Annotated in this window: 50 protein-coding genes and 1 tRNA gene (2 of these 51 only partly in view); 32 read left to right on the top strand and 19 right to left on the bottom strand. The window is 74.5% G+C overall.

What is annotated here, in order from left to right:
- Together htpG and PGB27_RS04495 are read left to right on the top strand one after the other, a co-directional pair.
- Positions 1-1,801, top strand: partial view of a molecular chaperone HtpG gene (gene htpG, locus PGB27_RS04500; protein WP_274199154.1) — the 3' portion only. 41 nt of this gene lie to the left of the window's left edge; 1,801 of the gene's 1,842 nt are visible here — the last part of the coding sequence; the start codon falls outside the window, past its left edge; the stop codon is at positions 1,799-1,801.
- Positions 1,798-2,841, top strand: a complete 1,044-nt coding sequence (locus PGB27_RS04495) for an Atu2307/SP_0267 family LLM class monooxygenase (RefSeq protein WP_274199153.1) — start codon at positions 1,798-1,800, stop codon at positions 2,839-2,841. The genes htpG and PGB27_RS04495 overlap by 4 nt, the downstream gene beginning before the upstream one ends.
- Before the next feature lie 7 nt (positions 2,842-2,848).
- On the opposite strand, the gene PGB27_RS04490 is transcribed toward PGB27_RS04495, so the two are convergent.
- Entirely contained in the window at positions 2,849-4,396 is a 1,548-nt protein-coding gene (locus PGB27_RS04490; protein WP_274199152.1) for a class I adenylate-forming enzyme family protein, read from the bottom strand.
- A gap of 96 nt (positions 4,397-4,492) precedes the next feature.
- On the opposite strand from PGB27_RS04490, the gene PGB27_RS04485 reads away from it, so the two are divergent.
- Positions 4,493-4,942 (top strand): MOSC domain-containing protein, encoded by a 450-nt coding sequence (locus PGB27_RS04485; RefSeq protein WP_274199151.1) that lies wholly within the window; start codon positions 4,493-4,495, stop codon positions 4,940-4,942.
- On the opposite strand, the gene PGB27_RS04480 is transcribed toward PGB27_RS04485, so the two are convergent.
- From PGB27_RS04480 to sbnA, 7 genes are all read right to left on the bottom strand, one after another.
- Entirely contained in the window at positions 4,939-5,856 is a 918-nt protein-coding gene (locus tag PGB27_RS04480) for an endonuclease/exonuclease/phosphatase family protein (RefSeq protein ID WP_274199150.1), read from the bottom strand. The two genes, PGB27_RS04485 and PGB27_RS04480, sit on opposite strands and share 4 nt — an antisense overlap.
- Before the next feature lie 61 nt (positions 5,857-5,917).
- Positions 5,918-6,325, bottom strand: coding sequence for a VOC family protein (locus tag PGB27_RS04475; protein WP_274199149.1), 408 nt, complete (start codon positions 6,323-6,325; stop codon positions 5,918-5,920).
- A 68-nt stretch (positions 6,326-6,393) separates the two neighbouring features.
- Positions 6,394-6,990 carry a hypothetical protein gene (locus PGB27_RS04470; protein ID WP_274199148.1) on the bottom strand — a complete coding sequence of 199 codons (597 nt, stop codon included), beginning with the start codon at positions 6,988-6,990 and terminating at the stop codon, positions 6,394-6,396.
- Entirely contained in the window at positions 6,987-7,994 is a 1,008-nt protein-coding gene (locus PGB27_RS04465; protein ID WP_274199147.1) for a TauD/TfdA family dioxygenase, read from the bottom strand. Before PGB27_RS04465 ends, PGB27_RS04470 begins: the two co-directional genes overlap by 4 nt.
- 22 nt (positions 7,995-8,016) lie before the next feature.
- The gene (locus tag PGB27_RS04460) at positions 8,017-8,997 is read right to left on the bottom strand and encodes an alpha/beta fold hydrolase (RefSeq protein WP_274199146.1); all 981 of its coding nucleotides are present in this window, start codon (positions 8,995-8,997) and stop codon (positions 8,017-8,019) included.
- A complete protein-coding gene (locus tag PGB27_RS04455; RefSeq protein WP_274199145.1) occupies positions 8,994-13,166 on the bottom strand; it encodes a Pls/PosA family non-ribosomal peptide synthetase in 4,173 nt (1,390 codons plus the stop codon). Before PGB27_RS04455 ends, PGB27_RS04460 begins: the two co-directional genes overlap by 4 nt.
- 3 nt (positions 13,167-13,169) lie before the next feature.
- Positions 13,170-14,156 carry a 2,3-diaminopropionate biosynthesis protein SbnA gene (sbnA, locus tag PGB27_RS04450; RefSeq protein ID WP_274199144.1) on the bottom strand — a complete coding sequence of 329 codons (987 nt, stop codon included), beginning with the start codon at positions 14,154-14,156 and terminating at the stop codon, positions 13,170-13,172.
- A gap of 752 nt (positions 14,157-14,908) precedes the next feature.
- Between sbnA and PGB27_RS04445 the strand changes: the two genes are divergently transcribed.
- Together PGB27_RS04445 and PGB27_RS04440 are read left to right on the top strand one after the other, a co-directional pair.
- A complete protein-coding gene (locus PGB27_RS04445; RefSeq protein ID WP_274199143.1) occupies positions 14,909-15,562 on the top strand; it encodes a sigma-70 family RNA polymerase sigma factor in 654 nt (217 codons plus the stop codon).
- Entirely contained in the window at positions 15,559-17,043 is a 1,485-nt protein-coding gene (locus tag PGB27_RS04440; protein ID WP_274199142.1) for a hypothetical protein, read from the top strand. The genes PGB27_RS04445 and PGB27_RS04440 overlap by 4 nt, the downstream gene beginning before the upstream one ends.
- 52 nt (positions 17,044-17,095) lie before the next feature.
- On the opposite strand, the gene PGB27_RS04435 is transcribed toward PGB27_RS04440, so the two are convergent.
- Positions 17,096-17,179: transfer RNA gene (locus PGB27_RS04435), tRNA-Leu, on the bottom strand.
- Between the two features lie 65 nt (positions 17,180-17,244).
- On the opposite strand from PGB27_RS04435, the gene PGB27_RS04430 reads away from it, so the two are divergent.
- From PGB27_RS04430 to PGB27_RS04420, 3 genes are all read left to right on the top strand, one after another.
- The gene (locus tag PGB27_RS04430; RefSeq protein ID WP_274199141.1) at positions 17,245-18,561 is read left to right on the top strand and encodes a M20/M25/M40 family metallo-hydrolase; all 1,317 of its coding nucleotides are present in this window, start codon (positions 17,245-17,247) and stop codon (positions 18,559-18,561) included.
- Positions 18,561-19,508, top strand: a complete 948-nt coding sequence (locus PGB27_RS04425) for an NADPH:quinone oxidoreductase family protein (protein ID WP_274199140.1) — start codon at positions 18,561-18,563, stop codon at positions 19,506-19,508. Before PGB27_RS04430 ends, PGB27_RS04425 begins: the two co-directional genes overlap by 1 nt.
- Positions 19,509-19,625: 117 nt before the next feature.
- Entirely contained in the window at positions 19,626-20,849 is a 1,224-nt protein-coding gene (locus PGB27_RS04420; protein WP_274199139.1) for an acyl-CoA dehydrogenase family protein, read from the top strand.
- A gap of 264 nt (positions 20,850-21,113) precedes the next feature.
- Here the strand turns inward: PGB27_RS04420 and PGB27_RS04415 are convergent, their stop codons facing one another.
- Positions 21,114-21,362, bottom strand: coding sequence for a DUF5703 family protein (locus PGB27_RS04415; RefSeq protein WP_274199138.1), 249 nt, complete (start codon positions 21,360-21,362; stop codon positions 21,114-21,116).
- Positions 21,363-21,464: 102 nt separating this feature from the next.
- The gene (locus PGB27_RS04410) at positions 21,465-22,454 is read right to left on the bottom strand and encodes an aldo/keto reductase (RefSeq protein ID WP_274199137.1); all 990 of its coding nucleotides are present in this window, start codon (positions 22,452-22,454) and stop codon (positions 21,465-21,467) included.
- 102 nt (positions 22,455-22,556) lie between these two features.
- Between PGB27_RS04410 and PGB27_RS04405 the strand changes: the two genes are divergently transcribed.
- The 6 genes from PGB27_RS04405 (at position 22,557) to PGB27_RS04380 (ending at position 27,996) form a co-directional block, all read left to right on the top strand.
- Entirely contained in the window at positions 22,557-23,405 is an 849-nt protein-coding gene (locus PGB27_RS04405; protein ID WP_274199604.1) for an undecaprenyl-diphosphate phosphatase, read from the top strand.
- A gap of 11 nt (positions 23,406-23,416) precedes the next feature.
- Positions 23,417-24,151, top strand: a complete 735-nt coding sequence (locus PGB27_RS04400) for a histidine phosphatase family protein (protein ID WP_274199136.1) — start codon at positions 23,417-23,419, stop codon at positions 24,149-24,151.
- 70 nt (positions 24,152-24,221) lie between these two features.
- Positions 24,222-24,791, top strand: coding sequence for a DUF3090 domain-containing protein (locus PGB27_RS04395; RefSeq protein ID WP_274199135.1), 570 nt, complete (start codon positions 24,222-24,224; stop codon positions 24,789-24,791).
- Positions 24,792-24,795: 4 nt separating this feature from the next.
- On the top strand, positions 24,796-25,626 hold the full coding sequence (locus PGB27_RS04390; RefSeq protein WP_274199134.1) for an SCO1664 family protein: 831 nt from the start codon (positions 24,796-24,798) through the stop codon (positions 25,624-25,626).
- A gap of 91 nt (positions 25,627-25,717) precedes the next feature.
- Positions 25,718-26,659 (top strand): MBL fold metallo-hydrolase, encoded by a 942-nt coding sequence (locus PGB27_RS04385; protein WP_274199133.1) that lies wholly within the window; start codon positions 25,718-25,720, stop codon positions 26,657-26,659.
- Complete coding sequence (locus tag PGB27_RS04380) at positions 26,656-27,996, top strand: MFS transporter (protein WP_274199132.1); 1,341 nt, start codon at positions 26,656-26,658, stop codon at positions 27,994-27,996. Before PGB27_RS04385 ends, PGB27_RS04380 begins: the two co-directional genes overlap by 4 nt.
- On the opposite strand, the gene PGB27_RS04375 is transcribed toward PGB27_RS04380, so the two are convergent.
- From PGB27_RS04375 to PGB27_RS04360, 4 genes are all read right to left on the bottom strand, one after another.
- Positions 27,942-28,742 (bottom strand): enoyl-CoA hydratase/isomerase family protein, encoded by an 801-nt coding sequence (locus PGB27_RS04375; protein ID WP_274199131.1) that lies wholly within the window; start codon positions 28,740-28,742, stop codon positions 27,942-27,944. The genes PGB27_RS04380 and PGB27_RS04375 overlap by 55 nt on opposite strands.
- Positions 28,743-28,791: 49 nt before the next feature.
- The gene (locus tag PGB27_RS04370) at positions 28,792-29,538 is read right to left on the bottom strand and encodes an SDR family NAD(P)-dependent oxidoreductase (RefSeq protein WP_274199130.1); all 747 of its coding nucleotides are present in this window, start codon (positions 29,536-29,538) and stop codon (positions 28,792-28,794) included.
- 89 nt (positions 29,539-29,627) lie between these two features.
- On the bottom strand, positions 29,628-30,278 hold the full coding sequence (locus PGB27_RS04365; protein WP_274199129.1) for a class F sortase: 651 nt from the start codon (positions 30,276-30,278) through the stop codon (positions 29,628-29,630).
- On the bottom strand, positions 30,275-30,748 hold the full coding sequence (locus PGB27_RS04360; RefSeq protein WP_274199128.1) for an excalibur calcium-binding domain-containing protein: 474 nt from the start codon (positions 30,746-30,748) through the stop codon (positions 30,275-30,277). Before PGB27_RS04360 ends, PGB27_RS04365 begins: the two co-directional genes overlap by 4 nt.
- 249 nt (positions 30,749-30,997) lie before the next feature.
- Here PGB27_RS04360 and PGB27_RS04355 point away from each other — a divergent pair, with 249 nt between their 5' ends.
- The 6 genes from PGB27_RS04355 to PGB27_RS04330 all read left to right on the top strand — a co-directional run bounded on the left by PGB27_RS04355 (position 30,998) and on the right by PGB27_RS04330 (position 39,035).
- Positions 30,998-32,446: an ATP-binding protein gene (locus tag PGB27_RS04355; protein WP_274199127.1), complete on the top strand. Its 1,449-nt coding sequence runs from the start codon at positions 30,998-31,000 to the stop codon at positions 32,444-32,446.
- Positions 32,436-34,412: a vWA domain-containing protein gene (locus PGB27_RS04350; RefSeq protein WP_274199126.1), complete on the top strand. Its 1,977-nt coding sequence runs from the start codon at positions 32,436-32,438 to the stop codon at positions 34,410-34,412. The genes PGB27_RS04355 and PGB27_RS04350 overlap by 11 nt, the downstream gene beginning before the upstream one ends.
- A gap of 296 nt (positions 34,413-34,708) precedes the next feature.
- Positions 34,709-35,959: a cysteine--1-D-myo-inosityl 2-amino-2-deoxy-alpha-D-glucopyranoside ligase gene (gene mshC, locus PGB27_RS04345; protein ID WP_274199125.1), complete on the top strand. Its 1,251-nt coding sequence runs from the start codon at positions 34,709-34,711 to the stop codon at positions 35,957-35,959.
- Positions 35,960-35,978: 19 nt separating this feature from the next.
- Complete coding sequence (locus PGB27_RS04340) at positions 35,979-36,335, top strand: DUF2237 family protein (RefSeq protein WP_274199124.1); 357 nt, start codon at positions 35,979-35,981, stop codon at positions 36,333-36,335.
- A 60-nt stretch (positions 36,336-36,395) separates the two neighbouring features.
- Positions 36,396-37,811: a type VII secretion protein EccB gene (gene eccB / locus PGB27_RS04335; protein WP_274199123.1), complete on the top strand. Its 1,416-nt coding sequence runs from the start codon at positions 36,396-36,398 to the stop codon at positions 37,809-37,811.
- Positions 37,812-37,838: 27 nt separating this feature from the next.
- Positions 37,839-39,035 (top strand): MFS transporter, encoded by a 1,197-nt coding sequence (locus tag PGB27_RS04330; protein WP_274199122.1) that lies wholly within the window; start codon positions 37,839-37,841, stop codon positions 39,033-39,035.
- Between the two features lie 31 nt (positions 39,036-39,066).
- Here PGB27_RS04330 and PGB27_RS04325 read toward each other — a convergent pair whose 3' ends face one another.
- The gene (locus PGB27_RS04325; protein WP_274199121.1) at positions 39,067-40,203 is read right to left on the bottom strand and encodes an MFS transporter; all 1,137 of its coding nucleotides are present in this window, start codon (positions 40,201-40,203) and stop codon (positions 39,067-39,069) included.
- On the bottom strand, positions 40,200-41,075 hold the full coding sequence (locus PGB27_RS04320) for a PAC2 family protein (RefSeq protein ID WP_274199120.1): 876 nt from the start codon (positions 41,073-41,075) through the stop codon (positions 40,200-40,202). The genes PGB27_RS04325 and PGB27_RS04320 overlap by 4 nt, the downstream gene beginning before the upstream one ends.
- A 128-nt stretch (positions 41,076-41,203) precedes the next feature.
- On the opposite strand from PGB27_RS04320, the gene metH reads away from it, so the two are divergent.
- From metH to hisG, 4 genes are all read left to right on the top strand, one after another.
- A complete protein-coding gene (gene metH / locus PGB27_RS04315) occupies positions 41,204-44,749 on the top strand; it encodes a methionine synthase (protein WP_274199119.1) in 3,546 nt (1,181 codons plus the stop codon).
- A complete protein-coding gene (locus PGB27_RS04310; protein WP_274199118.1) occupies positions 44,746-45,447 on the top strand; it encodes an HAD family hydrolase in 702 nt (233 codons plus the stop codon). The genes metH and PGB27_RS04310 overlap by 4 nt, the downstream gene beginning before the upstream one ends.
- Before the next feature lie 81 nt (positions 45,448-45,528).
- Positions 45,529-45,792: a phosphoribosyl-ATP diphosphatase gene (locus PGB27_RS04305; protein ID WP_274199117.1), complete on the top strand. Its 264-nt coding sequence runs from the start codon at positions 45,529-45,531 to the stop codon at positions 45,790-45,792.
- Positions 45,793-45,828: 36 nt separating this feature from the next.
- A complete protein-coding gene (hisG, locus tag PGB27_RS04300) occupies positions 45,829-46,725 on the top strand; it encodes an ATP phosphoribosyltransferase (protein ID WP_274199116.1) in 897 nt (298 codons plus the stop codon).
- Positions 46,726-46,749: 24 nt separating this feature from the next.
- Here the strand turns inward: hisG and PGB27_RS04295 are convergent, their stop codons facing one another.
- Together PGB27_RS04295 and PGB27_RS04290 are read right to left on the bottom strand one after the other, a co-directional pair.
- Positions 46,750-47,562, bottom strand: coding sequence for a thioesterase family protein (locus PGB27_RS04295; protein WP_408630007.1), 813 nt, complete (start codon positions 47,560-47,562; stop codon positions 46,750-46,752).
- Complete coding sequence (locus PGB27_RS04290; protein WP_408630017.1) at positions 47,559-48,488, bottom strand: RecB family exonuclease; 930 nt, start codon at positions 48,486-48,488, stop codon at positions 47,559-47,561. The genes PGB27_RS04295 and PGB27_RS04290 overlap by 4 nt, the downstream gene beginning before the upstream one ends.
- A 273-nt stretch (positions 48,489-48,761) precedes the next feature.
- On the opposite strand from PGB27_RS04290, the gene PGB27_RS04285 reads away from it, so the two are divergent.
- From PGB27_RS04285 to prcA, 8 genes are all read left to right on the top strand, one after another.
- The gene (locus PGB27_RS04285; protein ID WP_274199602.1) at positions 48,762-49,637 is read left to right on the top strand and encodes a tRNA (adenine-N1)-methyltransferase; all 876 of its coding nucleotides are present in this window, start codon (positions 48,762-48,764) and stop codon (positions 49,635-49,637) included.
- A 156-nt stretch (positions 49,638-49,793) separates the two neighbouring features.
- Positions 49,794-51,599, top strand: a complete 1,806-nt coding sequence (arc, locus tag PGB27_RS04280) for a proteasome ATPase (RefSeq protein WP_274199114.1) — start codon at positions 49,794-49,796, stop codon at positions 51,597-51,599.
- Between the two features lie 37 nt (positions 51,600-51,636).
- Entirely contained in the window at positions 51,637-52,911 is a 1,275-nt protein-coding gene (locus tag PGB27_RS04275; RefSeq protein ID WP_274199113.1) for an esterase/lipase family protein, read from the top strand.
- Positions 52,908-54,119 carry a multidrug effflux MFS transporter gene (locus PGB27_RS04270; protein WP_274199112.1) on the top strand — a complete coding sequence of 404 codons (1,212 nt, stop codon included), beginning with the start codon at positions 52,908-52,910 and terminating at the stop codon, positions 54,117-54,119. The genes PGB27_RS04275 and PGB27_RS04270 overlap by 4 nt, the downstream gene beginning before the upstream one ends.
- 66 nt (positions 54,120-54,185) lie before the next feature.
- The gene (dop, locus tag PGB27_RS04265; RefSeq protein WP_274199111.1) at positions 54,186-55,703 is read left to right on the top strand and encodes a depupylase/deamidase Dop; all 1,518 of its coding nucleotides are present in this window, start codon (positions 54,186-54,188) and stop codon (positions 55,701-55,703) included.
- An 84-nt stretch (positions 55,704-55,787) separates the two neighbouring features.
- A complete protein-coding gene (locus PGB27_RS04260) occupies positions 55,788-55,982 on the top strand; it encodes a ubiquitin-like protein Pup (RefSeq protein WP_274199110.1) in 195 nt (64 codons plus the stop codon).
- A 171-nt stretch (positions 55,983-56,153) separates the two neighbouring features.
- A complete protein-coding gene (gene prcB / locus PGB27_RS04255) occupies positions 56,154-56,999 on the top strand; it encodes a proteasome subunit beta (RefSeq protein WP_274199109.1) in 846 nt (281 codons plus the stop codon).
- 53 nt (positions 57,000-57,052) lie between these two features.
- Positions 57,053-57,671, top strand: partial view of a proteasome subunit alpha gene (gene prcA, locus PGB27_RS04250; protein ID WP_274199108.1) — the 5' portion only. It continues 221 nt past the right edge of the window; only the first 619 of its 840 coding nucleotides appear in the window; its start codon is at positions 57,053-57,055; the stop codon falls past the right edge of the window.

Here is a 57,671-nt window from a genome sequence, read left to right as displayed (position 1 = left end):
GCTCCAGCTGATGATCCACTCGATCTACTCCGACAAGGACGTCTTCCTGCGGGAGCTGATCTCGAACGCCTCGGACGCGCTGGACAAGCTGCGGCTCGAGTCCTACCGCGACAAGGACCTCGAGGTCGACACGTCCGACCTGCGCATCGAGCTGGAGCAGGACGCCGAGGCCCGCACGCTGACCGTCCGCGACAACGGCATCGGCATGACGCGCGACGAGGTCGTCGAGCTCATCGGCACCATCGCGAAGTCGGGCACCGCCGAGATGCTGCGCCAGATGCGCGAGTCGCAGGAGGCGCAGGCCGAGGACCTCATCGGCCAGTTCGGCATCGGCTTCTACTCGAGCTTCATGGTCGCCGACCGCGTCGAGATGGTGACGCGCAAGGCCGGCGCCGCCGAGGGCGTGCACTGGGAGTCGACCGGCGAGGGCACCTACACCCTCGAGCCCGTCGCGGACGCCCCGCAGGGCACCGCGATCACGCTGCACCTCAAGGCCGAGGACGCGGAGGACAGCCTCCACGACTACGCGAAGCCCGACGTCGTCCGGCGCATCGTCAAGCGCTACTCGGACTTCATCACCTGGCCGATCCGCCTGCTCAGCGGCGAGGACGAGGGCGACACCGATCCCGTCAACTCGCGCAAGGCCCTCTGGGCGCGGCCGCCCTCGGAGGTGACCGACGAGGAGCTCACCGAGTTCTACCGCCACGTCAGCCACGACTGGCAGGAGCCGCTGGAGACGATGCGGCTCTCCGGCGAGGGCACGTTCGAGTACCAGGGCCTGCTGTTCCTCCCGAGCCATGCGCCGATGGACCTGTTCATGCGCGAGGCCCGGCGCGGGGTGCAGCTCTACGTCAAGCGCGTGTTCGTCATGGACGACTGCGAGGCGCTCGTCCCCGAGTACCTGCGCTTCGTCAAGGGCGTCGTCGACGCCGCGGACCTCTCGCTCAACGTCTCGCGCGAGATCCTCCAGCAGGACCGCCAGATCCAGGCCATCCGCAAGCGGCTGGTCCGCAAGGTGCTCCAGACCGTCAAGGCCCTGCAGGAGAACGAGCCGGAGAAGTACCGCACCTTCTGGGGCGAGCTGGGCCGGGCGTTCAAGGAGGGCCTGATCACCGACCCGGACAACCGGGAGGCGATCCTCGCCGCCAGCTCGTTCCCCTCGACCCACTCCGCCGACGAGGACACCACCCTCACGGCGTACAAGGAGCGGATGCCCGAGGGCCAGGAGGCGATCTACTACCTCACCGGCGCCAGCCGCAGCAGCATCGAGAACTCCCCGCACATCGAGGCGTTCCGGGCCAAGGGCTACGAGGTCCTCCTGCTCACCGACCAGGTCGACGAGGTCTGGACCGACACCGTCAGCGAGTTCGACGGCACCCCGATGGCCTCGATCGCCAAGGGCGACGTCGACCTCGGCGACGAGGACGTCCCGGAGGGCTTCGACGACCTCCTGAGCTGGATGGGCACCGAGCTCGCCGACGACGTCAAGGAGGTCCGCCTGTCGTCGCGGCTGACGAGCTCGCCGGCCTGCCTCGTCGGCGACCCCGGCGACCTCTCGCCGATGCTCGAGAAGATGTACCGGGCGATGGGCCAGGAGCCGCCGGTGACCAAGCGGACCCTCGAGCTCAACCCGAAGCACGCGCTGGTCAGCGGCCTGCGCGACAAGCAGGGCGCCGGCGAGGCCGACCCGGACGTCGCGCGCCTGCTCTACGGCATGGCGCTGCTGGCCGAGGGCGGCGACCTCAAGGAGCCGACGGCGTTCGTCAACACCCTGGCCGAGCGTCTGCAGAAGACGCTGTGAGCGACGCCCCCGTCCTCCTCGGCGTCGACAGCTTCGTCGCCCGGGTCACCGACCCCGACACCGAGCGGGTCGTCGGCCCCGAGGAGCGCTTCGAGCACCTCCTCGACGAGATCGCGCTCGCCGACCGGGTGGGCCTCCACTCCTACGGCATCGGCGAGCACCACCGCAGCGAGTACTTCGACGCCGCGCCGCCGGTGATCCTCGCCGCGGCCGCTGCGCGCACCGAGAACATCCGCCTGCGCAGCGCGGTCACCGTGCTCTCGGCGGCCGACCCGGTGCGGGTGTTCCAGGAGTTCGCGACGATCGACCTCATCTCGCGCGGCCGGGTCGACCTGGTCGTCGGGCGCGGGTCGTTCGTCGAGGCGTTCCCGCTGTTCGGGCTGGCGTTCGAGGACTACGACGACCTCTTCACCGAGAAGCTCGACCTGCTGCTCAAGATCAACGAGTCGCCGACGGTGACGTGGTCCGGCAAGCACCGCCCGGCACTGAGCAACCAGCCCGTCTACCCGCGGCCGTCGCAGGAGCGCCTGCCGATCTGGGTCGGCGTCGGTGGCACGCCCGAGTCGTTCGCCCGCGCCGGCCTGCTCGGGCTGCCGCTCATGGTCGCGATCATCGGGGGCGAGCCGCGGCAGTTCGCGCCGCTCGTCGACCTCTACCGGCGCGCGGGCGAGCACGCGGGGCACCCGCCGGAGGCGCTGCGCGTGGGCCTGCACTGCTTCGGGTTCGTCGGCGACGACGTCGCGAAGGCGACCAACGCCTTCTACCCGGGGTGGGAGGAGATGTTCACGACGGTGGCGGCCGAGCGGGGCGGGATGCCGCCGACCCGTCGCGCGTTCGACGCCATGCGCGGGCCGGACGGGGCGTTCTTCGTCGGGGACCCGAAGACTGTGGCGGACAAGGTCCTGCGGGTCTCCGAGCAGCTCGGCGGCGTCGAGCGGATCAACCTGCAGATGACCAACCCGCGCCTGCGCCACGCGGACCTGTTGCACTCCATCGAGCTGCTGGGCACCGAGGTCGCGCCGCTGGTGGAGAAGGGCTGACGGCGGGTCAGTCCCCGTCGATCCGGGCCCGCAGGGCCTTCTTGTCGACCTTCCCGCCGACGTCGCGGGGCAGCGCCTCGACGATCTCGAGGCGCTCGGGCAGGTACCACTCGGTCGTGCCCTGGTCGAGCAGGTGAGCGCGGAGCCCGTCGAGGGTCGGGTCGCGCCCGTCGACGGGGACGACGACCGCGGCCGGCGCCTCGGCCTGGTCGCCGGGGTGGTAGGCGACGAGCACGACCTCGGCGACGTCGGGGTGGGTGGCGATGAGGTCCTCGACCTCGGCGCCCGGGATGATCATCCCGCTGGAGCCCTTGATCTCGTCGGAGTCGCGGTCGACGAACTCCAGCTCGCCGGTGGCGTCGCGCTCGGCGATGTCCCCGGTGGCGTACCAGCCGTCGTCGTCGAGCGGGGACCAGACCTGGCGTCCGTCGCTCGAGTCGAGGAGTCCGATCGTCACCTGCGGCCCGCGGACGGCGACCTCCCCGAGCCCCTCGTCCCCGCCGGGGACGGTGCGCAGCTCGCGCTCGAGGCCGGGAACGGCGTGGCCCATGGTGTGCCAGGACGTGCCCGGCACCTCCTGCCCGCGCGAGACGCCGCCGCCGGGCACCTCGGTCATGCCCCAGTGGATGCGCAGCACCGCGGGCAGCCGGTCGGCCTTGCGCAGGACCGCCCGGGACAGCGGGGCGCCGCCGAGCGCGATCATCCGCAGGCTCGCCGGCGCGTCGACGGCGCCGTCGGGCCCGAGGGCGTCGAGCAGGGCGTCGTAGCCGCTGGGGCCGACGAGCAGGTGCGTGACCTGCTCCTCGTGCACCGCGCGCAGGACCGCCTGCGGCGAGCCGTCGTCGTCGAGCACCGCGCAGTGGGCGTGCAGCAGGGGGCTGAGCACGCTGGTCATGACCCCGATCGCGTGCGTCGCCACCGAGGGGGTCATGACGCGCGGGTCGGGGCCGGGGTCCTCGCACACCAGCGCGCCGAGCGTGCCGCGGGTGCTCGCGTGCAGGGTGTTCGCGGTGTGCAGGACGGCCTTCGCGGTGCCGGTGGTGCCCGAGGTGAACAGCACCAGGGCCACGTCGTCGGGCCCGATCTCCCGGCCGCGGGGCGGTGGGTCGCCGGCGGGCAGGTCGTCGAGGTCGAGCAGGCCGGCGCCGTCGTCGTCGGCGACGAGCACCGCGTCGGTGGCCGCGATCCGCTGCTCGACCTGCGACGGCCCGAGCGAGGCGGGCAGCGGCACGGCGACGGCCCCGAGGCGCGCGCAGGCGTGGAACAGCGCCACGGTCTCCCAGCGGTTCGACAGCCGGTAGGCCAGGCGATCGCCGGGTGCGACGTGGCGGTGCAGGGCGGCGGCGAGGCGCTCGACGCCCTCGGCGAGGTCGCGGACCGACAGCACGCGACGGCCGCCGCGGGACCGGTCGACGAGGATCGTGCGGTCGGGGTCGCGGGCGAGCTCGTCGCGCAGGTCGTCGAGGTGGGTGCGGTCCCGCCAGTGCCCGGCCTGCCGGTAGGTGTCGGCGGCGGCGGGCAGGGTCGGTCGGGCGACCACGTCCGATCGGGCCATGGGACGGGTGCTTCCCGCCGGACCGGTCGTGGGAAACCGGAATGCCCGGCGGGCGTCGCGAGCTGACACCGGTGGACCGTCGAGGGGAGGCAGACCGTGAGCCGGGTGGCCGCGCTGTACGTCGCGCCCGAGCGGAAGGCGCCCATGGTGCCGGTGGCGAGCGTGGAGGCCGAGGCGGGCCGGGGCCTCGTCGGCGACCGGCACCACGGCACGCGGCACCGGCACGTCTCGGTGCAGAGCCGCGACGAGCTCGCGGCCGCGACCGCGGCGTTCGGCGCGTCCGTGCCCGAGGAGCTGACCCGGCGCACCCTCACCCTCGACCACGGCGCGGTGCCGACGACGCCGGGCGCGCGGCTGGTCGTCAGGGGCGAGGAGGGCGACGTGGTGCTCGAGGTCGTCCGCCGCGCGGCGCCGTGCCGGGTGATGGACACCGAGATCGGCCCGGGCGCCCGCGCCGCGCTGCACGACCGCGGCGGCTCCATCTGCCGCGTGCTCACCTCGGGCACGATCACCGTCGGCGACGAGGTCGAGGTCCCGGCCGCCTAGCGGCTCGCGCAGGGCCCGACGGTGGCCGCGATGCCGTCGTGGTCGGAGCCGGGCAGCGGGAAGCGCCGCGCGTCGTCGCCGCACCAGCCGGGCCCGGCGAGCAGGTGGTCGATGCGCAGCAGGAACAGGCGCCACTGCGTCACCGACGTCGGTCCGGCCCACCCCGACCGCATCGCGTCGGTGAGGCCCTGGTCGACGAGCAGGCGGTAGTCGCGGGCCCGGTCGGTCGAGTTGAGGTCGCCGGCGACGACCACCGGTCCGGGCTCGCGGTCGACGCGCGCGACGGCGGCCTCGACGAGACGGTGGTGCTCGGCGGGCGTGGCCTGGTAGCTGCCGCTGCCCGTCCACCAGGGCCGGGGCACGTGCATCGCGTAGAGCACGAACGGCGACCGGCCCTCGACCGCCGCGCGCAGCCCCGGGAAGTCGGGGCCCTGGGCCTCCAGCAGCCGCACGGGGACCCGGCTGTACACCCCCACCGACGGGGTGCCGTCGACGAAGACGCGGAACGGGTAGGCGGCTCCGAGGCCGGCGTCGATGCGCGGCGAGTTCTCGACGACCACGAGCACCTCGGCGTCCGCCGCGCGCAGCGGCGTGACCGTCGAGGTCAGACCCGTGACGTTGGCGCTCGCGACGGTGACGCCCCGGCCGGGCGCCACCGGTCCGGCGTCGTCGGGGGTCCACGGCCCGACCACCGCCACCGTGCCCGCCACCAGCAGCGAGACCGCGGTGACGACGCCCCACCACCGCCCGAGCGCGACCGACGCCACGACCGCGAGGCCGACGACCAGGGGCAGCACGATCGCGAGGGTGTCGCCGACGAGGCCCAGCCCGTCGCGCACCGGAAACCACGCCCAGGGCAGCGCGGCGAGCAGCAGCCACCACCACGGCGAGGAGCGGAGACGACGGGAGCGCACGGGCCTGACGGTGTCCCGCTCCACCTGATCGACGGTACCGACCCGGACGTGTGGGAGACCGTCAGTCGAGGCGGAGGACACCGAAGGCCGCGCCCGCGGGGTCGGCGAGGGTGGCCCGGCCGTCCTCGACACCCGCCAGCACCGTCTCGCCCGCGGCCTGCGCGGCGCGCAGGGTGACGTCGACGTCGGCGACGCCGAACACGGGAGCCAGTGGGAGCGCGTCACCGGCGAGCGCGAGCCCGGCGAGCGGTCCGTCGGGCCCGTGACCGACGAGCCGGCCCGGCGCCCCGTCCTCGACCCAGCGCGCCGCGACCGCCACGCCGTCGTGGCGCAGGAGGCGGTGCTGGTGGTCGGCGCGCACCGCGTCGTCGACCGTCCAGCCCAGCACCGCGGCGTAGAAGGCGGCCGCCGCGTCCGGGTCGTCGACGTCGAGCTCGGCGAAGCACGGCACACCGCGCGCATCGCTCATCGCGCGGCACTCCTGTCCGACGGCAGCGGGCCTCAGTGTGACCCGGCCCGTGGCGGCGGGGAAGCGCGTCAGACCTGCCCGGCGAACGCGACGACCGCGCCCGGGGCCTCGTCGCTGCCCGGGACGTCCTCGCCGGCGGGGGTCTGGTCGGCCTTCGAGACCTCGACCGTGGCCTCGGTGGGCCCGGGGTCGGGCAGGGCGAAGCGCACGGGGAAGGTGCGTTCCTCACCCGGTCCGAGGGGGCCGTCGGGGCCGTCGCCGACGGGCGGCGCCTCCCGGTCCTCGGGCTCGCCCGGCACGGTCGCGTCGAACCCGAAGCGGGACAGGTCCTCGGCCGCCGGCGTCCCGTTCCGGACGGTGACGGTCACCTCGAGGCTGCGCGGGAACGGCGTCCCCGGCGGCGGCGGACCCACGACGGGCGAGCCGACGGTGACCGTGTTGCCGTCGGGGAATGCGTGCGTCGCGCCGAACGTGAGGGGCACCACGTCGGGGGCGGCGTCGTCGGCTGGTGAGTCGGGGGCTTCCCCGGCCGGAGCCGCCGACGGAGCCGGTGTGGCGGGCGGTGCGGGCGGGGCGGCCGGCGGCGACGAGCACGCCGCACCGAGGAGCAGCACCGCGGCCGCCACCCCGGCGAGCAGGCATCGCGCGGTCCGGGCGGCGGTCACGACGCGGCCGCGGTGGCGGTCGGGGCGGCGGTCGGGGCGAGCTGCGCGACGTGCAGTGGATCGGCCATGCCGACGAGCACCGCGCGCGTCCCGACGTAGGGCTCGCGGCCGTGGGCGGTCCGCACGTTGTCGACGAGCAGCAGGTCGCCGGCCTCCCACGGCTCGCGGAGCGTGTGCCGTTCGTAGACCTCGTTGACCAGGGCGACCACGTCCGCACCGACCTCCTCGCCGTCGCCGAAGCGGGTGGTGAACGGCAGCCCCTCCTCGCCGAACACCTCCAGGAGGAACGCGCGCACCTCGTCGTCGAGGGTGTGGGCGTTGAGGAAGGCGATCTGGTTGAACCAGCACCGCACCCCGGTGACCGGATGCCGGGCGATCGCGGGGCGCCGCTGCCGTGTCCGCAGCCCGCCGTCGTCGCGCCACGCGAACTCGATGCCGTGGCTGCGGCAGTAGTGCTCGACGGCGCGCGGGTCGTCGGTGCCGAAGGCCTCGCTCCAGGCCGCGCCGATCTCGTCGCCGTAGGAGCGGTCGAGGCGCCAGCCCTCCCGGTCGCAGCGTGCGACGAGCTCGGGCGGCAGGGCCTCGAGCACCGCGGCGGCGTCGGCGATCGCCGTCTCGCCGCCCGCGGTCGGGGCGACGAGGCAGGCGAACATCATCGTGCCGGGGAACTGCAGCCCGTAGCTCAGCTCGTGGTGCAGGCACATCCGCTGCTGCGCCGGCCACTTCGTCGACGAGTACGCGCCGCCCGGGTAGGGCTGGCGCGGCGCGAACGCCTCCCGCTCGGGCAGCAGCCCGCCGGGGGCGAGGGCGCGCAGCGCGGCGCCGGCGTCGACGTCGTCGCGCAGCCCGAGGCCGCGCAGCAGGACCGCGCCGTGGGCCAGGACCGCGCCGCGCAGGGCGTCGCGGTGCCGGCCGAGCCAGCCGACCGGGTCGCCGTCGGCGTCCACGACCAGCTGCGGGGGACGGCCGGGCGGGCGCTGCACGGCGAGGTCGGGGTGGGACATCGCGGTTCCTCCGGGGTGGACGTCAGGACGCGGGGACGAGGTCGGCGGCGGTGCGCACGATGCCGGCGGCGGCGGCCGGGCGGGTGCGGAGGAAGTGGTGGCCACCGTCGTCGAGGACGTGCAGCTCGACGTGCCGGGCGAACAGCGCCCAGTCCCGGTGGCTCGCCTCGCGCCCGGCGGTGCTCGGGTCGTCGGCGGCGAGCACCACGGAGATCGGCGTCGCGAGGCGGACGGCCGGCGGGTCCTCGAGGGCGCCGACCAGGTACGCGTGCGCGGCCAGGCAGTCGTGGCGGAAGGCCGCCGCCGCCCGCGCGGCGGAGCGGGGGTCGAGGTGGGGCTGCACCGCGTTCCCGGCCAGCAGGTCCGCGTCGCTGCGGGCCGCCAGTTCGGCGGCGTCCCGGCGCCGGGCGTCGGCGTCGCCGAGCAGCTGCGCGCCGATCACGACCCGGCGCGCGGGCGTGCCCCGGTCCTCCAGGCGCCGGGCCACCGCGACGGCCATCGCGGCACCGGCGGAGTGGCCCCACAGGACGACGGGCGCGGCGCGGTCGGCGACCTCGGCGGCGACCCGGTCGGCGACCTCGTCGAGCCCGGCCAGGGCACCGTCCCCGCCGTCCGGGTCGTGCCCGGGCAGCTCGACGGCGTGCACCGCGAGCCCGCTGCCGCGCAGCGCCGTGGCCAGCGGCCGGAAGTTCACCGCGTGCCCGCCCGCGGGCGGCAGCCCGACGAGCGTGCCGCGCCCGCCCTCGCCGGGGTCGGAGAGGGCGTGGAGCAGCCCGGTCGTCGGGGCCGGGCGCTGGTCGATGAGCGCGGCGAGGTCGGCGAGGACCGGGTGGCGGGTGACCTCGGAGAGCGACACCTCCTTGCCCAGGCGCAGCACCATCGTGACGGCCTGCAGCGACGAGCCGCCCCGGTCGAAGAAGTGGTCGTGACGCCCGATCGCGTCCGCGTCCACCCCGAGCAGCGGCGCCCACACCGCGGCCAGCCGCCGCTCGGTCGGTGTCATCGTCGTCCCCCCGTCGGGATCGTGCCGGGCGCCATCGCGCGGGCCGGGTTGCCGCCCCAGTACTCGCCGGGCGGCACCTCCTCACCCTTCATGAGGAACGTGTCGGGGGCGAGGACCGCGCCGTCGCCGATCGTCGTGCCGTAGTGCGCGAAGGCGCCGACGCCGAGCGTCACGCCGGCGCCGACCGTGATCACCTCGGACTTGAAGGCGCCGTCCTCCTGCGAGTGGCACTGCAGCACCGTCTGGGCGTTGAACGTGCACTCGTCGCCGATGGTGGTGAAGGTCCGCTCGGTGAGGTTCACGCCGTCGTCGAAGACGCGCTTGCCGATCCGGACGCCGAGCATCCGCCAGACGAGGTTCTTGTAGGGCGTGCCGTTGAACACCACGACCCAGTCCGGCAGCGCCACCTTCCAGAACCGCTCGTGCCGCCAGAAGGAGGGGTCGTAGATCGAGCGGCCCTCGGGCGCCCGGCACTGCAGCCGCGCCACGCTGCGCTCGACCAGCACCAGCCACAGCGTCCCGAAGACGAAGATGAGCAGCTGCGCCACGAGCATCTCGATCGCCCCGAGGCGCACGGGGACCGACGCGATGCACGCGACGAGGGCCGCCATGCCGAGGAAGAGCCACCAGCGCACGAGCAGGAACAGCGCCATCGTCGTCGCGTTGTGCCGGTTCTTGCGCCGCAGGCCACGGGCGAGCTCGTCGCCGCCGAGGTCGAGGGCGTCGTCGCGGGCGACGGAGCGGGGGATCTCGAAGCTCGGCGAGCCGAGCAGCCCCACGCCCTCCCGGACCGGGCCGTCCACCGGGACCATCACCTTGGTCGCGAGCAGGCAGTCGTCGCCGGTGCGCCCCTGGGGCGGGTAGTGGATCCGGTTGCCGAGGAAGTTGCGGGCGCCGATCCCCGTCGTCGACACGCGGAACGACGTGGCCGAGTAGTCGGCGTTCATCACCGACAGGCCGTCGGCGACGACCGTCCCGCTCCCGACCCGCGTGAGGTACGGGTTCTCCTGCTTGACCGCCATCCCGAAGTTCGAGCCGGTCTGCACCAGCGGTCGCAACCGGTAGCCGAGCCGGCCCAGGTAGTGGGCGATGGCGGAGCTGTCACCGAACAGGTAGGTGAACGCCGTGACGTTGGTCAGGCCGGAGACCCAGCGGTGGCACCAGTAGTGCACGCCGTAGAGGGCGTAGACGCGATCGGGACGGACCCCCAGGGCGAAGAGCCGGGGCAGCGTGGTGACGACCAGCAGGCCGACCAGCACGAGCCCGAAGACCCCGATCACCGACACGAGCAGGGTCTCCATCCAGAACAGGCGGCTCGTCAGGGCCCCGGGACCGGGCTCGATGAGTGCCCGGAGCTGCGGGATCTCCAGCACCAGCAGGGCCGTGCCGCCGGCGGCGAGCGGCAGGACCACGGCGAGCAGGACGGCCAGCGAGACCACCGAGTAGGCGACCTTGCGCAGCGCCCCGCACCGCATCGGCGGGACGGTCGGGTACGCCGTGGGCGCCTCGCGGGCGGGGGAGCCGTGCCAGGTCGCGCCGGCGGGCACGGACTGTCCGCGGTGCAGCGACGAGCTGTGCCCGAGGGTCGCACCGTCGCCGATCGTGGTGTCGATGTCGAGCACGACGTTCTCGCCGACGACGGCGTCCCGCCCGATGGTCACCGGCCCGGTCTGGATCCGGCCGTCGTGGGCGCGGTAGCCGGCGAGGAACACGTCGTTGCGGACGAGGGCGCCCGCCCCGACGGTCAGGAGGTCGGCGCAGACCGGCACGGGTCCGGAGAGCAGCACGGCGCCCTTGCCGACCCGCGCCCCCAGCGCCCGGAGGTAGAACGGGTAGATCGGCGTGCCGACGAACAGCACCAGCGGGCTCGACTGCACGAGGACCCGGACGATCCACAGTCGCAGGTAGGTCAGCCCCCAGATCGGGAACTCGCGGGGCCGCCACCGCCCGACGAGCAGCCACTTGAGCGCGATCGGCAGGATCGAGAGCACGGCGAAGGCGAAGGAGCCGACGGCCACCGACCGCAGGTAGAGGTGCAGCTCGTCGGGCGCGAGCGCGAGCCACTCGAACGCCCAGGTCACGATCGTCGCGGCAACGTACGTGTAGCCGAGGACGAAGAGCAGCTGCGCCGCGCCGCAGAGCACGTAGGCGACGCGGCCGGCGCGGGGGACGGGCTCCGGCTCCGGGTCCGGCTCGGGTGCCGGCTCGTCCGCCCGGGGCGCCGGGGTGGTCGTCGTGGTCGTCGTGGTCGTCGTGGTCAGTGTGGTCGTCGGCGCGAGGGCGGTCGCCAGCTGAGCGACGGTGGGGTGGGCGTAGACGTCCTGCATCGCGATCGAGGGCAGGTCGGGGTGCTTGCGGACCCGGGCGCAGAAGCGGGCCATGAGCATCGAGTCGGCGCCGAGGTCGTCGAACACGTGCGCGTCGACGGGGACGTCGTCGCGGTCGAGCGCCCCGGCGAGGATCTCGGCGAGCAGGGCCTGCGTGCGATCGGGGGGAGCCGGCGCGGTCGCGGGCGGTGCCGGCGGGGTCGCGGGCGGTGCCGTCGGCGGGGGCGCGGGCGGTGCCGTCGGCGGGGGCGCGAGAGCCGCGACGGACAGGGCGACGGTGGGGGCGCTGTCGGCCGGGGGCGCGGAGGTCGTGACCCGGACGCGAGGGCGCGAGGAGGGCGGGAGCGAGGGGAGCGGTGGCGACGGCGGGAGTGGCGGCGGGAGCGGCGGGAGCGGCGGCACCACCGGGACCGTCACCGCGGCCCGCCGCGGGACGGTCATCGCCGTCGGACGGGAGCCCCGACCACCGGCGTCGACGAGCCGCCCGAGGAACTCGACCTCGCCGTCCTCGGTGGCGCGGCCGAGGTCGCCGGTCCGGACGACGCGGCCCGAGGGGTTGCCCGGGATGCCGAGGGGGTCGGGGACGAAGGTCTCGCGGTCGAGCTCGGCGCGCCCGACGTAGCCGCGGGCCACCCCGGCCCCGGCGAGGCCGATCTCGCCGACCGCGCCCGGTGGCAGGGTGCGGGCCGGCCGGCCGGGGTCGAGGACGACGACCCGACCGGTGGGCAGCGGCACGCCGAGCGTGGCGGCCCCGTCGGGCCGGAGCTCGGTCCACAGCGCCGCGACGGTCGCCTCGGGCGGGCCGTAGATCCCGACGAGACGGCGGCCCGGGCGGTGCCAGCGCGCGACGAGGTCCTGGGGGTACGCCGGGCCCGGGACGACGACGAGGCGCAGGTCCGGCAGGTCCTCGTCGATCCCGGCGAGCAGGTCCGGGGCGGCGCACAGCACGGACACGTGCTGGGCACGCAGGTGGCGGCCGAGGGCGGCCGGCGCCCGCTCGACGCCGCTCGGCGGGACGACCACCGTGGCCCCGCGCGCCCACGGGAGCCACGTCTCGAGCACCGCGAGGTCGGAGCCCGGCGCCGCACCGCGGTGCACGCGGTCCCCGGGCCGCAGGCCGAGCACGTCGGCGAGCACCCGCACCAGCGCCACGGCCGCGGTGTGGTCGACGGCCGTGGCCCGCAGCCCGGCGTCGTCGGTGGTGGGGACGACGTAGGCGAGCGCGTCCCGGCGGGGACCGGACTCCACCTCGAGCAGCGCGCGGGGGTCCTGCTCGGCGATCAGGGCGGCGGCCCGGTCGACGGCGACGACGTCCGCGCCCGCCGCGAGCGCGGGCCCCGTCAGCTCCGGGGTGTCCCGGTCGGTGGCGAGCAGGGTCGTGGCCCCGACGTCGGCGAGCAGCGTCGTCGTGTCGTCGGGGGACAGGCCGGGGGCGACCGTGACCGTCGCCGCGCCCAGCCGTGCGAGGGCGAGCAGCGCGAGGTGGGCGGCGTCCGGGCTGTCGAGCCGCAGCGCCACGCGGTCGCCCCCGCGCACCCCGTGGAGGCGCAGGTAGCGCGCGAGGCGGTTCGCGTCCGCGTCGAGCTCCCCGTACGACAGGGTGCGGTCAGGGATCTCCAGCGCGGCCGTGTCGAGCCGGTCGGCGTCCCGCAACGACGCGCAGCGCACCGCGACGAGGTCGTCGAGGCGTTCCCCGGCGCGGGCACGGGGGCCCTGGGCCTCCCGCCCGTCGATGAGGACGTGGTCGGCGTGGGACGGGTCGGGCGCCGGCGGCCCCGCGAGGCGGAGCAGCGGGCGCCCCGTGTCGGATCCCGTCGGCGGGATCGGCAACCGGGACGCCATCGGTCAGGCCGATCGGGCGTCGACGACGGGTGCCTCCCGCCCGAGCACGGAGTCGCCGTAGTGCTCGAGCACCCAGGAGCGCGAGTAGACGGTGTCGAGGTACCGCTCGCCCATGTCCGGGGCGATCGCGACCGCCGTGAGACCGGGCACGCCGTGCCGCTCGAGCCACGCCGTGGCGCCGCTGACCACCGTCCCCGTCGAGCCGCCGAACAGGAAGCCGCGCGAGGCCAGACGGTGGCAGGCGCGGACGGTGTCCTCCTCCTCGACGCGCACGACGTCGTCGACGAGCGACGTGTCGAGCTGCGGTGGCGGCACGCTCATGCCGAGACCGGGGATCAGCCGCCGCGAGGCCGGGCCGCCGAAGCTCACCGAGCCCACGGCGTCGACGGCGACGATGCGCACGTCCGGGTTCCACCAGCGGAACCACCGCGCGCAGCCCATCAGCGTCCCGGTGGTGCCCGCGCCGACGAACAGCACGTCGAGCTCGGGGAACTGGCGGGCGATCGCCGGCGCCGTCGTGCGGTGGTGTGCCCGCCAGTTGGCCGGGTTGGCGTACTGGTCGAGCCAGACGTATCGAGGGCTCGAGGCGCAGAGCCGCTGGATGTGGTCGAGGCGCGCACCGAGGAAGCCGGTCACCGGGTTCGGCTCGGTGACGGTGTGGACGTCGCTGCCGAGCGTGCGGATGAGCCGGCTGGTGGTCTCGTTGCAGCGCGGGTCGGTCACGCAGAGGAACCGGTAGCCCTTGCTCGCCGCGACCATCGCCAGCGCCACACCGAGGTTCCCGGACGACGACTCGACGAGGATCGACCACTGGTTGAGGAGCCCGTCGCGCTCGGCCGCCTCGACCATCCCGAGGGCGGCCTTCAATTTGATGGACCCGGCGAAGTTGAATCCCTCGCACTTGAGGAAGAGCGAGTGACCGGTCATCGCGCGCAGGTCGACGAACAGCTCGTCCTCGTTGTACTGGAGGGGATCGGAGATGATGGTCACGACGGTTCCCCCCGTTGCGTTGCGTGCTCGACCGACGACGGAGAATGGTTGACCCGCGCACACGGAATCGATGACCCGGCGTGGGCCGGAATGCGTTCGGGCCACCGGGGGGCAGGCCGACCGGGGTCCTCGCCGCGCGGCGTCCCGAGGCGCATCCCGACCGCCCGGCACCCCCGGCGTCGTGCCCGTCCTCCGCTCGCCCCACCCATGGCGACCCCCCGCACTCCGTCGTGCCGGCTCTCGTGTTCCAATTCACCGGGACTCCCTGCTTCGTTACTCACCGGTGCAGATCTAGCCTCGTTGTTCACTCATTCGGCGTAGCACGACGTGCAGATTCTGCTGTACTGCGCTGTATCCGGGGCCATCCGCTCGCCGTGAGTGACGACCTCATGACAGGTGAGTCGTCCGCTCGGGGTCACCGCGCTCGCTCGATGTCCCCCTCCGCGGTCGGTGCGGACCGCCGCTCGACGCGCCGGCGTCCCTGGGGCCAGGCGTACTCCGACGGAGGCCGAGGCGTCCCCCCCCGGGGCCCGCCCGTGCTCGTCCCGCCCGGCGACGTGGACGTCCGCGGTCCCACGGCCTCGGAGCGATAACGATTCCTTGTCGTCGCCGACCGGCGGGTGCACAGTCGGGGCTCCCCGACGTGCGGGCGATCACTCGTGTGGTGCCGCCACCTCCGGTTCCGCCGTCGCGAAGTGCGACCGTCACGCGGGGAAATCGGTGCACCGCAGGCGCCGTGGGTGGGGGAGACCGTGTTGATCGACGACCTCGACGGGCAGGCAGAAAGGGCGTCGCGGGGCGACCGCCCGGCGCTCGAGGAATTGCTCGGCATCCTGACACCGGTCGTCGAGCGCTATTGCCGGGCGCGGTTCGGCGGCCAGGAGCGGCCGATCACCTCGACCGAGGACCTGACCCAGGACGTGTTGCTCTCCGTCATCACGGCGCTGCCGCGGTGGCGCCGCGGCGACGGGCCCTTCCTCGCCTTCGTCTACGGGATCGCGGCCCACAAGGTCTCGAACGCCTTCCGCTCGCTCGGTCGGGACCGCAGCGCCGCCACCTCCGACGTGCCCGAGCTGCTCGACACCGCCGAGGTCGCCTCCGGTCCCGAGCAGCAGGCCATCGACGCCTGGACCCGCTACCGACTGGGGCGCCTGCTCGAGTACCTGCCCGACCGGCAGCGCGAGGTCCTGGTCCTGCGCACGGTCGTGGGGCTCTCGGTCGACGAGGTCGCCCACGCCACCGGCATCACGGCCGGCGCGGTGCGCATCGCGCAGCACCGGGCGCTCTGCCGGCTGCGCCGCGTGCTGGAGGGCGACCTCGCCGCGGGCCGGCGCCCGGCGCGGGGCGTCGGCCCCCAGGACCGCGCCGTCCGCGACCCCGCGGTGCGCACCGGCGGTGTCGGGTGATCGGCGACTCCCCCGGCTGCGCGGACTGCGCCGGCTGCGGTCCCGCGGGCAAGGGACCGGAGTCGTGCGACCACCTCCGGTGGCGGCACGGGCTCATCGACGACGACGCCTTCCTCGACGACGTCGCCGCCGGGACGCACGCGGTCGCCGAGCCGGCGGTCGACCACCTCGACGAGGAGGTGGAGCGGGAGCTCGCCGCGACCCTCCTGGCGTGGCGGGGGAGCGTGTGCCGGTGCCCGCAGACGTGGTCGATCGACGTCGACCGGGCGGCGGCGCTGGTCGCGCGGGCCCGCGCGGCGGATCGTCCCCGTCGGCTCACCCCTCGCCGCACCCTCACCGCCGCGGCGCTGGTCGGCCTGGTGGTGGTGATCGTGTGGTCGGGCCCCGGCTCGAGCCCGTCCGCGCCGACGGTCGACGACGCCGTCGTGCTGGCGTCGGCGGACCTCGACCAGGCCGCGGCGGCGATGCGGCGCGGTGACCTCGACCAGGCGAACGACGCGCTGGCCCGGGCCGACCGACGGCTCGCCGTGGTGCCGCCGACCGGCGACGACCGCGAGGCCTCCGAGGTCCGCGCCCGCTGGCGGGCGCTGCACGACGAGGTGGAGACCCGGCCGGACCCGACGCGCCGGTCCACGCCCGGCTCCGGGAGCGCACCGCGGGGGTCGGAGCCGTCGCGGACGCCGGAGCCCTCGCGGACGTCGGAGCCCTCGCGGACGTCGGAGCCCTCGCGGACGTCGGAGCCCTCGCGGACGTCGGAGCCCTCGCGATCCTCGGGATCCCCGCGGACCTCGCCGCGCTCGCCGGAGAGCGCGCTGGCTGCCGCGCCCGAGACGGGATCGTCCGCGGAACACCCGTCCCGCACGCCGACACACACGCCCTCGGTCCGGCCCCCGCTCGGGCCGGGTGACACGGACGACCCCGACCCGAGCACCGACCCGAGCACCGGGTCGAGCCGGGAGGAGAGCCCGGGCTCGGGGACGGACCGGGAGCCCGAGCCGGTCACCCGCCCGCGCGCGGAGCGTCCGGACACGCCCGAGCGCCCCGACACCCGCGAGCGCCCGCACACGCGCGAGCGCCCGGACAGCCACGAGCGCCCGGACGGCCAGGAGCGCCGGGCGCGCCCCGACACCGAGCGCCCCGACAACCAGGAGCGCCCAGCGCGCCCCGACACCACCGAGCGCCCCGACCCCACCGGACGTCCGGATGCCGACGAGACCGACCCGCCGGAGGCGGCTCCGACCCGCGAGTCCGCGCCACCGCCCTCGACACGGCTGGAGACCACCGCCGCGTCGCCGGTGCGCGAGCGGCCCTCCCCGTCGCCCCGGTCGCGGGACCGCGAGGAGCGGGCCGAGGAGCGGCAGGCCGAGGACGAGGCCGACGAGCAGACCGACGAGGACGACGCCGAGCACGAGGAGCGGGACCGGCACCGCGACGGTGACCGCGACCGTGAAGACCGCGAGGACGAGGACGCCGACGACTGACGGCCGTCGGTCCCCGGTCGGAGACCCGCCCCGGGAAGAGAAGAGAGAAGTGTGTCCGAGGGGGGACTTGAACCCCCACGCCCTACTAGGGCACTAGCACCTCAAGCTAGCGCGTCTGCCATTCCGCCACTCGGACTTGCGTGGAGCACAGCGTAGACGACGCCGCGCCGACCGATCACGGTGGGTGGCAGGATGCGGCGCATGGGTCGTGCCGAGGACGAGGTCGTGACGCTGACCAGCGAGCTCATCCAGATCGACAGCCAGAACACCGGCGATCTCGCGACGACGACGGGCGAGGCCGAGGCCGCCGCCTACGTCGACGCGAAGCTGCGGGAGGTGGGCTACGAGACGGAGGTGGTCGAGTCGGGGGCGCCGGGGCGGCACAACGTGTTCGCCCGGCTCGCGGGGGCGGACCCCGACCGGCCGGCGCTGCTGGTGCACGGCCACCTCGACGTCGTGCCGTTCGACGAGAGCGAGTGGTCGGTCCACCCGCTGTCCGGCTCGGTCCAGGACGGCTACGTCTGGGGCCGCGGCGCGGTGGACATGAAGGACATGGACGCGATGATCCTGGCGCTGGCGCGCCAGTTCGCGGTCGAGGGCACGGTGCCGCCGCGCGACCTGGTCTTCGCGTTCCTCGCCGACGAGGAGGCGGGCGGCGCCTACGGCTCGCACTGGCTCGCGGAGAACCGCCCCGACCTGTTCGCCGGCTGCACGGAGGCCCTCGGCGAGGTCGGCGGCTTCTCGCTGACGCTCGGCGAGGACGTGCGCGTCTACCCGGTGATGACCGCCGAGAAGTCGATCGCCTGGATGAAGCTGCGGGTGCGCTCGCGTCCCGGCCACGGCTCGATGGTCCACGACGAGAACGCCGTGACGATCCTCTCCGAGGCCGTCGCGCGCCTCGGCCGCCACCGCTTCCCGCTGGTGCTCACCGAGTCGGTGCAGGGCTTCTTCGACGAGGTCTCGGCGCTGACGGGCATCGAGTTCCCCACCGACTCCGCCGCGGCCCTCGACGGCGCCGTCGCCAAGCTCGGCGGGGTGGCCCGGGTGGTGGGCGCGACGACCCGCGACACCGCGAACCCGACGATGCTGCAGGCCGGCTACAAGGCCAACGTCATCCCGTCGGTGGCCGAGGCGACCGTCGACTGCCGCGTGCTGCCGGGCCGTCAGGAGGCCTTCGAGCGGGAGCTCGACGAGCTGCTGGGGCCCGACGTCGAGCGCGAGTGGATCCGCAACCTCGAGGCCGTCGAGACCTCCTTCGACGGCGAGCTCGTCGACGTCATCACGCGCGCGGTGCAGGAGGAGGACCCGCAGGCGCACACGCTGCCCTACATGATGTCGGGCGGGACCGACGCCAAGGCGTTCGTGAAGCTCGGGATGCGCTGCTTGGGGTTCGCCCCGCTGCGCCTGCCCCCGGACCTCGACTTCACCGCGCTCTTCCACGGCATCGACGAGCGGGTGCCGGTCGACGCCCTGCAGTTCGGCACGCGGGTGCTCGAGCGCGTCCTGCTGCGCGCCTGATGCGCGCCTGGCGGGTGCCGCGGCTCGGCCCGTTCGCCGAGGTCCTCGAGGTCGCCGACGTCCCGCGCCCCGAGCCGGGGGAGGGGCAGACGCGGGTGCGGGTCGCCGCGGCCGCCCTGAACTTCGCCGACATCCTCCACGTCTCGGGCGAGTACCAGGACCGGGTGCCGCCGCCGTTCACGCCCGGCCTCGAGGTGGCCGGGGTGACCGACGACGGCCGGCGCGTGTTCGGGCCCGTGGTCATGCCGCACGGCGGGTTCGCCGAAGAGGCGCTGCTGCGCACGACGTGGACCTGGCCCGAGGGGATGAGCGCGGCCCAGGCGGCGGGGTTCTTCGTCGCGTACCAGACCGGCTGGTGCGCGCTGCACCACCGCACGACGCTGCGGGCGGGGGAGACGCTGCTCGTCCTCGCCGCGGCGGGCGGGGTCGGCGCGGCCGCCGTCCAGCTGGGCACGGCCGCCGGGGCGCGCGTCATCGCCGTGGTGGGCGACGAGGACAAGGCCGCCGTGGCGTGGCGTCTGGGCGCGCACGAGGTGCTCGTCGACCCGGACGACCTGGTCACCGCCGTGCGGGAGCTCACCGACGGCCGCGGCGCCGACGTCGTCTACGACCCCGTGGGCGGCGACACCTTCGACGCCGTCCGCCGCGCGGTGGCGTGGGAGGGACGGCTGCTCGTCATCGGCTTCGCCGGCGGACGTCCCGCCGACGCGCCCACCAACCACGCGCTGGTGAAGAACTACGACGTGGTGGGCGTCCACTGGGCCGCCTACCAGCAGCGCTCACCGGACCTCGTGGCGAGCTGGCAGCGCGAGATCGAGGCGTTGTGGGACCGGCGCGCGATCGACCCGCTCGTGGGCGCCGAGTATGCGTTCGACGACCTGCCCGCGGCCATGACCGAGCTCGCGGCCCGCCGGACGACCGGCCGCGTGGTGCTCCTCGCTCCCTGACCCGAGGGCCCAGTCCGACGTCGCGCAACGGGCGCGCAATGCCCCGCGCGACCGTGCCCCTGTCCGTGAGACCTCCTCGCGGACGGCACCGAGCAGCAGCCAGGGGTGGAGGACGCCATGACCGACCTCGGAGTACGTGCCCGCACGGGGACCACCGTCGGCGTGGCCCCCACCCGGGAGGCACTGGTGACGCGGGCCCGCGCCCTCGTGCCGGTGCTCGCTGGGAACGCAGCACAGGGTGAGCGGGACCGTCGGCTGACCGATGAGGCCGTCGCCGCGCTACGTGGTGCCGGCATGTTCCGGCTGAGCGCACCCCGACGCGTCGGTGGCGACGAGGTCGACACCCGGACCTTGATCGACGTGTCCGCCGAGCTCGCCCGCGGAGACGGATCCGCATCCTGGGTCGTGGCGCTCATGAACACCGGTGCTTACCTGGTGGGCCAGCTCCCGGACCGCGCCCGCGACGAGGTGTTCGGCGCGGACCCGCACGCGGCGGTGTGCGCGCAGCTGGCGACGACGGCGACCGCACGCCCGGTGGACGGCGGGTTCGTCGTGAGTGGCCGGTGGGCGTGGGCGTCGGGCAGTCCGTGGGCGACCTGGTCGATGTCGAGCGCCCCCCTGCTCGACGCCCAGGGCGAGCTCGCGGACCTGCGCGCCGTCCTCATCCCCACCTCGGCGATGACCGTCGAGGACACCTGGTTCGCGGCCGGGATGGCCGCCACGGCCAGCAACACCTTCGTCGCCGACGAGGTGTTCGTCCCGGACCACCGGACCCTGTCGATCCCGGAGATGGCACAGGGCGGGGGACGGCGCGAGCACGATGACGAGCCGCTGTACCGGTCGACCAGCTTCAGCGCCCTCACGTTGACCATGACGGGTCCGTTGCTCGGGCTGGCCCGGGCAGCCCTGGAGAAGGTCCTCGACACCGTGCGCACGGGCAAGCCGATCGCGTACTCCGTCTACGAACGCTCCCTCGACGCCCCGAGCTACCGGCTGGCCGTCGCGGACGCGGCCGGTCTGATCGACACCGCGACGATGCACGTCCACCGGTCGGCGGAAGCGATCGACACCGCCGCTCTGCGTGGTGTGCAGCTCGACGTGTTGACCCGCGCACGGGTGCGCAGTGACATCGCCGTCGCGATCGCGCGGTGCCGGGAGGCGGTCGGACTGCTGCTCGACGTCGGCGGCGCGAGCAGCTTCGCGCAGTCCAGCCCGCTGCAGCGCACCTGGCGCGACATCGAGATCATCTCGCGGCACGGTCTGCTCAACGCCGCCCTCGGCCGGGAGATCTACGGCCGAGCGCTCCTGGGCGTCGAGGACCAGGTCGCTGCGCTGTTCTGACCGTCGACCGGTCCGGACGCAGTCGCCGCGCCGCGGTGTTCCCGGGAGCTCCTCGACTGCGTCCCTGAGCCGGGCGACGAGCGGGCCCTCGACAGCTCGTCCGCGGCGGACCGGAGCACCGATGCGCAAGATCGCGTCGAGGTCGACACCACCGACGCAGTTCGCTCAGCCGGCGCACGGCGGCCGGTCGCGATCACGGGGCCTGTGCGGGCGTCGGTCTCGACGCGATCATGCGCCCAGGTCTCCCGAGGGCCACCCCGGGTCTCAGGTCGCGAGCCCCGCGACCAGCGAGCGGGAGAGCTTGCGCCGCAGCCACACCTTCCGGGTGCCGTCGGCGTAGAGCAGCGTGCGGGCGAGCTCCCAGCCGCCGAACTCGGCGCGGATGCCGAGCTGCACGGTGGCCGAGATGCGCGTCACGTCCGGAGGCAGCCGGACGGGCTGGTACTCCCAGTCCCCTTCGACCACCGCCGAACCCACGAGAGCCCCGCCATCGCGGGCACCAGCGTCGTTCACGAGCCGACCACCTCCGGGACACCTGACGGAGCGGGAACCACCGTACGCACAGGCGGTCATCGCGCGCACGCATCGGAGCCCGGCCGTGGGCCCTGGATCGGATCACTCCCAGGGCGGGAGGTCGGGCTCCTCGGCCTCGTCGTCGGGCTCCACGGGCGAGCTGACGTCGTCGAGCGCACCCCGGATCGCCGAGGGCAGCACGAGCTCCTCGGCGGCCAGGGACCCGAGCAGCTGGGCCCCGTCCCGGGCCCCGACGACGGGCGCGACGACGCCGGGCCGGTCGCGGACCCAGGCGAGCGCGACGGCCAGCGGCGAGGTGCCGAGCCCGTGCGCGGCGGTGACGACGGCCTGCACGATCCGCGCGGTGCGCTCGGTGCGGTGCCGCCCGACGTAGCCCGCCAGGTGCTCGGAGGCCCCGCGGGAGTCGGCGGGCACGCCCTCGCGGTACTTGCCGGTGAGCACCCCGCGGCCCAGCGGCGCCCACGGCAGCAGGCCGAGGCCGTGGTGCTCGGCGGCCGGCAGCACCTCGGACTCCACCGAGCGCTCGAGCAGCGAGTACTCCGACTGCACCGACACCAGCGGCAGCGACGTCAGCGACTGCCGCGTCGCCGCCGACGCGACCTGCCAGCCCGCGTAGTTCGCGACGCCGGCGTAGCGGGCGCGGCCGGTGGTCAGCGCCACGTCGACCGCGGCGAGCGTCTCCTCCAGCGGCACGTCGTCGTCCCAGGCGTGCAGCTGCCAGAGGTCGACGTAGTCGGTGTTGAGGCGGTCCAGCGAGTCGTCGAGGGCCGTGAGCAGGGCCGCGCGGGAGGCGCCGCCGCCGAAGGGACCGTCCTCGCGGCGCGCGCCGGCCTTCGTCGCCACGACGACCTCGCTGCGCGGGATGACGTCGTCGAACAGGCCGCCGAGGATCCGCTCGGCCTCGCCGCCCGCGTAGACGTCGGCGGTGTCCACCAGCGTGCCGCCGGCGTCGAGGAACGCGAGCAGGGACGCGCCGGCCTCGTCGGCGTCGGTGTCGCGGCCCCAGCTCATCGTGCCCAGGGCCAGCCGCGAGACCCGCAGCCCGCTAGTGCCCAGGCGTCGCTGCTCCACGGGGATCCACCTTACGAAGAGGTCACGGAGGAGCCCCCGGGGGCACGCCGTCACGTCACCGCGGGTGGTCTACCGTCCGTCGCCGTGACGGCAGGAGCACCGATGGGCTGGCTCGAGGCGGTGGTCCTCGGCATCGTGCAGGGACTCACCGAGTTCCTGCCGGTCTCGTCGTCGGCGCACCTGCGGATCACCTCGGCCTTCTTCTTCGGCAACGACGCGGGGGCGGCCTTCACGGCGGTGACCCAGCTCGGCACCGAGACCGCGGTGCTCATCTACTTCTTCTCCGACATCTGGCGCCTGCTCAAGGCCTGGTTCGTCGGCCTCGCGAGGCGCGAGGAGCGCGGCTACGACTACAAGCTCGCCTGGTACGTGATCCTCGGCTCGATCCCGATCGGCGTGCTCGGGCTGGCGTTCGAGGACGCCATCAAGGGGCCGGCGCGCAACCTGTACCTCAACGGCGCGGTACTGATCGTCTTCGCGCTGGTCCTCGCCGCCGCCGAGCGGTACGGACGCCAGCGGCGGGGCCCCGACCAGCTCACGCTGCGCGACGGCCTCGTCATGGGCTGTGCCCAGGCGATGGCGCTGATCCCCGGCGTGTCGCGCTCGGGCGGGACGATCACCGCCGGACTGTTCCTCGGGCTCGAGCGCGCGGTCGCCGTGCGGTTCTCGTTCCTGCTCGCGCTGCCGGCGGTGTTCGCCTCGGGGCTGACCCAGATCCCCGACATCCTCGACCCGTCCGCCGCCGACGTGCAGGGCAGCCTCGTGGTGCTGCCGAGCATCCCGCAGATGATCGTCGCCACGATCATCGCGTTCGTCCTCGGCTACGCCTCGATCGCCTGGCTGCTGCGCTTCGTCGAGAACCACACGATCTACGTCTTCGTCTGGTACCGCGTGCTGCTCGGGCTGATCGTGCTGCTCGCCGTGAGCAACGGGGTCGTCCCCGCCACGTAGGGTCGGTGCTCGTGACCACCGTGATCCTCCTGCGCCACGGCCGGTCGACGGCCAACGTCTCGGGCGTGCTCGCCGGTCGCAGCGCCGGCGTCGGCCTGGACGACCACGGGCGGTCCCAGGCCGAGAAGCTCGTCGACCGGCTCGCCGAGCTGCCCCTGGCCGCGGCCGTCACCTCGCCCCTGCAGCGCTGCCGGGAGACCCTCGAGCCGCTGCTCGCCGCCCGCGGGCTCGAGCCGACCGTGGAGGAGGACCTCTCCGAGGTCGACTACGGCGACTGGACCGGCCGCAAGCTCGGGGAGCTCGGCAAGGAGGACCTCTGGAGGGTCGTCCAGGCCCACCCGTCCGCCGCGGTGTTCCCCGGCGGCGAGGGGCTGGCCGGCATGCAGGCCCGCGCGGTCGCCGCGATCCGCCGCCATGCCGCGCGGATCGCGGCGGAGCACGGCGAGAAGGCGCTGTGGGTGGCGTGCAGCCACGGCGATGTGATCAAGGCCGCCGTGGCCGACGCCCTCGGCCTGCACCTGGACTCGTTCCAGCGGATCGTGGTCGACCCCTGCTCGGTCAGCGTCATCAGCTACACCCCGACGCGGCCCTTCGTCGTGCGGGTCAACGACACCGGCGGGGACCTGTCCGCGCTGGTGCCGAAGCCGGACTCGGAGGAGCCGGGCGGCGACGAGAGCACGGCCGCCGCGGGCGACGACGCCGTCCCCGCGGAGGCCACCGTCGGGGGATCGACGGGAGTAGCATGAGACGGCCGTCCACGTCAGAGGACACCGTCCCTCGGCGGCGCCCCGCCCGGAGTCCTACGATCGAGATGCCATGCCCAGGGTGATCCACGTCTTCCGCCAGCCCGACCGGTTCGTCGCCGGGACCGTCGGGCAGCCCGGTGAACGCTCCTTCTACCTGCAGGCCACGGAGCAGGCCCGCAAGGTGAGCGTGCTGCTGGAGAAGCAGCAGGTCTCGGTGCTCTCGGAGCGGATCGGCACCCTGCTCGAGGAGGTCTCGCGCCGCTTCGGCGCCGAGGTCCCCGTCTCGGTGCCCGAGGAGGAGGTCGACACCTCGCCGCTCGAGGTGCCGGTCGAGGAGGAGTTCCGGGTCGGCACGATGGGCCTGGGCTGGGACGCCGAGTCCCGCAACGTCGTCGTGGAGCTGCTCGCGGTCACCGAGGAGGAGATCGACGAGTCCGTCGTCCTCGACGACACCGACGAGGGCCCCGACGCCCTGCGCGTGTTCCTGTCGCCGGCCGGGGCCCGCGCGTTCGCGACGCGGGCCGAGCGGGTCGTCTCCGCCGGTCGTCGCCTGTGCCCCCTGTGCACCCAGCCGCTCGACGCCGCGGGTCACATCTGCCCGCGTCAGAACGGCTTCCGCCGCGTCACCAGCCCCGAGTAGGCGCGTGGACGCGGAGCGGAACCCGACCCACCGGCCCGACACCTCGGAGTCCGAGGAGCTGCTGCTCCACGGGCGCATCGAGGTGGAGGGACGCCTCACCGAGGCGTCGAACACGACGTTGCTGTGCTCGATCTCGTGGGGCGGCGTCGAGGAGCGGTGCGTCTACAAGCCGGTGCGCGGCGAGCGCCCGCTCTGGGACTTCCCGGACGGCACCCTCGCCGGCCGCGAGGTGGCGACGTACCTCGTCAGCGAGGCGGCCGGCTTCGGCGTCGTGCCGCCGACGGTGCTGCGCGACGGGCCGTTCGGGCCCGGCATGGTCCAGCGCTGGATCGAGACCGACGACGAGCGCGAGCTGGTCGACATCCTCGCCCCCAAGGACGTGGGCAAGGGCTGGCGCACGGTGCTGCGCGCGCGTGGGATGGATGGCGACCCGGCGCTGCTCGTGCACGCGGACGACCCGGCGCTGCGGCGGATGGCGGCGCTCGACGTCGTCGTCAACAACGCCGACCGCAAGGGCGGGCACGTCCTCGCGGGCCTCGACGGCGGGGTCTACGGCGTCGACCACGGCATCTGCCTGCACCGCGAGGAGAAGCTGCGCACGGTGCTGTGGGGCTGGGTGGGCGAGCCCCTGACCGAGGACGTCGTCGAGTGCCTCCGCACGCTGCGGGCCAAGCTCTCGCCCGGGAACCCGGCCGGCCTGGACGACACGCTGCACGAGCACCTGACCCGCGCCGAGGTCGGTGCCCTGCGCTCGCGGGTCTCGCGGCTCCTCGACGCGAACGAGCTGCCCGCCCCCGGGGGCCGCTGGCCCCCGATCCCGTGGCCCGCGTTCTGAGCCACTGACCTGACCGACCCCACGTGAGCGGACTTGCGACCTATAGCTCGAAAGTTCGCTCACGTGGCCCCCTGATCCGAGGTGCCCCGCCGTGCCGTCCGCACGCCGCGATCCGCGCTGGCCGCGCGACTTCCACCACCGCCGCACCGCGGGCCTGCTGAACCCGCTGCAGGTGCTCGAGCTGGCCCGCTCCATGCCGGCCGGCGCCGAGCGCACCGGGGCGCGGGTGCCGGTGGTCGACGCGCGGCCGCTCCCGCCCGCCGGGCCCGGCGAGATCGCGGTGACGTGGCTCGGCCACTCGTCGGCGCTGCTGCGTGTCGACGGCGTGACGCTGCTCGTCGACCCCGTGCTCGCCGGCGGCATCCCGGGTGCCCGCCGCCGCCTCACCCCGCCCGCGCTGACGCCCGAGCAGCTGCCGCCGCTGGACGCGGTGCTCCTCAGCCACGACCACTACGACCACCTCGACGCGCCGACCCTGCGCCGGCTGCCGCGCGAGACGCCCGTGCTGGTCGGGGGTGGTGGGGCGCCGTGGTTCGCGCGCCGGGGGTTCACCGACGTCACCGAGCTCGACTGGTGGGAGAGCACCCGCGTGGGGGGCGTCGCCGTCGAGTTCGTGCCCGCCCACCACTGGTCGCGGCGGACGCTCTTCGACACCTGCCGCCGGCTGTGGGGCGGCTGGGTCGTCACGGGTGCCGACGGCCGCAGCGTCCTGCACGCGGGCGACACCGGCTACGGGCCCTTCCCGGCGCGCATCGGCGCCCGGCACCGCCACATCGCGGTCGCCCTGCTCCCGGTCGGCGCCTACGCGCCCCGCCGGCTGCTGCGCGGCGTGCACATGGACCCCGCCGAGGCGGTCCGCGCGGCCGGGGACCTCGGCGCGCGCCGCGTGGTCCCCATCCACTGGGGGACCTTCGTGCTCTCGGGCGAGCCGGTGCTCGAGCCGCTCGAGCGGGTCCGCGAGGAGTGGGTCCGGACGGGGCGGGACCGCGCCGACCTCTGGGACCTCCCCATCGGTGGGACGCGGCTCCTGTGAGCTCGCCGACCAGCCCCGTCGTCCCCCCACGTCGCTCCGGTCGCGCCCTCGCCGTCTGGGGCGTCGCCGTCCTCGCCTACATCGCGGCCGTGCTGGGCCGGTCGTCGCTCGCCGCGACCGGCGTCACCGCCGCCGAGCGCTTCGACGTCTCCTCGGGCGTGCTCTCGCTGCTCGCGGTGGTGCAGCTCGCCGTCTACGCCGCCCTGCAGATCCCGGCGGGCGTGCTCGTCGACCGCGTCGGCCCGCGCCGGGTGATCGCCGGCGGGGCCGTCCTCGTCGCCCTCGGGCAGGTCGTGCTCGCGCTCGCGGCGCCGTTCTGGCTCGCCGTGGCCGGGCGGATGCTCGTCGGCGCCGGCGACGCGGTGACCTTCGTCAGCGTCCTGCGCCTCATCCCGTCGTGGTTCCCGGCGCGCCGCGTGCCGCTCTACAACCAGCTCGCGGGCATCCTCGGCCAGCTCGGGCAGGTGGTCTCGGCGGTCCCGCTCGCCGCGCTCGTCGTCGGCACCGGCTGGACGCCCGCCTACCTCGCGGCCGGCGGCACCGCGGTGCTCGTCGCCGTCCTCGTCGTCGCGGTGGTGCGCGACGGGCCCGCCGGCGCGCCGGCGCCGGCGGGAGACGGAGCGGAGCGGAGCTCGACCAGCGCAGGCAGCCCGGCGGTCCAGGGCGGCCTCGGGGCGGCGCTGCGCGAGCCCGGCGTGCGGCTGGCGTTCTGGTGCCACCTCGCGTCCCCGTTCCCCGGCAACGTCTTCGGGCTGCTCTGGGGCTTCCCGTTCCTCACCGGCGGCGAGGGTCTCGCGAGCGGCACCGCGCGCGGCCTGCTCGCGCTCTACGTCGTCGCGGGCATCGCGGTCGGGCCGGTGGTCGGCACCCTCGCCGGGCGCCTCCCGCACCGCCGGGTCACGCTCGTCGTGGCCAGCACCGTCGCCCAGGCGCTGATGTGGGTCGTCGTCCTCGCCTGGCCCGGCCCCGCGCCCCTGGCCCTGCTCGTGCTGCACGTGGTGGTGCTCGGCAGCGGGGGACCGGCCTCGCTCGTCGCGTTCGACATCGCCCGCGCCGCCGTGCCGCCGCAACGGATCGGGCGTGCGTCGGGGATCGTCAACGTCGGCGGCTTCGTCTCCACCGTGCTGGTCGTCCTGCTCGTCGGCGTCGCGCTCGACCTGCAGGGCGCGGGCACCCCGGACACCTACACGCTCGAGGCCTTCCGCGTCGCGATGCTGGTGCAGGTACCGGTGTGGGCGGTGGCCCTCCTCGGGATCGCCCACTCGCGACGGCGGGTCCCGGGTCAGTCGGCCGCCGACGGGAAGCGCGGCGCCCGCTTCTCGCGCAGCGCGGTGTAGCCCTCGACGACGTCGGGGCCCATGAAGGTCAGCATCTCGTAGGCCGCCGACTGGTCGAACGTGGGGCCGGCGCTGCGCAGCCAGTTGTTGAGGGTGCGCTTGGTGAGCCGGATGGCCTGCTGGCTGCCGGTCGCGAGGACGTCGGCGACGCGCAGGGCCTCGTCGAGGACCTGGTCGCGGGGCAGCGCCTTCGCGACCATGCCGAGGCGCTCGGCCTCCGCGCCGGTGACCATCTCGCCGGTGAGCAGGTAGTAGCGCGCCTTGGCCATCCCGGCGAGCAGCGGCCAGATGATCGCCGCGTGGTCGCCGGCGGCGACGCCGAGCTTGACGTGCCCGTCGCCGAGCTTGGCGTCCTCGGCCGCGATGGCGACGTCGGCGAGCAGCGCGACGACCACCCCGGCGCCGACCGCCACCCCGTTGATCGCCGAGACGATCGGCTTGTCGCAGCCGATGACGTTGTAGACCATCTCGGACATCTCGCGCAGCATGTGCTGGACGCGGTCGTAGTCGCCGGCGATCCGCTCGACCATCGCGAGGTCGCCGCCCGCGGAGAACGCCTTCCCGGCCCCGGTGATCACCGCGACGCGGACGTCCGGGTCGGCGTCGACGTCGCGCCACACCCGCGCGAGCTCGCCGTGGAGCTCCTCGTCGGCGGCGTTGTACTTGTCGGGCCGGTCGATGGTGATGAGCAGGACGCCGTTGTCGCGGCGCTCGAACGTCAGCTGGCGGTAGTCGTCGAGGGACACGGGGACCTCCCGGGGTCGGGGTCAGCTCGTCGGGGTCAGCTCATCGGGGTCAGCTCATCGACAGGCCGCCGCTGACCGACAGCGTCTGGCCGGTGATGTAGGCGGCCTCGGGCGAGGCGAGGAAGGCGACGGCGTGCGCGATGTCGACCGGCTGCGCGAGCCGGCGCAGGGGGATCGCCCGGACCAGCGCGTCGTGCAGCTTCGGGTCGTGCTCGGTGACGGCGGCGAGGAGCGCGGTGTCGGTCGGCCCGGGGCTCACGCAGTTGACGCCGATGCCGTGGCGGGCCATCTCGCGGGCCGTGGTCTTGGTGAACGCGATGATCCCGCCCTTGGCCGCGGAGTACACGGCCTCGCCGGACGAGCCCACGCGCCCGGCGTCGGAGGCGAGGTTGACCACCCGCCCGCCGCCCTGGGCGACCATGAGCGGCAGCACGGCGTGGGAGGTGTGCAGGACGCCGTAGAGGTTGACCGCGATGATGCGGTCCCAGTCGGCGGGGTCGGACTCGACGAACGGCCCGATGACGTCGATGCCGGCGTTGTTGACCAGCACGTCGATCCGCCCGTGCCGTTCCTGGACGTCGGCCACCATCGCGTCGACCGAGGCGCGGGACGCGACGTCGGTGGCGAGGCCGATCGCTCCGCCGCCCACGGTCCGGGCGGTGTCCTCGGCGTCGGTGCCGTCGACGTCGGTGGCCACGACCGTCGCACCCTCGGCGGCGAGCACCTCGGCGATGCCGCGGCCGATGCCCCGCCCGGCCCCGGTGACGACGGCGACGGCACCGTCCAGCCTGCCCATGCCGGTGATCGTGACACGGCGCGAGCGGACAGCGTCAGCCCCGGGTCAGCCCCGGGTCAGCCCCGGGTCAGCCCCGGGTCAGCCCCGGGTCAGCCCCGACCGACCAGGCGCGCGTAGACGATGACGTTGTCGGTGTACGAGTGGCCGGTGCGGTCCAGCGCCCCGCCGCACGTGATCAGCCGCAGTTCGGGGCCGGCGGTGTCGCCGTAGACGTCGCGGGTGGGGAACCAGTTCTTCGACACCTGCACCGTGCCGACCACCGCGAACACGGCGACCGACCCGTCGCGGCGGGTCACGGTGATCCGGTCGCCCGCGGTCGCCGCCGCGAGGTCGGCGAACACGCCGCGCCGCCCGTCGCCGTCGACGTGCCCGACGAGCACCGCGGGCCCCCGCTCGCCGGGGGTCGGTCCGTGCCGGTACCAGGCGGCCTGCTCGGGTGTGTGGACCGACGGCACCTCGATGCGCCGCCGCTCGTCCACCCCGACCGGCACGAGCGAGGAGCACGCGTCGATCCGGTCGACGGTCAGCGCGACCGGCTCGGACGCGGGCATCGGCGTCGCGCCGGCGCGCCACGGTGCCGTCGCCGGCGGGCAGGGGTCGGCGCGGGCGGCGGTGGCGACGCCCATCGCCGCGCACCCGGCGGCCAGCACGAACGCGAGCACGGCGAGCGCCCGCACCACGAGCGAGGAGTCGGGGGCGGGGAGCGGGCGGCGCCGTCGGGCGCGACGATGCCGGCTCACCGCCGCGACGACGCCGGACGGGCGTACCGGGCCCGCAGCGCGGCCACGCCCACCAGCACGAGCCCGGTCACCGACCACCACGCCACCGACGGCGTCACCAGCCCGTCCTCGGGCGCGGTCACCTCCGGGGTGACGTCGGCGCGCGAGCCGTCGCCGGTCGGTGCGGACCCCACCGGGATCACCGACACCTGCCCGCCGTCGGCGACCTCCTCGTCCGCGATCTCGTCCGCGATCTCGTCCGCGATCTCGTCCGCGACCTCCTCGGCCCCCGCGGTGTTCGCCGGGTCGCCCTGGTCGCAGGCGAACCCGTCGTCGTCGCGGTCGAGTGCGGGACGGTAGCCCGGCGTGCCCGCCGGGATGTTCGAGACGCCGGCGGCGAAGGCCTCGGTGCAGGTCGCGTCGTCGACGGCGAGCGCGGCAAGGGCGGGCCCGGCACCACCGAGCAGCAGGAGGGCCGACACCCCGGTCACCAGCACGGATCGCGGCACAGATCGCGGCACGGATCGCTGCATGAACTCCCCCGACGACGCCCCCCGCCCCGCGCGGGGAGAGGCCCGCAGTCAACTCCGGTGAGTGTCGAGACAGCACGCAGCGTGACGGCGCGTCGCGGGCCACCTTCGGGGGATTCGTCGCCCGGGTCCGTTCGGCGGCGCTGCCCGGGACCGTCCGTACCCCGCTGTCGGCGGCCGGATCGCGATCGTCGTCGTAGCGTGGGGGAGGTGAGCTCCACCTCTGCTCCCTCCGTACCCACCGATCTCCCCACCACCGCCGGTGAGCTGGCCCGCAGCGGCCACCCGGCGGCGACGGTCCGCAGCGTGCGGACCGAGCTGCGTGACAACCTGCTGGCCCGCCTGCGGGACGGCGTGGATCCCTGGCCGGGGATCGTCGGGTTCGACCGGACCGTGCTCCCGCAGTTCGAGCGCGCGGTCCTCGCCGGACACGACGTGGTGCTGCTCGGCGAGCGGGGTCAGGGCAAGACGCGGCTGCTGCGCAGCCTCGTGAACCTGCTCGACGAGTGGACGCCCGTCATCGAGGGCTCCGAGCTGGGCGAGCACCCCGCCGAGCCGATCATCCCGGCCAGCCGCCGGCGGGTCGCCGAGATGGGCGACGACCTGCCGATCACCTGGCGCCACCGGGACGAGCGCTATGCCGAGAAGCTGGCGACGCCGGACACCTCGGTGGCCGACCTCATCGGCGACGTCGACCCGGTCAAGGTCGCCGAGGGCCGCAGCCTGGGCGACCCGGAGACGATCCACTACGGCCTCGTCCCGCGCGCGCACCGCGGGATCGTGACGATCAACGAGCTGCCCGACCTCGCCGAGCGCATCCAGGTCGCGCTGCTCAACGTCATGGAGGAGCGCGACATCCAGGTCCGCGGCTACACGCTGCGCCTGCCGCTGGACATCATGCTCGTGGCCAGCGCGAACCCCGAGGACTACACGAACCGCGGGCGGATCATCACGCCGCTCAAGGACCGGTTCGGTGCCGAGGTCCGCACCCACTACCCGCTCGAGGTCGAGGGCGAGGTCGCCCTGGTCCGCCAGGAGGCCCACCTCGTCGCCGAGGTGCCCGACCACCTGGTCGAGGTGCTCGCGCGCTTCACCCGCCACCTGCGGCAGTCCGGCGCGGTCGACCAGCGCAGCGGCGTGTCCGCCCGCTTCTCGATCGCCGCGGCCGAGACCGTCGCGGCCGCCGCGCTGCGCCGTGCCGCGGTGACCGGCGAGGAGGCCGCCGTCGCCCGGCCCGTCGACCTCGAAGCCGTGCCGCCGGTGCTGCGCGGCAAGCTCGAGTTCGAGTCGGGCGAGGAGGGCCGCGAGGCCGAGCTCCTCACACACCTGCTGCGCCGCTCGATCACGGAGACCGCCCGCGCCCGCCTGGCCGGGGTCGACCTGACGCCGCTCGCCGACGGCGTGTCGGCGCTGGAGGGCTCGCGCCGGGTCGTCACCGGCGACCGGGTGGCCGCGCGCCAGGTGGTCGACGCCCTGCCGTCGATCTCGGTGGTCTACACGGTGGCCGAGCGCCTCGGCGCCGCCGGCACGGAGGCCCCCGGGCCGCTGGCCAGCGCCGTCGAGCTCGCGCTGGAGCACCTCTACCTCACGCGCAAGCTGGCCAAGGACAGCCTGAACAGCGGGGACGCCGACGACGGGACGGTGGCGTATGGCGGCTGATCCGACAGATCCGGGCGGCCCGCACAGCGGCCGCTACTCCTACGGCCGGTACGACGACGGCCCGGACCCGCTCGCCCCGCCGTTCGACCTGCGCGAGGCGATGGACGAGCTGGGCCGCGACGTCATGGAGGGCACGTCGCCGCGGCAGGCCATGCAGGAGCTGATGCGCCGCGGGCTGGGGGAGCAGCGGGGTCTCGACGACCTCATGCGCCGGCTCAACGAGCGCCGCAGCCGGCTGCAGCGCACCCACCGGCTCGACGGCACCCTGCAGGAGGTCCGCGAGCTGCTGGAGCAGGCGCTCGAGGCCGAGCGCAACTCGCTGCAGGCCGAGGACTCCGACGACGCCCGGTTCCGCGAGATGCAGCTCGACGCGCTGCCGCCCTCGCCGGCGGGCGCGGTCCGCGAGCTGGAGGACTACGACTGGCGCAACGCCGAGGCGCGCCAGGCCTACGAGCAGATCCGCGACCTGCTCGGCCGGGAGGCGCTCGACCAGCGCTTCCAGGGCATGAAGCAGGCGATGGAGAACGCGACGCCCGAGGACGTCGAGGCCGTCCGCGAGATGATCTCCGACCTCAACGACCTGCTCGAGGCGCACGGCCGCGGCGAGGACACGACGGACCAGTTCCGCGAGTTCATGGGCAAGCACGGCCAGTTCTTCCCGGAGAACCCGCAGAACACCGACGAGCTGATCGACCTGCTCGCCGAACGCGCGGCGGCGGCCCAGCGGATGATGAACTCGCTGTCGGCCGAGCAGCGTGCCGAGCTCGAGGGCCTCATGCAGCAGGCCTTCGGTGACCCGCGGCTGGCCGAGCAGCTCGGGCGTCTCGACCAGCAGCTGCAGGGCCTGCGGCCCGGCGAGGACTGGCAGGGCCGCGGCCGCTTCCGCGGCGAGGACCCGCTCGGCATGGGCGAGGCGACCCGGGCCATGGAGGAGCTCGGGCAGATGGACGCCCTGGCCGAGCAGCTCTCGCAGTCCTACCCGGGCGCGCGCATGGAGGACATCGACCTCGAGGCCCTCGAGGCCACGCTCGGTGAACAGGCGCGGGTCGACGCGCAGCGGCTCGCGGAGCTCCAGCGCGAGCTCGAACGCCAGGGCGTGTTCCAACGCGCGGCCGACGGCTCGTTGATGCTCTCGCCGAAGGCGCTGCGCCAGCTCGGGCAGTCGTCGCTGCGCGACGTGGTGGGATCGCTGTCGACCCGGCGTGGCGAGCGCGAGACGCAGCGGTCGGGAGCGGCGGGGGAGGCCACGGGCGCCACGCGGCCCTGGTCGTTCGGCGACACGGAGCAGTGGGACGTGCCGCGGACCCTGCTCAACGCGGAGATGCGGCACGCCTCGGGCGACCCGCGGGCCCTCGACGTCACCGACGTCGAGATCGTCGAGACCGAGCAGCGCACCCGCGCGGCCGTGGCGCTCTGCGTCGACACCTCGTGGTCGATGGTCGCCGACGGCCGCTGGGTGCCGATGAAGCGCACCGCCCTGGCGCTGCACCACCTCGTCTCGACGCGGTTCCGGGGCGACGCGCTGCAGCTCGTCACGTTCGGCCGGCACGCGAAGGAGGTCGAGCTCGGCGAGCTGACCGCCCTGGAGGGGGCGTGGGAGCAGGGCACGAACCTGCACCACGCGCTGCTGCTGGCCGGGCGGCACCTGCGCAAGAACGCCGACGCGGCACCGGTCGTCCTCGTCGTCACCGACGGCGAGCCGACCGCGCACCTCGAGCCGGACGGGCACGCGACGTTCGACTACCCGCCGAGCCCGGAGACGCTGCGGGCGACGCTCGGGGAGGTCGACGCGCTCGCGCGGCTCAACGCGGCGATGACCGTGTTCATGCTCGGCGACGACCCGCGGCTCGAGGCGTTCGTCGACCTCGTGGCCCGGCGGGCCGGTGGGCGGGTCGTCAACCCGGACCTCGACGGGCTCGGCGCGGCGGTGGTGAGCGACTACCTCGCGAGCCGCCGACGACGCTGAGCACATCAGCGGACAGCTGGGTGCCCCAACCGGGTGGACGAATCGCGGGCAACCGGGCGTCACGACCACGAGGGGCAACAGCGCGTAGGCTCGACGGTGGCTGGAGCCGATCCCCCCCGCGGCTCCTGGCCACCCCGGCCGGGTCCGTCATCCCGTGCGGGGCCGGCGTGCTCGCCCACGCCGCGCCCCGCCGACACGACCCGGCCGGGGTCCCGATCGGTCTTCGGTCCAGCGCCGGCGAGCGGTTCGCCACCAGGACGGCCCTTCTCGCCGGGAGCGGGCATAGGCTCGGGGTCATGCGAGCGTGGTCATCGGTCGACGTCCCGCGGATCCCCGGCAGCGCACCGCCGTTGCGCCTGCACGACACCGCCAGCGGCGGGGTCCGGCCCACCTCGCCCGGGGCCACCGCGCGGATGTACGTCTGCGGCATCACGCCCTACGACGCGACCCACCTCGGCCACGCGGCGACCTACCTGGCGTTCGACCTCATCAACCGCCTCTGGCTCGACGCCGGCCACGACGTGCACTACGTCCAGAACGTCACCGACATCGACGACCCGCTGCTCGAGCGCGCCGACCGCGACTCCGTCGACTGGGTCGTGCTGGGCATGCGGGAGACCGCGCTGTTCCGCGAGGACATGGCGGCGCTGCGGATCCTCCCGCCGCGCGACTTCATCGGCGCCGTCGAGGCCGTCGACGAGATCAGCGAGCTGGTCGGCAAGCTGCTGGCCAGCGGGGCGGCCTACCGCGCCGACGACGAGCAGTACCCGGACGTGTACCACGACCACACGGCGACGCGGGACTTCGGCTACGTCTCGCGGTACTCCGACGCGCGCATGCGCGAGATCTTCCCGGAGCGCGGCGGCGACCCCGACCGTCCCGGCAAGCGCGACCCGCTCGACGCCCTGCTGTGGCGCATGGCCCGCGACGGCGAGCCCTCGTGGCCGTCCGACCTCGGCGAGGGCCGGCCCGGCTGGCACGTCGAGTGCGCCGCGATCGCGCTCAACCGCCTCGGCGACCAGTACGACCTCCAGGGCGGCGGCTCGGACCTCGCGTTCCCGCACCACGAGTACGGCTCCGCGCACGCCGAGGCCCTGACCGGCGCGCACCCGCTGGCCCGGCACTACTGCCACGCCGGGATGATCGGGCTCGACGGCGAGAAGATGTCGAAGTCGAAGGGCAACCTCGTCTTCGTCTCCCGTCTGCGCGGCGACCGCGTCGACCCGATGGCGATCCGCCTCGCGCTGCTCGCGGGGCACTGGCGCACCGACCGGTCGTGGACCGCCGACGTCCTCACCGTGGGCCAGGCGCGCCTGCACCGCTGGCGCGAGGCCGCCGCCGCGCCGACCGGACCGGACCCCGAGGACACGATCGCCCGGGTGCGTACCCACCTGGCCGACGACCTCGACACCCCGGGCGCGCTGGCCGCGCTCGACGCCTGGGCCGACGAGGTGCTCGCGCGCCGCGACGCCGCCGGCTGGACTCCCGAGGGCCCCACCCGCGTCGCCGACGCCGTCGACGCGCTGCTGGGGGTCACGCTGCGCTGAGGCCGGGTACGCGGGGGCCATGGCTCAGAACGTCCTCGGCGGCGAGCTCGCCGACTGCGGTCACGACCCGAAGACCGGCTTCTACCGCGACGGCTGCTGCGAGACCGGCCCGGACGACGCGGGCGTGCACACCGTGTGCGCCCGCGTCACCGCGGAGTTCCTGTCGTTCTCCGCGGAGCGCGGCAACGACCTCACCCGCCCGGACGCGGACTTCCCGGGGCTGCAGCCCGGCGACCGCTGGTGCCTGTGCGCGACCCGGTGGAAGGAGGCCCTGGACGGCGGCGTCGCCCCGCCCGTCGTCCTCGAGGCCACCCACGCCCGCACGCTGGAGTGGGTCGACCTCGCCGACCTGGAGGCCCACCGCGCGCCGGAGTAGACGCGGCTCCTGCCCGCGACCGCCCCACACGCCGCGCCGCGATGCGGTAGGCATCGCCCTGTGCCGTCGGACCCGCCCACCGCGACCCAGGTCCAGGCGCACCGGTTCGCCGTGCGCCGCCTGGAGTCCGCGCTGGTCGGCCGCGACCCGACGCCGCGCCACGACCCCGGCCGCCGGCAGGACCGCGCCCTGCTCGTGGGCGCGGTCCTCGGTGTGCTGGCGCTCGTCGGGTTCGCGGTCGTCGGCCTCGTCCGCGGCGACGAGGGCTGGCGCGACGAGGCCGTGGTGCGCGGGGAGCCCTCCGGCGCGCTCTACGCGGTCGCGCACGGCCCCGACCGCCTGGTCCCCGCGCTCAACCTGACCTCCGCGCGCCTGCTCGCCGCGGCGGCGGGCAACGCCCCGGACGCCGGCGGGCTCCTCGGCCCGCCCGTCCCGGTGCGCGACGACGCCCTCGCCGAGGCCCCGCGCACCGCGCCCGCCGGCATCCCCGGCGCGCCGTCGGTGCTGCCCGACCCGGCCGCCCCGATCGCCGACGCCTGGGCGGTGTGCGACCGCGCGACCCTCGACCCCTCGGTGCCCGACCCCGCCGCCGACCCCGTGATCACCACCGTCGCGCTCGGCGGGCTCCCCGCACCCGGGCGTCCGCTCGCGGGCGAAGAGGCGCTGCTCCTGCGCGGGCCGGACGGGTTCTGGCTGGTCACCGCGGGTCGGCGCGCGCAGATCTTCCCGGACGCCGGCTCCGTGGTCCGCGGCCTCGAGCTCACCGGCGCGCGGGCCCGCACCGCCAGCTCGGCGCTGCTCGGCACGCTGCCCGAGGCGCCGCCGCTGCGACCGGTCACGGTGCCCGGCACCGGCACGACCCCGACCGAGTCGCGCACCGCCGCGCTGGGCGTGCCCGTGGGCGCCGTCGTCAGCCCGGACGGCGTCCGCTTCCACCTCGTGGCCGCCGACGGGGTGCAGGAGGTACCGGCGGTCGTCGCCCAGCTGGCGAGGTTCGCCAACCCCGACCCGGCCGCCGACCCCGGCATCGCCGCCGTCCCGGCCGGGCGCCTGGCCGACGCCCCGCGGGTGTCGGTCGTCGACGTCGCCGCCTACCCGGCCACCTTCCCGCGCCTGGTCACCTACGACACGGCCACCACCGTCTGCGCGCGCCCCGACGCCGCGGGCACCACCGCCGTCTTCGCCGGTCCCGGGCTGCCCGGGCCGGTCGAGCCGACCCCGCTCGTCGGGCCCCCGCTCGACGGCGCCTGGGTCGCGGGCGGGGGCGCGTACGCCCTCCCCGTGGCGCCCGGAGGGGCGGGTGACCCCGCGACCGGCGTCCTCGTCGACCCCGGCGGGCGCGTGTTCGCCGTCCCCGACCCCGGCGCGGCGGTCGCCCTCGGCCTCGGCGGTCCGCGTCCGGCGCCGCGCGCGGTGCTCGACCTCCTCCCGCGCGGGCCCACCCTCGATCCGCTCGCCGCGCAGACCGCCCGCTGAGGCCGCCCATCCGGCAGGGTGCGGGGCATGGCGGACGTGCGGACCTCGGCGCGGCGGGGCGCGCTCTCCCCGGCCTGGGCGCTGTGGACCGTGGTCTTCGTCGTCGCCTTCGGCACGAACGTCCCGACGCCGCTGCTGCTGGTCTACCGCGACACGCTCGGGCTCGCCCCGACGACCCTCACCGCGGCGTTCGGGGTCTACGCCGCAGGCCTCATCCCCGCGCTCCTGCTCTCCGGCCCGGCGTCGGACCGCCTCGGGCGCCGCCCGGTCGTGGTGCCCTTCGTCGTGCTCGCCGGGCTCGTCTCGGTGCTCTTCCTCGCCGCCGGCTCGTCGGTGCTCGTGCTCTTCCTCGGGCGGTTCCTGCAGGGCGCGGTGTCCGGGGTGGTGTTCAGCGTCGGCACGGCCTGGCTGGGGGAGCTGGTCGCCGAGCCCGGGCGCTCGGCCCGGCTGACGACGATCGCGCTCGCCATGGGCTGGGCCGGCGGGCCGCTGGTGGCGGGGCTGCTCGGGCAGTGGGTGGTGCTCCCGACCGTGCTGCCCTACCTCGTGCACGTCGCGCTGATGATCGGCGCGGTCGCGCTGCTGCCGGGCATCCCGGAGACGCTCGGCCCCGAGCGCCGGCGCGCGGGCGGGCCCCTCGTCAACCTCGGCGTCCCGCCGGGCACGCGGTGGGCGTTCGTGCTGGTCGTGGTGCCGATCGCGCTCGGGGTGTTCGCCTTCCCGTCGACGGCGGTGACGGTGCTGCCGCTGCTGCTGACCCCGCAGATGCCCGGCGTCGCGGTGGCCGTCGCGGGGATCGTCGCCGGCGTGACGCTGTCGACGGGCGCGCTGGTGCCCCCGCTGCAGCGCCGGCTCGGCGCCGCGTGGTCGGGGCCGGTCGGGCTGGCGCTCGGCGCCGCGGGGCTCGGGCTCGCGCTGCTCTCGCTGGTGCTGACGGCCTGGCCGCTGCTGCTGCCGGTCGCGCTGCTGCTCGGCGCGGGGTACGGGCTGTGCCTGGCCTCGGGGCTGGCGATCGTCGCGCGCCTGGCCGTGCCGAGCGAGCGCGGCGCCCTGACCGGCACCTTCTACGCCTGCGCCTACCTCGGCTTCGGGGTGCCGTTCCTGCTCTCGGCCCTCGCGGGGGACGGCAGCCTCGCCGGCCCGCTCGCCGGGCTCGGCGTCGCCGCCGCGGTGGTCGCCGCGCTCCTGGCCCTGCCCGCCGCCCGCCGCCTCGGCACGCGCTGATCGGCGGCGTGGGAGCGAGGGGGCCCGCGACTCAGCGCCGCGGCACGAGCACCGCGGCCCCGAGGAGCAGCACACCCGCGAGGCCGAAGGCCGCGACGGGGGAGAGGTGGTAGGGCCCGAGGAAGATCGCCGGCGCGGCTGCGGCCCCGAGGAACCGCCCCGCCTGGACCACCGAGACCCCGCCCGCCGTCCCCCCGCGCAGCACGAGGGTGTTGACGCCGACCAGCACGCACTGCGCGGCGACGCCCGCGGCCGCCCACACCGCCCCGATCGCCACCACCGAGGGCAGGAGCCCGACCGCGGCCACGAGCAGCGCGCCCCCGACCGCACCGGCGCGCACGAGCACCCCGGGCCCCAGCCGGTCGACCCCGCCGCCGACCACGCGCGCGGTGAGGAGCCCGGCGATCCCGAACCCGGTGAGCAGCGCCCCGCGCAGCCCCGCGCCGACGGCGAACGCGTCCTCGACCCGCAGCGCCACGAGGAACGCCAGCCCGCCCAGCGCGCCCCAGGCGAGCCCCGCGACGAGCCCGAGCCGCAGCACCGACGGCCGCCACGCGTCGCGCAGCCGCGGGCGCTCGTCCCGTGCACCCGCCGCGTCGGCGGGCAGTCCGGCCGCCGCGAGCAGGGCCGCGACGACGGCGACGCCGACGAACGCCCCCCGCCAGTCGACCTCGGCGGCGAGCCCGCCGACCAGCGGCGCGAACGTCATCCCGGCCGCCTGCAGGGAGCCCATCACCCCGAGCGCGCGCCCGAGCCGCTCCGACGGGGTGGCCGCCGCCAGCGCCGCGAGCAGCAGCGGGGTGGTGAACGCGTTGGCCGCGCCCTGCAGCGCCCGCGCGCCGAGGAAGAGCCAGCCGCTGCCGGCCACCGCCGCGAGCAGCGACACCGCGACGTAGGCGACGTAGGCGATCCGCACCGTCCGGGCCGCGCCCCAGCGCTGCCCGAGCGTCCCGGACACGAGCATGAGCAGGGCGAACGGCAGCAGGTAGGCCGTCAGCGACGCGGACGCCGCCGCGGGCGAGAGGCCGAGGTCCGCGCCGAGCTCGGGCAGCATCGACGCGGTGATCCCGCCGCCGAAGGGGCCGAGGAAGCCCCCAGCGTAGAGCGCCGCGACGCGGACACGGTCGAGCGCTGGGCGAGGTGGTGCCGCGGAGGTCGGGCGGGTCACCGCTCCCAGGGGCCCTTGCCGGGACCGGGCGGACCGCCCGCCGTACCCCCGGGCCCGCCGGAGCCGCTGCCCGGGCCGCGCCGGCGCAGGTAGCGCTCGAAGTCGGCGGCGATCTCCTCGCCCGAGGCCTCCTCGAGGTCGGTCTCGGCGTCGCCGGCCTCCTCGAGCGCCTTGACGTACTCGCGCACCTCGTCGTCCTCGTCGGCCATCTCCGAGACCGTGCGCTCCCACTTCTCGGCCTGCTCGGGCAGCGCGCCGAGCGGCACCTCGACGTCGAGGACCTCCTCGACGCGCTGGAGCAGGGCGATCGTGGCCTTCGGCGCGGGCGGCTGCGAGACGTAGTGCGGCACCGCGGCCCAGAACGAGATGGCGGGGATGCCGGCCTGCACGCAAGCGTCGTTGAGCACGCCCGTGATGCCGGTCGGGCCCTGGTAGCGCGAGCTCGAGAGCCCGTAGCGGGCCGCGGAGGCCTTGTCGAACGACGAGCCGGTGACCGGCACGGGGCGGGTGTGCGGGGTGTCGGCCAGCAGGGCGCCGAGGGTGATGACGGTGGTGACGCCGAGCTCCTCGGCCTTGGCGATGATCTCGGCGACGAACGACCGCCACCGCATGTTCGGCTCGATACCGCGCACGAGGACGAGGTCGCGCTCGGACCCGGGCGGGCGGCAGAGCGTGAAACGGGTGGTCGGCCAGTCGATGGCCCGGCTGATGCCGTCGACCAGGCGCACGGTCGGACGCGAGACCTGGAAGTCGTAGTAGTCCTCGGGGTCGATCGCGCCCAGCTCGGTGGCGTCCCAGTTCAGGGCGAGGTGCTCGACCGCGGTGCTGGCGGCGTCACCGGCGTCGTTCCAGCCCTCGAACGCACACAGCATGACCGGGTCCGACAGTTCACGAGCAGGGATCCCGGGGTCGTCGGAGACTGACACCGGCCCAGCTTACGTGTCGTGACGAGGCTCGCAGTGCGCCCGGCGCTGCTCCTCGATCACGTTACGATCGTGTGATGACTACTTCGAGTGAGTCTGGATTCCTGTCCGCTCTGCATTCCCGAGTACTCATCGGCGATGGTGCCATGGGCACCGCACTGCAGGACCAGGACCTCTCTCTCGACGATTTCCAGCAGCTCGAGGGCTGCAACGAGATCCTCAACGTGTCGCGTCCCGACGCGGTCCTCGCGGTCCACCAGGGCCACCTCGAGGCCGGCGCCGACGTGATCGAGACGAACACCTTCGGCACGAACTGGCCGAACCTCAACGAGTACGACATCGCCGACCGCATCCGCGAGCTCTCCCTCGAGGGCACGAAGATCGCCCGCCAGGCCGCCGACGAGTACTCGACGCCCGACCGCCCCCGCTTCGTCTTCGGCTCCAACGGCCCCGGCACGAAGCTCCCGACGCTCGGCCACGCGCCGTTCGCGCAGCTGCGCGACGCGTACATCGAGTCGGTGCTCGGCCAGCTCGAGGGCGGCGCCGACGCGATCCTCGTCGAGACCTGCCAGGACCTGCTCCAGTCGAAGGCCGCGATCCTCGGGGCCTACCGGGCGATGGACCAGTACGGCAAGCGCGTGCCGGTCATCTGCCACGTCACCGTCGAGCTCACGGGCACGATGCTCGTCGGCTCGGAGATCACCGCGGCGCTGACGGCCCTCGAGCCGCTCGGCATCGACGGCATCGGCCTCAACTGCGCCACCGGCCCCGCCGAGATGAGCGAGCACCTGCGGGCCCTGAGCCGCCAGAGCCGCATCCCGGTCAGTGTGATGCCCAACGCCGGCCTGCCCGAGCTCGGCCCGAACGGCCCCGAGTACCCCCTGCAGCCCGACGAGCTCGCCGACTACTGCGCCTCGTTCGTCACCGACTACGGCCTCCAGCTCGTCGGCGGCTGCTGCGGCACCACGAACGACCACGTGCGCGCGCTCGCCGAGAAGTGCCGCGACCTCACGCCCACCGACCGCAACCCGCAGCCGGAGCCGGGCATCTCGTCGATGTACCACTCGGTGCCGTTCCGCCAGGACACGGGCCTGCTGATGATCGGCGAGCGCTCCAACGCCAACGGCTCGAAGGCGTTCCGCGAGGCGATGGTCGAGGACGACTACGAGAAGTGCGTCGAGATCGCCAAGGCGCAGACCCGCGAGGGCGCGCACTGGATGGACCTCTGCATCGACTACGTCGGGCGTGACGGCGTCGCGGACATGGACCGCCTCGCCCACGACGTCTCGACGGCCTCGACGCTGCCGGTGGTGCTCGACTCGACCGAGCCCGAGGTGCTGCAGGCCGGGCTCGAGCAGCTCGGCGGCCGCTGCGCGATCAACTCGGTGAACTACGAGGACGGCGACGGGCCGGACTCGCGGTTCCAGAAGATCATGCGCCTCGTCCACGAGCACGGCGCCGCCGTCGTCGGCCTGTGCATCGACGAGGAGGGCCAGGCCCGCACCGCGGAGTGGAAGACCCGCGTGGCGTTCCGCCTCATCGAGGACCTGACCGAGAACTGGGGCATGCGGGTCGAGGACATCATCATCGACTGCCTGACCTTCCCGATCTCCACCGGTCAGGAGGAGGTCCGCAAGGACGGCATCGAGACGATCAACGCGATCAAGCAGCTCAAGGAGCGCTACCCCGAGGTCCAGACGACGCTCGGCCTGTCGAACATCTCGTTCGGCCTCAACCCGGCCGCGCGCCAGGTGCTCAACTCGGTGTTCCTCAACGAGTGCGTCGAGGCCGGGCTCGACACCGCGATCCTCAACGCGTCGAAGATCCTGCCGTTCTCGCAGATCGACGAGGAGCAGCGCGAGGCCGCGCTCGACCTCGTCTACGACCGCCGCGAGAAGCACGACCCGCTGCAGCACTTCATGAACCTCTTCGAGGGCGTGTCGGCGCAGTCGGCCAAGGACGAGCGGGCCGAGAGGCTCGCCGCGATGCCGCTCTTCGAGCGCCTCGCGCAGCGGATCATCGACGGCGACCGCAACGGCCTCGAGGAGGACCTCGACGCCGGCATGCAGGAGAAGGACCCGCTCGAGATCATCAACACCGACCTGCTCGGTGGCATGAAGGTCGTCGGCGAGCTGTTCGGCGCGGGCAAGATGCAGCTGCCGTTCGTGCTCGCCTCGGCCGAGGTGATGAAGGCGGCCGTCGCCCACCTCGAGCCGCACATGGAGGCCACCGAGAACTCCGGCAAGGGCAAGATCCTGCTGGCGACGGTCAAGGGCGACGTCCACGACATCGGCAAGAACCTCGTCGACATCATCCTGTCCAACAACGGCTACGACGTCGTCAACATCGGCATCAAGCAGCCGATCAACGCGATCCTCGAGGCCGCGGACGAGAACAAGGTCGACGCGATCGGGATGTCCGGGCTGCTGGTCAAGTCGACCGTGGTCATGAAGGACAACCTGCAGGAGATGAACGACCGCGGGGTCGCCGACAAGTACCCGGTGCTGCTCGGCGGCGCGGCACTGACCCGTTCGTACGTCGAGAACGACCTCGGCGAGCTGTACCAGGGCGACGTCCGGTACGCGAAGGACGCGTTCGAGGGCCTGCGGCTCATGGACTCGGTGATGACCGGGGAGGGCCCCTCCGAGGAGGAGAAGGCCAAGATGGCCGAGCGCAAGGAGCGCCGCGAGCGCTCCGAGCGCATCAAGGCCAAGCGCGAGGCCGAGGCCGGCGAGGAGAACCCCGCGTTCGACCCCGACGCGATCTCCGACGTCGCGCGGCGCATCGAGGTCCCGACGCCGCCGTTCTGGGGCACGCGGGTCGTGCGCGGCCTGCGCCTGGCGGACTTCGCGGCGATGCTCGACGAGCGCGCCACCTTCTTCGGGCAGTGGGGCCTGCGCGGCCAGAAGGGCGACGAGGGCCCGTCGTACGAGGAGCTCGTCGAGACCGAGGGCCGCCCGCGCCTGCGCTACTGGCTCGACCGGCTCCAGGCCGAGGGCATCACGAGCCACGCCGCGCTGGTCACCGGCTACTTCCCGGTGATCTCCGAGGGCCAGGAGGTCGTCGTGCTCGACGAGGCCAAGCCCGACGCCGGCGAGCTGCACCGCTTCGCGTTCCCGCGCCAGAAGCGCGACCGGCGCCTGTGCCTCGCCGACTTCTTCCGCACCCGCGACGAGGCCCGCGAGCTCGGCGGCGTGGACGTCATGCCGATGAACCTCGTGACGATGGGCCAGCCGATCGCGGACTTCGCGAACACGCTGTTCGCCGACAACTCCTACCGCGACTACCTCGAGGTGCACGGCCTGGGCGTGCAGCTCACCGAGGCGCTGGCGGAGTTCTGGCACCGCCGCGTGCGCGAGGAGCTGACCTTCGCCGACGGCTCGACGATGGCCGACCAGGACCCGGCCGACGTCAACGAGTACTTCAAGCTCGGCTACCGCGGCGCCCGCTTCTCGCTGGGCTACGGCGCCTGCCCGAACGTCGAGGACCGGGCGAAGATCGTCGACCTGCTGCAGCCCGGGCGGATCGGCGTCGAGCTCTCCGACGAGGACCAGCTGCACCCCGAGCAGTCGACCGACGCGTTCGTGGTGCACCACCCGGAGGCGAAGTACTTCAACGCATGACCGACCTGCAGGCGGTCCTCTGGGACATGGACGGCACGCTGGTCGACTCCGAGCGGCTCTGGGACGTGTCCCTGGCCGACCTCGCCGCCCACCTCGGCGGCGAGCTCTCGGCCGAGCTGCGCGAGGACCTCGTCGGGTCGTCGCTGCCGCGCTCGGTGTCGGCCGTGCGCGCCGCGGCGGGGCTCGACCCGGGTCACGAGGACGGCGTCGCCGCCGACGGCCGGTGGCTGCTCGAGCGCACCAAGCTGCTCTTCGCCGAGGACCTCCCCTGGCGCCCCGGCGCGCGGGAGGCCCTCGCCGCGGTGCGGGAGGCGGGGCTGCCGACCGCCCTCGTCACCAGCACCTACCGCGAGCTGACCGACGTCGCGCTCGACACCATCGGGCGGGAGTTCTTCGACATCACCGTGTGCGGCGACGAGGTGTCGGCGACCAAGCCGGACCCCGCGCCGTACCTGCGGGCCGCGGAGCTGCTCGGCGTCGTGCCCGGCGCGTGCGTCGCGGTGGAGGACTCGCCCACCGGTACGCGCTCAGCGGTGGCCGCGGGCGCGACCGTCGTCGTGGTCCCTTCGGAGGTGTCCGTACCGCCGGGGGAGCGCCGGGTGCTGCGCGAGAGCCTCGTCGGGCTGTCCGTCGACGAGCTGCGCGCGGCGTTGTGGACGAGCAGGGACGACCACCGGTCGCGAGCCGGCGCACGGTGAGCGCTCGGTGACCGTTCGGCGCACCCCCGATGGGGCCGGCAGTGTGCGACCGGTTCCACACCCGTGCGACGATGCCTCGACGTGAAGACGTTCGAGGAGCTCTTCGACGAGCTCGAGGGCAAGGCGCGGGACCGACCGGCCGGATCCGGGACCGTGGCCGCTCTGGATGCCGGGGTGCACGCCCAGGGCAAGAAGGTGCTCGAGGAGGCCGGCGAGGTGTGGATCGCGGCCGAGTACGAGACCGACGACAAGCTGGCCGAGGAGATCTCCCAGCTGCTCTACCGCGTCCAGGTCATCATGCTCGGCCGCGGGCTCTCGCTCGCCGAGGTCTACAAGCACCTGTAGTCGACACCCACGGGGGTGTCGGGAGGAGAAGGACCCATGCTCCGCGTCGCCGTTCCCAACAAGGGATCCCTGTCGGAGGAGGCGTCGACGATGCTGCGCGACGCCGGTTACCGGCAACGGACGGACAGCCGCGACCTGAGCCTGCACGACGAGGCCAACGGGGTCACGTTCTTCTACCTGCGGCCGAAGGACATCGCGACCTACGTCTCCGAGGGCCAGCTGCACCTGGGCATCACCGGGCACGACCTGACCGAGGAGTCCAGCGCCTCGGTCAAACAGCTGCTCCAGCTCGGGTTCGGGCACTCGAAGTTCCGCTACGCCGCGCCCGCCCGCAACGAGTGGACGATCCAGGACCTCGCCGGCAAGCGGATCGCGACGTCGTACCCGCGCCTCGTGCGGGCGAACCTGGCCCAGCAGCGCATCGCCGCGAAGGACGTCATCCGCCTCGACGGGGCGGTCGAGATCTCGATCGAGCTGCAGGTCGCCGACGCCATCGCCGACGTCGTCAGCTCCGGGCGCACGCTCGCCCAGCACGGCCTGGTGACCATCGGGGACCCGATCACCGAGTCGCAGGCCGTGATCATCGACCGCAACGCCAAGTTCGACCAGGTGCCCGACTCGGCGGAGACCGAGCGGTCGAAGTCGCGGTTCGTCGAGCGCCTGCGCGGCGTCGTCTACGCCCGGCGCTACGTCATGCTCGACTACGACTGCCCGCGCGACCTGCAGGACCGCGCGGTGGAGCTGACGCCGGGCATCGAGTCGCCGACCGTCGCGCCGCTGTCGAACGAGAAGTTCGTCGCGGTCCGCTCCATGGTCGAGCGCAAGCGGGTCAACGACATCATGGACGAGCTCGCCGACCTGGGCTGCACGGGCATCGTCACCTCGTCGCTGCAGTCGTGCCGCGCCATCGGCGCGGGCAACGGGCAGCGCTGACGTCCTGTCCGACGGTCCGGCCCCTCAGCGGGGCCGGACCGTCAGCGCCTGCGCGGCGCGGCCGACCGGGCCGTGCTCGTCGTGCAGCACCGAGAACGCCGTCCCGAGCCCCTCGGGGCCGATGACGCTGTCGGCGTCGAGCCCGATCCACTCGCCCCGCGGGGCGCGGTGGACGTGCAGGGTCAGGTCGGTGTTGACGAACAGCCAGTCGTTGAGGTCGAGGCGCGCGGCGGCGCCGTTGGTGGAGTCGGCGATCGAGGCGAGCCGCTGCCACGGCGTCGGCTCCTCGCCCTCCACGACCGGGACCCGGAGCCGCCCCCACGCCTGTCCCGGCCCCGATTCGCCGAGGTGGCCCGTGAGCCAGCGCCAGTCGATGGCGTCGAGGTAGCCGGGCAGCCAGCCCGCCGGGCTCGGGATCGCCCGGCCCGCCTCGGGGCCGGGCATCGACGGGCCGGGCGCGGTGGCCGCGCCCGCGGTGTCGGTGACGGCGAGGCGCCAGCCCGCGGCCCGCGCGACCGCCCGGCCGGCGGCGGCGAGCTCGGCGACGACGAGCTCGATGGTGCGCCCGGCGCGCTCGACCCGGGCGGACACGGTGAGCTCGCCCATCGGCACCCGGCCGAGGACCTCGACGGTCAGGCGGGAGAGCAGCATCTCCTCGCGCGGCGCGCACTGCTCCAGCGCGCGGACCAGCAGCGCGCTGGGCGGGCCCATGTGCTGGCCGTCGGGGAACCAGGGACCTGCGGTGGACCCGGTGGCGAGCACCCGCTGCACGCCGGGCGGGTCGTCCGCCCCGGGCGGCAGCAGGCGGAAGAAGGGCTCGGTCACGAGCGCGGTCACGGGGCGTCTCCCACGGTCTGTCCGGAAGGCTCTGCGGAGCGGGGGCGGGGCACGGGCAGGGGAGCGGGCGTGCCGGGCGTGGCGGGCGTGGCGGGCGTGGCTGACGTGGCGGGCGTGTCCCCGGGCCATCCCGGATAGGGCGGCGGCGTGCCGCCGTGCGCGGGGCAGCGGTCGCGGAAGGGGCACCACGTGCAGCCGGGGCCGGGGTTCGGGCGGAAGTCGCCGGTGGGCGCGGCCCGGGTGATCGCGGCCCACACCGCGGCGAGCACGCGGGCGAAGCGGTCGAGCTCGTCGGCGGTGGGCCGCAGGGTCAGCGAGGTGGTGTCGGCGAGGTGGAGCAGCCGCAGCCTCGGCACCACGCCCCGCGTCCGCGCGAGCAGCAGCGCGTAGAAGCGCACGCCGAACAGCGTCCGTCCCTCGGCGTGGACCGACGGCGCGGGCCCGGACTTGTAGTCGACGACGGTGAGCCCGCCCGGCCCGGTGTCGAGGCGGTCGAGGTAGCCGCGCAGCGGGGAGCCGTCGGCGAGCTCCGCCTCGACGCGCAGCTCGCGGGCCTCGGAGGTGACGGTGCGCGGGTCCTCGAGGGCGAAGTAGCGGGCGAGCAGCCCGTCGACGCCCGGGTCCTCGCCGAGGAGCGCGCGCTCGCCGGGGTCGAGGGCGTCGAGCACCTCGCCGGCGAGCGCCCGCGCGGCACCGGGCTCGCGCGCGGCGGGCTCGAGGGCGTGGAGGCGCTCGAGCACCGCGTGCACCACGGTGCCCCGCAGCGCGCCGGGCGAGGGCGTCTCGGGCAGCCGGTCGACCGCGCGGAAGCGGTAGAGCAGGGCGCAGCGCCGGAAGTCGGCGGCCCGGGAGGGCGAGAGCGCGGGCGGACGGGGCGGGGCCTCGACCTCCGCCCCGTACTCCGCCACCGTCTCCGTGCCCACGATCGTGAGGCTAGATCACGCCACCGACATCCCCGCCGGCTTCGCCCGTGGGGGTGCGCAGGCGCGCGCCGGTCCCGAGTGGCGCGTCGCGCATGATCGACGGGCTCGGTGACTCGCCGAGCGTGCCCCTCGCCGCGTCGACCCGAGGCTCCGGCCCGCGCGAGCCGGTGCCTAGGGTGGCTCGCCGTGCAGAGCGAGGAGGCCCGGGCCGACGAGACGGCCGCCGCCGTCGAGGCCGCGGAGGTCACCGGGGTCCCGGACGACGCCGCCTCCGAGGTGACCGGGAGCGAGGCCGCCGAGCCCGTCGACGAGGAGCGCGGCCCCGCCCGCAGCGGCCCGTTCCGCCCCGGCGACCGGGTGCAGCTCACCGACCCGAAGGGCCGGCACTTCTCCCTCGTGCTCGAGCGCGGGCAGAGCTACCACACGCACCGGGGTGCGATCGCCCACGACAAGCTCATCGGCGCCCCCGAGGGCAGCGTCGTGCACTCTGCCGCGAACACGCCGTACCTCGCCCTGCGGCCCCTGCTGCCCGACTACGTGCTGGCCATGCCGCGTGGCGCGCAGGTGATCTACCCGAAGGACGCGGCGCAGATCCTCATGTGGGGGGACGTGTTCCCGGGCGCGCGGGTGCTCGAGGCCGGCGCCGGGTCGGGGGCGCTGACCTGCAGCCTCCTGCGCGCGGTCGGGCCGGAGGGGCACGTGCGCTCCTACGAGATCCGCCCCGACCACGCCGAGCACGCGGTGGCGAACGTCGAGCGCTTCTTCGGCGAGCGCCCGGAGAACTGGGACCTGCGGGTCTCCGACCTCGCCGACCACGACCCCGGCGAGCCCGCGGACCGGATCGTGCTCGACATGCTCTCGCCCTGGGAGGTGCTGCCGGTCGTGCGCGACACGCTGGTCCCCGGCGGCGTGCTGGTGGGCTACGTGGCGACGACGACGCAGCTCTCGACGCTCACCGAGGCGCTGCGCGAGCAGGCGTGCTGGACCGAGCCGCAGGCCTGGGAGGCCATGGTGCGCCCGTGGCACAGCGTCGGCCTGGCGGTGCGTCCGGAGCACCGGATGATCGCCCACACGGCCTTCCTGCTGACCGCCCGGCGACTCGCCGACGGCGTCACGCCGCCCCGCGTCCAGCGCCGCCCCAGCCGGGGCTGACCCTGCGTGAACAACAGGGCCCCGAGGTGCTGGAGGAATCACCCTGGGTGACGTGGCGCAAGGGGGGCGCGTGAGAACTCCGTCACCGGGACGCTACTCCACGGACACCTCGATTCGCGGGTACGGTTGCGCCACGGAGTAGCGGAGGAGGGCGCCGTGACGACTGACGACGACCCCAGGGGCCGATCCGACCACGGCCGGGACCGCGAACACGACCGTGGCTCGGCGGACATGGCAGCACAGGTGCGCTTCCTCGAGGACGAGGTCGCGCTGTTGCGTCGCAAGCTGACCGAATCCCCGCGGCACGCGCGCATCCTGGAGCAGCGGCTGGGCGAGGCGCAGCAGCGCGTCGCGCAGCTGACGGAGCGGAACGACAAGCTCACGGAGACCCTCAAGGAGGCCCGCGCCCAGCTCGTGGCCCTCCGCGAGGAGGTCGACCGGCTCGCGCAGCCGCCGTCGAGCTACGGCACGTTCCTCGAGGCGCACGACGACTCCACGGTCGACGTGTTCACCTCCGGACGCCGCATGCGCGTCGCGGTGTCGCCCGCGGTGGAGATCGCCGACCTGACCCGCGGGCAGTCCCTGCGGCTCAACGAGGCGCTCACCGTCGTCGAGGCCGGCACGTACGAGCGCATCGGCGAGGTGGTCGCGCTGCGCGAGGTCCTCACCGAGGAGGACGGCACGCGCAACCGCGCCCTGATCATCGGGAACGCGGACGAGGAGCGGATCGTCCACCTGGCCGACTCGCTGCTCGCCGACGGCGCGCCGGAGCTCAAGGCCGGCGACTCGCTGATGGTCGACACCCGCGTCGGCTACGCGTACGAGAAGGTCCCCAAGGCCGAGGTCGAGGAGCTCGTCCTCGAGGAGGTCCCCGACGTCGCCTACACCGACATCGGCGGGCTCTCGCGGCAGATCGACTCCATCCGCGACGCGGTGGAGCTGCCGTTCCTGCACGCGGACCTCTTCCGGACCTACCAGCTGCGCCCGCCGAAGGGCGTGCTGCTCTACGGCCCGCCCGGCTGCGGCAAGACGCTCATCGCCAAGGCGGTGGCGAACTCCCTGGCGAAGAAGGTCGCCGAGACGCGCGGCGAGGACAGCCGCGACGTCAAGGCGCACTTCCTCAACATCAAGGGCCCGGAGCTGCTCAACAAGTTCGTCGGCGAGACCGAGCGGCACATCCGGATGATCTTCCAGCGGGCCCGCGAGAAGGCGTCCGAGGGCACGCCGGTGATCGTGTTCTTCGACGAGATGGACTCGATCTTCCGGACGCGTGGCTCGGGTGTCTCGAGCGACGTCGAGACGACGATCGTCCCGCAGCTCCTCAGCGAGATCGACGGTGTCGAGGGGCTCGAGAACGTCATCGTCATCGGCGCCTCGAACCGTGAGGACATGATCGACCCCGCGATCCTGCGTCCGGGGCGGCTCGACGTGAAGATCAAGATCGAGCGTCCCGACGCCGAGGCGGCGCAGGACATCTTCTCGAAGTACCTGATCGACGGGCTGCCGCTGCACGAGGACGACGTCGACGAGTTCGGCGGCAACCGGGCGGCGTGCCTCGAGGGCATGATCGAGCGGGTCGTCGAGCGGATGTACGCCGAGACCGACGACAACCGGTTCCTCGAGGTCACCTACGCCAACGGGGACAAGGAGGTCCTGTACTTCAAGGACTTCAACTCCGGCGCGGTCATCGAGAACATCGTCGGGCGGGCGAAGAAGTCGGCGATCAAGTCCGAGCTGGAGAGCTCGCAGCCGGGCCTGCGCGTGCAGCACCTGCTGGACGCCGTCGTCGACGAGTTCGCCGAGTCCGAGGACCTGCCGAACACCACCAACCCGGACGACTGGGCCCGCATCTCGGGCAAGAAGGGCGAGCGGATCGTCTACATCCGCACGCTGGTCACCGGCAAGGGTGCGACGCAGGGCAAGGAGATCGACACGGCGTCGAACACGGGCCAGTACCTCTGACCGGCCGGTACCTGTGACAGTGGGTACCGTGTAGGCCATGACCGACGAGTCGCCCCGGCCGTCCCGCCAGGACCGCAACGAGGTCCGCGGGGCGGCCGGTGTCGCGTCGGAGGCCGTCGACATCATCTCGCGTCCGGTGCAGGGCACCCACGAGGCGATCTCCGGCACCGTCTTCGGGGTGCTGCGCCGCGTCGGGCTGGGGCGGGCGTCGAAGCCCGTGCAGGTGATGCACGACGGCATCAGCACCGGGGTCTACGCGGCCGTGCGCGGCATCTCCCACCTCGCCGGGCGGGGGATCGGGGCGGCGGCCGCCCTGGCCCGTCCGGGCGAGTGGCGCCCCGTCACGGGCACGCCGACGGGCGCGGTGCTCACCGGGGCCGTCAACGGGCTGGTCGGCGACCACATGGTCGCCCTCGACAACGACCTCGCGGTCCCGATGACGCTCTACACGGCGACGGTCGCCGACGACGACCCCCACGCCGAGCTCCCCGGCGACCCCGAGGCGCTGCGCGCGGTGGTGTGCGACCACCCGGAGCGCGACCTCACCCGCCTCGTGCTCTTCGTCCACGGCCTCGGCGAGACCGAGCACGCCTGGCGCCTCTACGGCGAGGCCAGCGCGGGGGAGGGGTACGCCGAGCGGGTCGCGTCGGCGACGGGGGCGACGCCGCTGCTCGTGCGCTACAACACCGGACTGCCCATCGCCGACAACGGCGTCGCGCTGTCCCTGCTGCTCACCGACCTGTGGCGGCGCTGGCCCGAGGAGGTGGCGCGCCTCGACCTCGTCGGGCACTCCATGGGCGGGCTGGTGCTGCGCCACGCGTGCCACCACGCCGTGCGCACCGGGCAGCCGTGGGTGGGGGCCGTGCGCCGGATGATCTACCTCGGCTCGCCGCACCGCGGGGCGCCGCTGGCCCACCGCGTCGACCAGATCGCCACGCAGCTCTCGCGGTGGTCGCGGTCGCTCGCGGCACGGAGCGGCGCGGAGCTGGCGCCGGGCATCAGGACGTGGGGCGAGTTCCTGGACCGGCGCTCGGCCGGCATCCGCGACCTCGTCGCCGGGGTGTCGGACACCGAGGTGCCGTTGCTCGCCCACGCCTCCCACCACGCCGTGGCCGCGTGCGTCACGAGCTCGGCGCACCACCCGCTGGCCAACGCCCTGGGCGACCTGCTCGTGCCCGTCGACTCCGCCGGCGGCGCGGTGGCCGACGTCGAGCCGCTCACCTCGTCGCACCACTTCCACCTGCTCAACGACCCGGACGTCCACGAGCACCTCATGCGCTGGCTGACGGCGGAGGACGAGCAGGCCTCGTGACCGAGCCCGCCGTGACGCGCCGGGCCCACCGGGCGCGTCTCGTCGTCCTGGGCGCGCTCACCGCCGCGGCGCCCCTGAGCCTCGACACCTACCTCCCGGCGCTGCCGGCGCTCACCGCCGACCTCGCGACGAGCCCGTCGGTCGCCCAGCTCTCGCTGACCTCGTGCCTCGTCGGCCTCGCGCTCGGACAGCTCGTCGCGGGACCGCTGTCCGACGTGCTGGGCCGGCGGCGCCCCATGCTGATCGGCGCGGCGGGGTTCGCGGTCGCGTCGGTGCTGTGCGCGGTGGCGCCGAGCGTCGAGGTGCTCGTGGGCCTGCGGCTGGCGCAGGGGCTGCTCGGCGCGGTGGGGATCGTCGTGGCGCGGGCGGTGGTCCGCGACACCAGCGACGCGACGACCTCGGCCCGCTCGTTCGCGACGTTGATGCTGGTCAGCGGGGTGGCGCCGATCGTCGCGCCGGTGCTCGGCGGGCAGCTCCTGCGCGTCACGAGCTGGCGCGGGGTGTTCGTGGTCCTCGCGGTGTACGGGGTGCTCACCGGTCTCGCGGTGCTCGTGCTCGTGCGCGAGTCGCTGCCGCGCTCGCGCCGGCGGGCGGGGAGCGCGGCCGCGACCATCGCGTCGTTCCGCGTGCTGCTGGCCGACCGCCGGGTGGTGGCGTGCGTGCTCGCGGCGGGCCTGACGTTCTCGGCGATGTTCGCCTACATCTCGGGCTCGACGTTCGTGCTCCAGGACCTCTACGGGCTCTCGCCGCAGGGGTTCTCGGGCGTGTTCGCGGCGAACTCGGTGGCGATCGTGACCTCGGTGCAGGTCGCGGGCCGGCTGGCGGGCTCGGGGAAGGTGCGCCCGGAGCGCCTGCTCGTGACCGGGCTCGGGGTCGCCGTGGTGGGCACCGGGGTGCTGCTCACGTCGGCGGTGCTCGGTGCGGGGCTCGCCGGGGTGATCGCCGGGCTCGTCGTCACCGTCGTCGGGGTGGGGCTCGTCCTGCCCAGCGCCACGACCCTGACCCTCGCCGACCACCCCGAGCACGCCGGCAGCGCCTCGGCCCTGCTGGGGACCGCCCAGTTCCTCGTCGGGGCGGGCACGGCGCCGCTGGTGGGGCTCGCGGGCGGGCGGACCGCCGTGCCGATGGCGGCGACGATGGCCGGCGCGGTGGTGCTCGCCGCCGTCGTCTTCGGTGTCCTGTGGCGGGGCGCCCGCCCGGAGACGTAGCGGAGCGGAGCTCGACACATCGGGCCGGAACGGGCCCCGGGCGCCGGACGCAATTAGGGTCGAGGCATGACCGCGCGCCGCATCATGGGCACCGAGATCGAGTACGGCATCTCCGTCCCCGGCGACCCGGCGGCGAACCCGGTGATCACGTCCACGCAGATCGTGCTGGCCTACGCCGCGGCCGCCGACGTCCCGCGCGCCCGCCGCGCACGCTGGGACTACGAGGTCGAGTCGCCGCTGCGCGACGCCCGGGGCTTCGACCTCGGGCCGAGCGCCGGCCCGCCGCCGGACGCCGGCGACCTCGACGACCTGGGCGCCGCCAACGTCATCCTCACCAACGGCGCGCGGCTCTACGTCGACCACGCGCACCCGGAGTTCTCCGCGCCCGAGGTCACCACCCCACGCGACGCCGTGATCTGGGACAAGGCGGGGGAGCGGGTGATGGAGGACGCCGCCGAGCGCGCCGCCACCGTGCCCGGCACGCCGCGCATCCAGCTCTACAAGAACAACATCGACAACAAGGGCGCGAGCTACGGCTCCCACGAGAACTACCTCTGCGCCCGCCAGACCCCCTTCCCGACGATCATCACGGGGCTGACGCCGTTCTTCGCCTCGCGGCAGGTCGTGGTCGGCGCGGGCCGCGTCGGGCTCGGGCCGTCCGGCGACGAACCGGGCTTCCAGCTCTCGCAGCGCGCCGACTACATCGAGGTCGAGGTCGGGCTGGAGACCACGCTCAAGCGCGGCATCATCAACACCCGCGACGAGCCGCACGCCGACGCCGACAAGTACCGGCGCCTGCACGTCATCATCGGCGACGCGACGCTCGCGGAGTACTCGACGTTCCTCAAGGTCGGCACCACCGCGCTGGTGCTCTCGATGATCGAGGCCGGCGTCCGGTTCGACGACCTGCGCCTGCTCGAGCCGGTGCGCTCGGTGCACCGCATCAGCCACGACCCGACGCTGAAGACGCTGGTCGACCTCTCCGACGGCCGCAAGATGACCGCGCTCGACATCCAGCGCGCCTACCTCGAGCGGGCCTGGAAGCACGAGGAGACCACGGGCGACGGCGAGATCGACCCGATGACCCGCGAGGTGCTCGACACCTGGCAGGAGGTCCTCGACGACCTCGACACCGACCCGCTGCGCTGCGCCGACCGCCTCGACTGGGTCGCCAAGCTCAACCTGCTGCAGAGCTACCAGCAGCGCGACAACCTGCCCTGGGACTCGCCGAAGCTGCACCTCATCGACCTGCAGTACGCCGACGTGCGGCAGGCCAAGGGGCTCTACAACCGCCTGGTGACCCGCGGGTCGATCAAGCGCCTGGTCACCGAGGAGGAGGTCCGCGCGGCGGTGACGAACCCGCCGGAGGACACCCGTGCCTACTTCCGCGGGCGCTGCCTCGAGCGCTACCCCGCCGAGGTGGCCGCCGCGTCGTGGGACTCGGTGATCTTCGACCTGGGCCGCGAGTCGCTCGTCCGGATCCCCACGCTCGAGCCCCTGCGCGGCACCCGCGGGCACGTCGGCGAGCTCATCGACAACTCCGCCGACGCCACCGCGCTCGTCGAGGCGCTGACGCGGGGATAGGCCCGGGATCGACGCGGGACACGGGCGGAGCGCCCGGACGATCGGTAGTGTTCACGGCGCAGTACCGAGACCCGGGAGGCAGCCATGGCGCAGGAACAGACCCAGCGGCAGGGCGGGGGCGACGACGGCGACGGCGGCGAGGACACGACCGCCGCCGGCCAGGAGCGCCGCGAGAAGCTCGGTGAGGACGTCGACACGATCCTCGACGAGATCGACGACGTGCTCGAGGAGAACGCCGAGGACTTCGTCCGCGCCTACGTCCAGAAGGGCGGCCAGTAACCTCCCGGCGGAGGTCCGTCCTCCGTTCGGTCCCCAGAGAGTCCGCCGCCCCCGCGGCCCGGTCGCGCCGGGCCCGGGGGCGGCGCTTCATCATCCCGATCGCCCCGATCGGTGAGCCCGATCCGTCAGCCCGACCCACCCCCGATCCGACTGCACAGGAGCGCCCCACCGATGGAGCCCTCGTCGGCCCTGCCCCCGGCCTACTTCCACGCGGGGACGGCCTCGTTCGTCGACTTCCTGCGGGAGGTCCGGCCCGACCTGCTGCCCGGGGCGAGCGCGCGGCCGGTGACGGCCGAGCAGGCCGGTCCGGGCGGGAGCACCACCGCGGCGCACGGCACGACGATCGTGGCCGCGACGTTCTCCGGCGGCGTCGCCATCGCCGGTGACCGGCGCGCCACCATGGGCAACCTCATCTCGTCGCGCGACATGCAGAAGGTCTTCATCACCGACGACTGGTCGGCGGCGGGCATCGCGGGCACCGCGGGCATGGCCGTCGAGGCCGTCCGTCTGTTCACCGTCGAGCTGCAGCACTACGAGAAGCTCGAGGGCGTCCCGCTCACCTTCGACGGCAAGGCGAACAAGCTCGCCGGGATGGTGCGGGGCAACCTCGGCGCCGCCATGCAGGGCCTGTCGTTCGTCCCGCTGTTCGTGGGGTTCGACGTCGACGCCACCGACCCGGCCCGCGCCGGCCGGATCATCTCCTACGACGTCGTCGGCACCCGCAGCGAGGAGACCCACTACGCCGGGGTCGGCTCCGGCTCGCTGTTCGCCAAGTCCGCGCTGAAGAAGCGCCACGATCCCCAGGGCTCGCGCGACGACGTCGTCCGCACCCTCGTCGAGGCGCTCTACGACGCCGCCGACGACGACTCGGCCACCGGCGGGCCCGACACCATCCGGGGCATCAACCCGGTGGTCGTGACGATCGACGCCGAGGGCGCGACGATGCTGACCGACGACGAGGTCGGCGCGGTCGCCGACGCCGTCGTCGCCGGGCGCCGCGAGCGGCCCGGCGGCTGACGCCCACCCCCGAGACCCCACCCCCGAGCACAGACCCAGGAGCGCTCCCCGCCATGACGATGCCGTTCTACGCGTCGGTCGACCAGCTGATGCGCGACCGCTCGGACCTCGCGCGCAAGGGCATCGCGCGGGGCCGCAGCGTCGTCGTGCTGACGTTCGCCGGCGGCGTGCTGTTCGTGGCGGAGAACCGGTCGAACTCGTTGCGCAAGGTCTCCGAGATCTACGACTCGATCGGGTTCGCCGCGGTCGGCCGGTACAACGAGTTCGAGAACCTGCGCACCGCCGGCATCCGCTACGCCGACGTGCGGGGCTACACCTACGACCGGCGCGACGTCTCCGGGCGCTCGCTGGCCAACGCCTACGCGCAGATCCTCGGCGCGAGCTTCATCGAGCAGCAGAAGCCGTTCGAGGTCGAGCTCTGCGTCGCCGAGGTCGGCGAGACGCCCGAGCGCGACAAGCTCTTCCGGATCACCTACGACGGGTCGATCTCCGACGAGCCCCGCTTCGTCGTCATGGGCGGCACCACCGAGCCGATCAGCGCGGCGCTGCGCGGCTCGTACGAGGCCGACCTGGAGATGCGCGACGCCCTGCGCATCGCCCTCGAGGCGCTGCAGTCGGCCAACGGGTCGTCGTCGGGCTCCTCGTCGTCCTCGTCCTCGTCGTCCACCTCGT

Source organism: Actinomycetospora lemnae, assembly GCF_028737315.1.
In the GTDB taxonomy this organism is placed as follows: domain Bacteria; phylum Actinomycetota; class Actinomycetes; order Mycobacteriales; family Pseudonocardiaceae; genus Actinomycetospora; species Actinomycetospora lemnae.
This window is presented reverse-complemented; position numbering and strand designations above follow the sequence as displayed.

What these genes read in the sequence shown, in the direction of transcription:
- PGB27_RS04395 (WP_274199135.1), top strand. Translation starts at nt 24,222, where the DNA reads ATGCCCAGGGTGATCCACGTCTTCCGCCAGCCCGACCGGTTCGTCGCC.
- PGB27_RS04320 (WP_274199120.1), bottom strand. Translation starts at nt 41,075, where the DNA reads ATGCTGTGTGCGTTCGAGGGCTGGAACGACGCCGGTGACGCCGCCAGC.
- mshC (WP_274199125.1), top strand. Translation starts at nt 34,709, where the DNA reads ATGCGAGCGTGGTCATCGGTCGACGTCCCGCGGATCCCCGGCAGCGCA.
- hisG (WP_274199116.1), top strand. Translation starts at nt 45,829, where the DNA reads ATGCTCCGCGTCGCCGTTCCCAACAAGGGATCCCTGTCGGAGGAGGCG.
- prcB (WP_274199109.1), top strand. Translation starts at nt 56,154, where the DNA reads ATGGAGCCCTCGTCGGCCCTGCCCCCGGCCTACTTCCACGCGGGGACG.
- PGB27_RS04465 (WP_274199147.1), bottom strand. Translation starts at nt 7,994, where the DNA reads ATGTCCCACCCCGACCTCGCCGTGCAGCGCCCGCCCGGCCGTCCCCCG.
- PGB27_RS04405 (WP_274199604.1), top strand. Translation starts at nt 22,557, where the DNA reads ATGGGCTGGCTCGAGGCGGTGGTCCTCGGCATCGTGCAGGGACTCACC.
- PGB27_RS04310 (WP_274199118.1), top strand. Translation starts at nt 44,746, where the DNA reads ATGACCGACCTGCAGGCGGTCCTCTGGGACATGGACGGCACGCTGGTC.
- dop (WP_274199111.1), top strand. Translation starts at nt 54,186, where the DNA reads ATGACCGCGCGCCGCATCATGGGCACCGAGATCGAGTACGGCATCTCC.
- PGB27_RS04430 (WP_274199141.1), top strand. Translation starts at nt 17,245, where the DNA reads ATGGGTCGTGCCGAGGACGAGGTCGTGACGCTGACCAGCGAGCTCATC.
- metH (WP_274199119.1), top strand. Translation starts at nt 41,204, where the DNA reads ATGACTACTTCGAGTGAGTCTGGATTCCTGTCCGCTCTGCATTCCCGA.
- PGB27_RS04275 (WP_274199113.1), top strand. Translation starts at nt 51,637, where the DNA reads ATGACCGACGAGTCGCCCCGGCCGTCCCGCCAGGACCGCAACGAGGTC.
- PGB27_RS04490 (WP_274199152.1), bottom strand. Translation starts at nt 4,396, where the DNA reads ATGGCCCGATCGGACGTGGTCGCCCGACCGACCCTGCCCGCCGCCGCC.
- PGB27_RS04370 (WP_274199130.1), bottom strand. Translation starts at nt 29,538, where the DNA reads ATGGGCAGGCTGGACGGTGCCGTCGCCGTCGTCACCGGGGCCGGGCGG.
- PGB27_RS04455 (WP_274199145.1), bottom strand. Translation starts at nt 13,166, where the DNA reads ATGGCGTCCCGGTTGCCGATCCCGCCGACGGGATCCGACACGGGGCGC.
- PGB27_RS04460 (WP_274199146.1), bottom strand. Translation starts at nt 8,997, where the DNA reads ATGACACCGACCGAGCGGCGGCTGGCCGCGGTGTGGGCGCCGCTGCTC.
- PGB27_RS04350 (WP_274199126.1), top strand. Translation starts at nt 32,436, where the DNA reads ATGGCGGCTGATCCGACAGATCCGGGCGGCCCGCACAGCGGCCGCTAC.
- PGB27_RS04340 (WP_274199124.1), top strand. Translation starts at nt 35,979, where the DNA reads ATGGCTCAGAACGTCCTCGGCGGCGAGCTCGCCGACTGCGGTCACGAC.
- PGB27_RS04420 (WP_274199139.1), top strand. Translation starts at nt 19,626, where the DNA reads ATGACCGACCTCGGAGTACGTGCCCGCACGGGGACCACCGTCGGCGTG.
- PGB27_RS04260 (WP_274199110.1), top strand. Translation starts at nt 55,788, where the DNA reads ATGGCGCAGGAACAGACCCAGCGGCAGGGCGGGGGCGACGACGGCGAC.
- PGB27_RS04330 (WP_274199122.1), top strand. Translation starts at nt 37,839, where the DNA reads ATGGCGGACGTGCGGACCTCGGCGCGGCGGGGCGCGCTCTCCCCGGCC.
- PGB27_RS04425 (WP_274199140.1), top strand. Translation starts at nt 18,561, where the DNA reads ATGCGCGCCTGGCGGGTGCCGCGGCTCGGCCCGTTCGCCGAGGTCCTC.
- PGB27_RS04475 (WP_274199149.1), bottom strand. Translation starts at nt 6,325, where the DNA reads ATGAGCGATGCGCGCGGTGTGCCGTGCTTCGCCGAGCTCGACGTCGAC.